The 57,671-nt window shown below is 39.0% G+C and carries 57 protein-coding genes and 1 pseudogene (2 of these 58 only partly in view); 39 read left to right on the forward strand and 19 right to left on the reverse strand.

The window, feature by feature from the left end; all coding sequences use genetic code 11:
• On the forward strand, window positions 1-947 hold the 3' portion of the coding sequence (gene treZ, locus OK025_RS20495) for a malto-oligosyltrehalose trehalohydrolase (protein ID WP_317666586.1). 871 nt of this gene lie to the left of the window's left edge; 947 of the gene's 1,818 nt are visible here — the last part of the coding sequence; the start codon falls outside the window, past its left edge; the stop codon is at window positions 945-947.
• Window positions 948-1,139: 192 nt separating this feature from the next.
• Window positions 1,140-1,820, forward strand: a complete 681-nt coding sequence (locus tag OK025_RS20500; protein ID WP_317666587.1) for a DUF421 domain-containing protein — start codon at window positions 1,140-1,142, stop codon at window positions 1,818-1,820.
• Window positions 1,821-1,970: 150 nt separating this feature from the next.
• On the opposite strand, the gene OK025_RS20505 is transcribed toward OK025_RS20500, so the two are convergent.
• Window positions 1,971-3,278: a mechanosensitive ion channel family protein gene (locus tag OK025_RS20505; protein ID WP_317666588.1), complete on the reverse strand. Its 1,308-nt coding sequence runs from the start codon at window positions 3,276-3,278 to the stop codon at window positions 1,971-1,973.
• A gap of 179 nt (window positions 3,279-3,457) precedes the next feature.
• Between OK025_RS20505 and OK025_RS20510 the strand changes: the two genes are divergently transcribed.
• From OK025_RS20510 to OK025_RS20525, 4 genes are all read left to right on the forward strand, one after another.
• On the forward strand, window positions 3,458-4,447 hold the full coding sequence (locus OK025_RS20510; protein WP_317666589.1) for an NAD(P)H-dependent glycerol-3-phosphate dehydrogenase: 990 nt from the start codon (window positions 3,458-3,460) through the stop codon (window positions 4,445-4,447).
• 1 nt (window position 4,448) lies between these two features.
• Window positions 4,449-6,710, forward strand: coding sequence for a glucosylglycerol-phosphate synthase (gene ggpS / locus OK025_RS20515; protein ID WP_317666590.1), 2,262 nt, complete (start codon window positions 4,449-4,451; stop codon window positions 6,708-6,710).
• 232 nt (window positions 6,711-6,942) lie between these two features.
• On the forward strand, window positions 6,943-7,800 hold the full coding sequence (locus OK025_RS20520) for a helix-turn-helix domain-containing protein (RefSeq protein ID WP_317666591.1): 858 nt from the start codon (window positions 6,943-6,945) through the stop codon (window positions 7,798-7,800).
• Window positions 7,801-8,370: 570 nt separating this feature from the next.
• Window positions 8,371-9,330 carry a hypothetical protein gene (locus OK025_RS20525; protein WP_317666592.1) on the forward strand — a complete coding sequence of 320 codons (960 nt, stop codon included), beginning with the start codon at window positions 8,371-8,373 and terminating at the stop codon, window positions 9,328-9,330.
• A gap of 111 nt (window positions 9,331-9,441) precedes the next feature.
• On the opposite strand, the gene OK025_RS20530 is transcribed toward OK025_RS20525, so the two are convergent.
• Complete coding sequence (locus OK025_RS20530) at window positions 9,442-9,780, reverse strand: helix-turn-helix domain-containing protein (protein WP_317666593.1); 339 nt, start codon at window positions 9,778-9,780, stop codon at window positions 9,442-9,444.
• A 110-nt stretch (window positions 9,781-9,890) separates the two neighbouring features.
• Here OK025_RS20530 and OK025_RS20535 point away from each other — a divergent pair, with 110 nt between their 5' ends.
• Window positions 9,891-10,880, forward strand: coding sequence for a YhdH/YhfP family quinone oxidoreductase (locus tag OK025_RS20535; RefSeq protein WP_317666594.1), 990 nt, complete (start codon window positions 9,891-9,893; stop codon window positions 10,878-10,880).
• Between the two features lie 197 nt (window positions 10,881-11,077).
• Here OK025_RS20535 and OK025_RS20540 read toward each other — a convergent pair whose 3' ends face one another.
• A complete protein-coding gene (locus tag OK025_RS20540) occupies window positions 11,078-12,025 on the reverse strand; it encodes a hypothetical protein (protein ID WP_317666595.1) in 948 nt (315 codons plus the stop codon).
• Window positions 12,026-12,360: 335 nt separating this feature from the next.
• On the opposite strand from OK025_RS20540, the gene OK025_RS20545 reads away from it, so the two are divergent.
• The 5 genes from OK025_RS20545 to OK025_RS20565 all read left to right on the forward strand — a co-directional run bounded on the left by OK025_RS20545 (window position 12,361) and on the right by OK025_RS20565 (window position 15,821).
• A complete protein-coding gene (locus OK025_RS20545) occupies window positions 12,361-12,933 on the forward strand; it encodes a Crp/Fnr family transcriptional regulator (protein WP_317666596.1) in 573 nt (190 codons plus the stop codon).
• A gap of 89 nt (window positions 12,934-13,022) precedes the next feature.
• Window positions 13,023-13,544 carry a YceI family protein gene (locus OK025_RS20550; RefSeq protein ID WP_317666597.1) on the forward strand — a complete coding sequence of 174 codons (522 nt, stop codon included), beginning with the start codon at window positions 13,023-13,025 and terminating at the stop codon, window positions 13,542-13,544.
• A 10-nt stretch (window positions 13,545-13,554) separates the two neighbouring features.
• Entirely contained in the window at window positions 13,555-14,622 is a 1,068-nt protein-coding gene (locus tag OK025_RS20555) for a nitronate monooxygenase (RefSeq protein ID WP_317666598.1), read from the forward strand.
• Between the two features lie 158 nt (window positions 14,623-14,780).
• The gene (locus OK025_RS20560) at window positions 14,781-15,353 is read left to right on the forward strand and encodes a Crp/Fnr family transcriptional regulator (RefSeq protein WP_317666599.1); all 573 of its coding nucleotides are present in this window, start codon (window positions 14,781-14,783) and stop codon (window positions 15,351-15,353) included.
• A 78-nt stretch (window positions 15,354-15,431) separates the two neighbouring features.
• On the forward strand, window positions 15,432-15,821 hold the full coding sequence (locus OK025_RS20565; protein ID WP_317666600.1) for a RidA family protein: 390 nt from the start codon (window positions 15,432-15,434) through the stop codon (window positions 15,819-15,821).
• Here OK025_RS20565 and OK025_RS20570 read toward each other — a convergent pair.
• From OK025_RS20570 to OK025_RS20580, 3 genes are all read right to left on the reverse strand, one after another.
• Window positions 15,766-16,008 carry a winged helix-turn-helix transcriptional regulator gene (locus OK025_RS20570; RefSeq protein WP_317666601.1) on the reverse strand — a complete coding sequence of 81 codons (243 nt, stop codon included), beginning with the start codon at window positions 16,006-16,008 and terminating at the stop codon, window positions 15,766-15,768. The genes OK025_RS20565 and OK025_RS20570 overlap by 56 nt on opposite strands.
• A gap of 84 nt (window positions 16,009-16,092) precedes the next feature.
• Window positions 16,093-16,410, reverse strand: a complete 318-nt coding sequence (locus OK025_RS20575) for a nuclear transport factor 2 family protein (protein ID WP_317666602.1) — start codon at window positions 16,408-16,410, stop codon at window positions 16,093-16,095.
• A gap of 21 nt (window positions 16,411-16,431) precedes the next feature.
• Complete coding sequence (locus OK025_RS20580; protein WP_317666603.1) at window positions 16,432-17,223, reverse strand: SDR family oxidoreductase; 792 nt, start codon at window positions 17,221-17,223, stop codon at window positions 16,432-16,434.
• Window positions 17,224-17,351: 128 nt separating this feature from the next.
• Here OK025_RS20580 and OK025_RS20585 point away from each other — a divergent pair, with 128 nt between their 5' ends.
• The 8 genes and pseudogenes from OK025_RS20585 (at window position 17,352) to OK025_RS20620 (ending at window position 25,280) form a co-directional block, all read left to right on the forward strand.
• Complete coding sequence (locus OK025_RS20585) at window positions 17,352-17,717, forward strand: helix-turn-helix domain-containing protein (RefSeq protein ID WP_317666604.1); 366 nt, start codon at window positions 17,352-17,354, stop codon at window positions 17,715-17,717.
• Between the two features lie 30 nt (window positions 17,718-17,747).
• Window positions 17,748-17,956 (forward strand): annotated as a pseudogene (locus OK025_RS20590) (integrase core domain-containing protein); the annotation flags it as partial.
• A gap of 158 nt (window positions 17,957-18,114) precedes the next feature.
• The gene (locus tag OK025_RS20595; protein WP_317666605.1) at window positions 18,115-18,948 is read left to right on the forward strand and encodes a helix-turn-helix domain-containing protein; all 834 of its coding nucleotides are present in this window, start codon (window positions 18,115-18,117) and stop codon (window positions 18,946-18,948) included.
• A 74-nt stretch (window positions 18,949-19,022) separates the two neighbouring features.
• On the forward strand, window positions 19,023-20,471 hold the full coding sequence (locus OK025_RS20600) for a serine hydrolase (RefSeq protein WP_317666606.1): 1,449 nt from the start codon (window positions 19,023-19,025) through the stop codon (window positions 20,469-20,471).
• Between the two features lie 546 nt (window positions 20,472-21,017).
• Window positions 21,018-22,013: an Rpn family recombination-promoting nuclease/putative transposase gene (locus OK025_RS20605; protein ID WP_317666607.1), complete on the forward strand. Its 996-nt coding sequence runs from the start codon at window positions 21,018-21,020 to the stop codon at window positions 22,011-22,013.
• Between the two features lie 496 nt (window positions 22,014-22,509).
• Window positions 22,510-24,012 (forward strand): transglutaminase-like domain-containing protein, encoded by a 1,503-nt coding sequence (locus OK025_RS20610; protein ID WP_317666608.1) that lies wholly within the window; start codon window positions 22,510-22,512, stop codon window positions 24,010-24,012.
• 180 nt (window positions 24,013-24,192) lie between these two features.
• Entirely contained in the window at window positions 24,193-24,888 is a 696-nt protein-coding gene (locus OK025_RS20615) for a DUF3784 domain-containing protein (protein WP_120333794.1), read from the forward strand.
• A 26-nt stretch (window positions 24,889-24,914) separates the two neighbouring features.
• Window positions 24,915-25,280 carry a hypothetical protein gene (locus OK025_RS20620; protein WP_317666609.1) on the forward strand — a complete coding sequence of 122 codons (366 nt, stop codon included), beginning with the start codon at window positions 24,915-24,917 and terminating at the stop codon, window positions 25,278-25,280.
• A gap of 2 nt (window positions 25,281-25,282) precedes the next feature.
• Here the strand turns inward: OK025_RS20620 and OK025_RS20625 are convergent, their stop codons facing one another.
• The 5 genes from OK025_RS20625 to OK025_RS20645 form a co-directional block, all read right to left on the reverse strand.
• The gene (locus OK025_RS20625) at window positions 25,283-26,191 is read right to left on the reverse strand and encodes a hypothetical protein (RefSeq protein WP_317666610.1); all 909 of its coding nucleotides are present in this window, start codon (window positions 26,189-26,191) and stop codon (window positions 25,283-25,285) included.
• Window positions 26,192-26,209: 18 nt separating this feature from the next.
• Window positions 26,210-26,905, reverse strand: coding sequence for a hypothetical protein (locus OK025_RS20630; protein ID WP_317666611.1), 696 nt, complete (start codon window positions 26,903-26,905; stop codon window positions 26,210-26,212).
• Window positions 26,906-26,996: 91 nt separating this feature from the next.
• Entirely contained in the window at window positions 26,997-28,247 is a 1,251-nt protein-coding gene (locus OK025_RS20635; protein ID WP_317666612.1) for a helix-turn-helix domain-containing protein, read from the reverse strand.
• A gap of 189 nt (window positions 28,248-28,436) precedes the next feature.
• Window positions 28,437-29,033, reverse strand: coding sequence for a hypothetical protein (locus OK025_RS20640; RefSeq protein ID WP_317666613.1), 597 nt, complete (start codon window positions 29,031-29,033; stop codon window positions 28,437-28,439).
• A gap of 173 nt (window positions 29,034-29,206) precedes the next feature.
• On the reverse strand, window positions 29,207-29,803 hold the full coding sequence (locus OK025_RS20645) for a Crp/Fnr family transcriptional regulator (protein WP_317666614.1): 597 nt from the start codon (window positions 29,801-29,803) through the stop codon (window positions 29,207-29,209).
• Window positions 29,804-31,009: 1,206 nt separating this feature from the next.
• On the opposite strand from OK025_RS20645, the gene OK025_RS20650 reads away from it, so the two are divergent.
• From OK025_RS20650 to OK025_RS20675, 6 genes are all read left to right on the forward strand, one after another.
• On the forward strand, window positions 31,010-32,023 hold the full coding sequence (locus OK025_RS20650) for a DUF6861 domain-containing protein (protein WP_317666615.1): 1,014 nt from the start codon (window positions 31,010-31,012) through the stop codon (window positions 32,021-32,023).
• 445 nt (window positions 32,024-32,468) lie between these two features.
• Window positions 32,469-32,777 (forward strand): hypothetical protein, encoded by a 309-nt coding sequence (locus tag OK025_RS20655; RefSeq protein ID WP_317666616.1) that lies wholly within the window; start codon window positions 32,469-32,471, stop codon window positions 32,775-32,777.
• Window positions 32,778-33,170: 393 nt separating this feature from the next.
• Window positions 33,171-33,482: a YbjQ family protein gene (locus OK025_RS20660; protein ID WP_317666617.1), complete on the forward strand. Its 312-nt coding sequence runs from the start codon at window positions 33,171-33,173 to the stop codon at window positions 33,480-33,482.
• A 35-nt stretch (window positions 33,483-33,517) separates the two neighbouring features.
• The gene (locus OK025_RS20665; RefSeq protein WP_317666618.1) at window positions 33,518-35,707 is read left to right on the forward strand and encodes a hypothetical protein; all 2,190 of its coding nucleotides are present in this window, start codon (window positions 33,518-33,520) and stop codon (window positions 35,705-35,707) included.
• Between the two features lie 33 nt (window positions 35,708-35,740).
• Window positions 35,741-36,544 (forward strand): HEPN domain-containing protein, encoded by an 804-nt coding sequence (locus OK025_RS20670; protein WP_317666619.1) that lies wholly within the window; start codon window positions 35,741-35,743, stop codon window positions 36,542-36,544.
• A complete protein-coding gene (locus tag OK025_RS20675; protein WP_317666620.1) occupies window positions 36,510-37,805 on the forward strand; it encodes a hypothetical protein in 1,296 nt (431 codons plus the stop codon). Before OK025_RS20670 ends, OK025_RS20675 begins: the two co-directional genes overlap by 35 nt.
• A gap of 438 nt (window positions 37,806-38,243) precedes the next feature.
• Here OK025_RS20675 and OK025_RS20680 read toward each other — a convergent pair whose 3' ends face one another.
• From OK025_RS20680 to OK025_RS20695, 4 genes are all read right to left on the reverse strand, one after another.
• Window positions 38,244-38,828 (reverse strand): Swt1 family HEPN domain-containing protein, encoded by a 585-nt coding sequence (locus OK025_RS20680; protein ID WP_317666621.1) that lies wholly within the window; start codon window positions 38,826-38,828, stop codon window positions 38,244-38,246.
• Window positions 38,821-39,459 carry a DUF5343 domain-containing protein gene (locus OK025_RS20685; protein ID WP_317666622.1) on the reverse strand — a complete coding sequence of 213 codons (639 nt, stop codon included), beginning with the start codon at window positions 39,457-39,459 and terminating at the stop codon, window positions 38,821-38,823. The genes OK025_RS20680 and OK025_RS20685 overlap by 8 nt, the downstream gene beginning before the upstream one ends.
• A gap of 55 nt (window positions 39,460-39,514) precedes the next feature.
• On the reverse strand, window positions 39,515-40,285 hold the full coding sequence (locus tag OK025_RS20690; RefSeq protein WP_317666623.1) for a nucleotide-binding protein: 771 nt from the start codon (window positions 40,283-40,285) through the stop codon (window positions 39,515-39,517).
• A 77-nt stretch (window positions 40,286-40,362) separates the two neighbouring features.
• The gene (locus OK025_RS20695; protein WP_317666624.1) at window positions 40,363-40,764 is read right to left on the reverse strand and encodes a helix-turn-helix transcriptional regulator; all 402 of its coding nucleotides are present in this window, start codon (window positions 40,762-40,764) and stop codon (window positions 40,363-40,365) included.
• Between the two features lie 941 nt (window positions 40,765-41,705).
• Here OK025_RS20695 and OK025_RS20700 point away from each other — a divergent pair.
• From OK025_RS20700 to OK025_RS20715, 4 genes are read left to right on the forward strand one after another with little or no spacing between them, the layout of a single operon-like run.
• Window positions 41,706-42,080, forward strand: coding sequence for a hypothetical protein (locus OK025_RS20700; protein ID WP_317666625.1), 375 nt, complete (start codon window positions 41,706-41,708; stop codon window positions 42,078-42,080).
• Between the two features lie 18 nt (window positions 42,081-42,098).
• Window positions 42,099-43,454, forward strand: a complete 1,356-nt coding sequence (locus tag OK025_RS20705) for a TlpA disulfide reductase family protein (RefSeq protein WP_317666626.1) — start codon at window positions 42,099-42,101, stop codon at window positions 43,452-43,454.
• A 2-nt stretch (window positions 43,455-43,456) separates the two neighbouring features.
• Window positions 43,457-46,675 (forward strand): SusC/RagA family TonB-linked outer membrane protein, encoded by a 3,219-nt coding sequence (locus tag OK025_RS20710; protein WP_317666627.1) that lies wholly within the window; start codon window positions 43,457-43,459, stop codon window positions 46,673-46,675.
• A gap of 32 nt (window positions 46,676-46,707) precedes the next feature.
• Window positions 46,708-48,054: a RagB/SusD family nutrient uptake outer membrane protein gene (locus OK025_RS20715; protein ID WP_317666628.1), complete on the forward strand. Its 1,347-nt coding sequence runs from the start codon at window positions 46,708-46,710 to the stop codon at window positions 48,052-48,054.
• A 70-nt stretch (window positions 48,055-48,124) separates the two neighbouring features.
• On the opposite strand, the gene OK025_RS20720 is transcribed toward OK025_RS20715, so the two are convergent.
• From OK025_RS20720 to OK025_RS20735, 4 genes are all read right to left on the reverse strand, one after another.
• Complete coding sequence (locus OK025_RS20720; RefSeq protein WP_317666629.1) at window positions 48,125-48,601, reverse strand: hypothetical protein; 477 nt, start codon at window positions 48,599-48,601, stop codon at window positions 48,125-48,127.
• A gap of 47 nt (window positions 48,602-48,648) precedes the next feature.
• Window positions 48,649-49,263: a MauE/DoxX family redox-associated membrane protein gene (locus tag OK025_RS20725; RefSeq protein ID WP_317666630.1), complete on the reverse strand. Its 615-nt coding sequence runs from the start codon at window positions 49,261-49,263 to the stop codon at window positions 48,649-48,651.
• 134 nt (window positions 49,264-49,397) lie between these two features.
• The gene (locus tag OK025_RS20730) at window positions 49,398-50,405 is read right to left on the reverse strand and encodes a helix-turn-helix transcriptional regulator (protein ID WP_317666631.1); all 1,008 of its coding nucleotides are present in this window, start codon (window positions 50,403-50,405) and stop codon (window positions 49,398-49,400) included.
• 81 nt (window positions 50,406-50,486) lie between these two features.
• Entirely contained in the window at window positions 50,487-50,870 is a 384-nt protein-coding gene (locus OK025_RS20735; protein WP_317666632.1) for a hypothetical protein, read from the reverse strand.
• Between the two features lie 188 nt (window positions 50,871-51,058).
• On the opposite strand from OK025_RS20735, the gene OK025_RS20740 reads away from it, so the two are divergent.
• From OK025_RS20740 to OK025_RS20780, 9 genes are all read left to right on the forward strand, one after another.
• A complete protein-coding gene (locus OK025_RS20740) occupies window positions 51,059-52,099 on the forward strand; it encodes a hypothetical protein (protein WP_317666633.1) in 1,041 nt (346 codons plus the stop codon).
• Between the two features lie 101 nt (window positions 52,100-52,200).
• Window positions 52,201-52,584 (forward strand): hypothetical protein, encoded by a 384-nt coding sequence (locus OK025_RS20745; RefSeq protein WP_317666634.1) that lies wholly within the window; start codon window positions 52,201-52,203, stop codon window positions 52,582-52,584.
• A 382-nt stretch (window positions 52,585-52,966) separates the two neighbouring features.
• Window positions 52,967-53,611: a DUF6266 family protein gene (locus OK025_RS20750; protein WP_317666635.1), complete on the forward strand. Its 645-nt coding sequence runs from the start codon at window positions 52,967-52,969 to the stop codon at window positions 53,609-53,611.
• A gap of 71 nt (window positions 53,612-53,682) precedes the next feature.
• A complete protein-coding gene (locus OK025_RS20755) occupies window positions 53,683-54,234 on the forward strand; it encodes a DUF6266 family protein (RefSeq protein WP_317666636.1) in 552 nt (183 codons plus the stop codon).
• A 14-nt stretch (window positions 54,235-54,248) separates the two neighbouring features.
• Window positions 54,249-54,692 carry a DUF5675 family protein gene (locus OK025_RS20760; RefSeq protein WP_317666637.1) on the forward strand — a complete coding sequence of 148 codons (444 nt, stop codon included), beginning with the start codon at window positions 54,249-54,251 and terminating at the stop codon, window positions 54,690-54,692.
• Window positions 54,693-54,713: 21 nt separating this feature from the next.
• On the forward strand, window positions 54,714-55,094 hold the full coding sequence (locus OK025_RS20765) for a hypothetical protein (protein ID WP_317666638.1): 381 nt from the start codon (window positions 54,714-54,716) through the stop codon (window positions 55,092-55,094).
• A 460-nt stretch (window positions 55,095-55,554) separates the two neighbouring features.
• Window positions 55,555-55,905 (forward strand): PKD domain-containing protein, encoded by a 351-nt coding sequence (locus OK025_RS20770; protein ID WP_317666639.1) that lies wholly within the window; start codon window positions 55,555-55,557, stop codon window positions 55,903-55,905.
• Window positions 55,906-56,076: 171 nt separating this feature from the next.
• Window positions 56,077-56,658, forward strand: a complete 582-nt coding sequence (locus tag OK025_RS20775) for an RNA polymerase sigma-70 factor (RefSeq protein WP_317666640.1) — start codon at window positions 56,077-56,079, stop codon at window positions 56,656-56,658.
• Between the two features lie 53 nt (window positions 56,659-56,711).
• Window positions 56,712-57,671, forward strand: the 5' portion of a protein-coding gene (locus OK025_RS20780) for a FecR family protein (RefSeq protein ID WP_317666641.1). It continues 234 nt past the right edge of the window; 960 of the gene's 1,194 nt are visible here — the first part of the coding sequence; its start codon is at window positions 56,712-56,714; the stop codon falls past the right edge of the window.

Raw genomic sequence — 57,671 nt, forward strand, 5'->3', positions numbered from 1 at the left:
AAAACCATTTTCTATTTATTGAATGTGATCTTAACGATAGACGATTTCTAGACCCATTGGCGAAAAATGGTTTTGGGATGGATGCACAATGGCTAGATGAATTTCACCACGCTTTAAGAGTAAGCGTGGGCGAACCAAAAAAAGGGTACTATGAGGAATTTAATGGATTGGCCGATCTCGCAAAAGCTTATGAAAAAGCATATGTATTCGATGGAAACTATTCTCCCCATCGGGAAAAATTCTTTGGAACGGACACGCTAGGTATCGAAGGGAATCATTTTATAGTTTTCTGCCAGAATCATGATCAAGTCGGCAATAGGATGATGGGCGATCGCGCGGCTTCACTCTATCCTGTAGAAATTACGCGACTTATGGCTTTTGCCGTGTTCATATCACCGTATCTTCCTTTACTGTTCATGGGAGAAGAATGGGGTACAAAACGAGCTTTTCCCTATTTTACCAGTCATAGTGACCCCAAACTTGTAGCGCAGGTGAGACAGGGAAGAAAAAAAGAGTTTGAAGATTTTTTTGAAGATTCAGGATTTCTCGACCCGCAGGACGAGACGATATTTAGGAATACCGTATTGAATTGGGACGAACAGGATAGCGAAGTCCATCAGAAACATTTATCTTATTATAGATCCCTGATAGCATTCCGTAAAATCAATCCTGTGCTGAAAAATATACAGCGCGATGAAATAACGGCTAAATGTCTCCCGAATCAAAAGGTACTTATCTTAGCGATGAAAAAAAACGATAGTTCTTTATTTGTAATGATGAATTTTTCTGCCACTGTACAACAGGTAACGCTACCTGAAGATCTGCAATGGAAAATTATATTTAATACGAATGAAATGGATGCCGCGGTTTTGTCAGATACTGATTATGCTCAAATCACTGTCGCATCGCTAAAGCCTTGGTCTGGTCAGGTCTATATTTCTAGCTAGATGCATGGGGTATAAAAATTTTTATATCCCATGCATCAGATTTTTATATCGCGTTGAGCACCCATCTTTGAACACCGAGAGGCAACACGCTGCGGCATGTTGTTTTTGCCGAGTGATGAACTATTGTAACCGGAGAAATGTTTTAAGATTGAATTTTGGGGGGCACATTAAGATTTTTGATTTTAAAAGGTTATGATTGATATACAAAAAATATTCGCTGAGGGGGTGGAAAGCTCCTTTCTTGTTGAAATAGGTGCAAGAACAGTAATAATGTTTCTTCTAATTTTGATAATTCTAAGGCTCTCGGGTAGAAGGGGAGTTCGGCAGTTAACTCTTTTTGAGGTTGCGATTATTATTAGTTTGGGCTCAGCTGCGGGAGATCCAATGTTTCAAGAAGATATCCCAATTTTTCATGCGATTGTTGTCTTTATAGGTGTAATTTTCGTGTATAAGTTGATAACCTGGCTCGCTTCCCGATCAGAGAAGGTTGCCCATTTATTGGAAGGTAAAGTTTTACCTGTAGTAAAGGATGGCGTATTTGATATAAAACATGAAAATGATAATACCTTTTCGCGTATGGAATTTTTTTCTGAACTGAGAAATTTAAATGTCGAACATTTGGGACAGGTTAAGGAAGGGATTCTAGAAGTCGATGGAACCTTAAGCGTTTTATTTTATGCTGATAATGATGTGCGATATGGGCTACCCTTATTCCCATCATCTTACAAAATGGTTGATGTATCCAGTTCCGAAGGGCCATTTGCATGCATGTATTGCGGCCATGTTCTATTTAGTTTTGAGAATGATTGCCAGTCATGTCCAAGATGCAATAAAACACAATGGAGCATAGCTTTGAATTCCCGAAGGGTTTAGAAGAAATAATTCATGGTATTATTTGAATAAATCATAGCCTTGTGTTAAATTATGGGAAACTAATTTAGCCGTTCTTTTAATAGCTGCCCAGCGGCAATAAGATTGAAACCACCGGGCAAGCTTAGGTTTACCGCAACAGGGGAGTTGCTGTTAGGAGCGGTTTTCTATTGCACCGAGCACCCTCAGGTCATCAGATGCTGGCAGTTCAAATACCTGCAGGTGAAAGTGCTTAATGGCAGCAAGTAAATGGTCAAAAATATCGGCCATCGTATCTTCGAAATAGGCCCATTGTGTCCCCTTGGTAAACATGTACAGTTCCAGCGGAATACCGTATTCGCTAGGGGCTAGCTGACGGACTAATAAAGTAAGTTCCTGATGGATATTGGGGTTATGTTTGGCATAGGCGAGTACATAGGCCCTGAACAGGCCGATATTGGTCATCCTGCGACCATTGACAGGCGAGGAGCTGTCTGTATGCCAAGTTTTATTGTACTCGGCAATCTCGCGCTCCCTTTTTTCGATATAGGGAGCCAACAGCCATATAGTTTTTAATGCCGTGATTTCCTCCGCACTGAGGTAGCGCACCGAAGACATTTTAATGTTCAATGCCCGTTTTATCCGACGGCCACCAGTCTCCTGCATCCCACGATAGTTTTTAAATGAATCGCTCAGTAGGGTATAGGTCGGAATGGTGACAATGGTCTTGTCCCAGTTCTGTATCTTCACATTGTTGAGGTTGATCTGCAGCACGTCGCCGTCCACACCGTATTTGGGCATTTCTATCCAGTCTCCTACGCGGACCGAGTCATTTGCCGACACCTGAATACTGGCCACAAAGCCCAGGATAGTATCCTTAAAGACGAGCATGAGGATGGCGGACGCCGCCCCAAGCGAGACCAGAAAGGACCAGGGCGAATTGCCGGTCAGCAGGGAAACGATCAGTGTACCGATCACAAATATTAAAAAGATCTGTACCACCTGAAGGTAGCTGTCGATGGGTTTGTCCTTAAACGCATTTGAACCACGAAGAATATCGCGGCAGGTTTTTAACAAGCTATTGGCCAGATGGTAGATGGTGAACAATACCACGATATCCAGAATCTTGACAATAGCGGCTGTAAGCACCGGAAAACCAACGAAGATCACCGGTAGCAGCTGCCGTGTAAGCAGCACGAGCAGGGTGCGGCTCACGCGTACATGCACCTTGTTTTCCAACAGATAATCATCCCATTTGGTCGAGGTTCGCTGGGCAATCCGATTCAATGCGGAATAAAATACTTTGCGCATGATATAATCGAGCGCATAGAGCATCACCGCAAAAGCAAAAAGTAATGCGGCGGCCGTAACAATATGTGCCTGCTGCTCGGGTAAACCCAATTTGGCAAAGAAATTAAAAATGTACTGATAAATTGAACTTGATGATTGTTCATTGAAGTTAAGCATGTTTAAATTTTTCATATGAACAAACAAATTTACGAAGAAATATAAACACGGATTTTGGCGTGAAAAATACCCCTTTAACGCTGTTTTTACGTGTAAAGTTTGCTTATTGATTAATTTTTGCGTATATTAGTAAATTAATAGATAACCCGACGGCGAAATTTCTTCTGTTTCGCGTCTTTAAAACCCCCAACGATTTGAATGAGATTAGTGTGATAGGTGGTGGGAGTTGGGCCACGGCCCTGGTTAAAATTTTGACAGAAAATAGCATTCATACAAACTGGTACTTGCGGCGTTCAGAGCAGGCGCGCTCGATAAACCGGGATGCTGTTAACCCTGACTACCTATCGTTTTTAAAACTTGACAATACAAAAATTTATGCGTCCGATCAGCTGGACGAGATCGTGGCCCGATCGAAAGTAATCCTTTTCGTCGTGCCCAGTGCGCATCTGGACAAAGTTTGCGCCGCAATCCCCAAAGAGGACCTTGCCGAAAAGTTTGTGATTACCGCTATTAAAGGAACCGTCGGCCCGGACAACCTGCTTCCCAGTGCTTATCTCGCTAAGTATTTTAAATTGGAAGATTTTCAGCAGGCAATCATTGCGGGACCATGCCATGCCGAAGAGATCGCACGGAACAAGAAAACCTATATGACCCTGTGCGGTCCCAACGAATCCTTTATCCGTAAGATTTCCAAGGGCTTCGCTTCAAGCTATATGCAGGTAAATTATAGCCCCGACACGCTGGGCGTGGAGTACGCCGCTATTTACAAAAATGTAGTCGGCATCGTCTGTGGCATGGCTGAAGGACTCCACTACGGTGACAACTTTATGGCGGTGCTTGTGGCCAACGCGACTGACGAACTGGGGCTGTTGCTGCATTCCCTTGGTGCGCTCAATGTCCGGCTGGGCAGCTCCACCTATTTGGGCGACCTATTGGTGACGGGGTACTCCGCGCATAGCCGTAACCGGACTTTCGGTAAATACCTTGGCCAGGGATATTCGGTGTTCGAAGCCCGTCAACACATGGGCATGGTCGCAGAAGGATATTTTGCAACGCGGGGGCTGATGGCGACGGTCTCGACCCTCGGGCTCAATTTGCCCCTCTTACAGACCACATATCGTGTGCTGTACAATCATATGGCCGCAATTGATGAATTTAAACTTTTAGAAAGGAATATAAAATAATATGCTATTAGCAACAGATTTAGATGGAACTTTTTTGGGCGGAAAGATGGAAGACCGCCTCAGATTATATAGATTGATAAAAACTAGCCCGATGCAGCTGGTCTTTGTCACCGGAAGAGGGCTGGAGTCGGTATTGCCGCTGCTGAGCGATCCGCTTATTCCGGTGCCGGATTTCATTATTGCGGATGTCGGCGCCACCGTCGTTAACGGCCATAGCCTGGAAGCGATTGAGCCGCTGCAGAGTGAGATCGAGGAAAAATGGCCGCAGACTTATGCAATCCGGGCGGCGCTGGAGGAAATACCGCATTTGAATTACCAGCATGTACCGCAGCAGCGTCGCAGCTCCTTTTATTTTGAAGCCGGCGTGGACCATAGCCTGGTGCAGCAGGTGGCGGACAGGTACGACTGCGACATCATTACTTCGGCCGATAAATACCTGGACTTGCTCCCCAGAGGGGTCAACAAGGGGACGACATTAAAGAAGCTGGTTGAATTTCTGGCCGTTGATCCAGATGATGTGATGGTAGCTGGCGATACGCTGAATGATCTGGCCTTGTTTGAGATCGGCTTTCGTGGTGTTGCTGTCGGAAAATCTGAGCCGGGGCTGCTGCAGGCCATTGATCAGTTGGATACAGCGTACAGTGCAGAGGCCGCTGGAGCGGGCGGTATACTGGAGTACATGGGCAAATACCGCCCGTTTCAGCAGCTGATCCGCGGGGAACAAAAATCGGTGCCTCAAAAAAGAAGATCCAAAAAATCAGACCAGCTGGTGATGGTGTACCATCGGCTGCCTTTTGAAAAGGAGTCGGTCAACGGTAAGACGGTAAGGGTAGCGCCAAAAAGCCCAAACGGCATCATTCCTTCGCTACTGGGCTTATTTGAGAAGGGACGCTCCGGTCTTTGGATCGGGGAGGAAGTCATCCAGCAGGACGGAAAGCCGGTTCCAAATCAGCTGGTCGACGAAAGCCGGTATCCTAATTTGGTCGCTTCCACCATATCGTTGTCTAAAGAGGATATCGATAAGTTCTATCGTGTATTCTCCAAAGAGGCGTTCTGGCCGACGATCTTTTCCTTTGTGGACCGGGCAAAATTCAACCACGAGGACTGGGAACATTACCTGATGATAAACAAGCGCTTTGCCGAGCGGATTGCCCGCGAGGCCGACGAGGAGGCGCTGGTCTGGATCCATGAGTATAATCTGTGGATGGTGCCTTCTTTTTTAAAAACCATGCGCCCAGATCTGAAAATTGGCTTTTTTCATCATACGGCTTTTCCGGCAGCAGATATTTTCAATATTATTCCCTGGCGCAAAGAGATCATCGGCAGCCTGCTGCTCTGTGATTTTATCAGTTTTCATATCCCGCGTTATGTCGAGAATTTTGTGGATGTGATCCGCAGCCATACACCATTTAAAGTGGTCAAAAAAGTTGATGTCGCCAATCAGTTCCTGACCTATAGCTGTGCGCTGGGCGTCGATCAGATGACCAAGATCATAGAGGTGGATGGCCGGCAGATTAGGCTTGGCGCACAGCCGGTGGGGGTGAACAGGGGCCATATCGAACAGATTTTGACGGATGATAAGGTCAAGACTGAGATCAATGCCCTCAAAGAAAACAAAGCCGGATCCGGAATAACGCGTATCATATCCATCGAGCGCCTGGATTACGTCAAAGGCCCCTTGGAAAAAATCCAGGCTTTTGGTGAATTTCTGGCCGAATACCCAGAATTTAGGGGCAAGATCGAACTGGTCAATGTCTGTACGCCGCCATCACAGGGGATGACTATCTATGACGAAATCCGGGATCAGGTAAATCAGGCCGTGGGTGAGATCAACGGTAAATATGCAACGATGAACTGGACCCCGATCCAATATTTTTATAGGGCCTTGCCTTTTGAGGAAGTGGTCAAACACTATGCGCTGAGCGATATTGCCTGGATCACGCCTCTGCGGGACGGACTGAATCTAGTCGCAAAGGAATACATTGCGACCCATGGGTTATTGGAGACTCCTGGGATTCTTGTGCTCTCAGAATTTGCAGGGGCCTCGGTCGAATTGCCTTATGCCATATTGACCAATCCCTACGACCGTAAGAGCATGAAAGATGCACTGTTGAAAGCCTTGGTCATGGAACCCGGAGAAGCTCAGGTTAGGGCGCGCAGGCTGTATGAGCATATTGAGCACTACGATATCCATTACTGGGGGCGGGATTTTGTGAAAGAGCTCGAAACATCGGGTAAAGCAATTGTTCATGAAAAGAAGTAACTGTTAGTCTCAGGCGTCAAACGCGCTTTTTTAGCCATCTTAGAAAAAAATAATTAGAAATCCGTGTTAAGCTGGTTTCTTGAATAGAATACAAAATAACGTTGAAAACGAAGCTTCGGGATGTATTCCTCAGGAAATCCCGCTATTTTACAAACAATATTGTTTTAACGAGGGTTTTTCTTGAGGGAATTCAATAAAAAATAACGCGCAAAGTCGCGAAGAAAAATAAAATATGATAAATACTGGCAATAAGAATGAATTTCAAAATGCTTTCAGTGCAAGCTTCAGTTATAATTTTGACAATTTTGGAAATGAGGAACAATTTTTTGATTCCGCCAAAAGGTGGATTGATGATAAATATTTTTTGATTGTTTTTGGGTGTTCAAATAAGGATCATCGTGGACAACATACCTTATTATTTTTCAGCAACCAGTATTTTCCAGTTCAAGAACTAAGAGGATATTTTAAAGAAGGGGCTTATTTTGCATTCCGTTCAGATCTATTTACAGGATATAGTCTGCGAAATAAATTGAAAGAATTTGGGTTTTTAGAATACTCCATTCAGGAATCGATGATCTTATCGAATAACGATTATAGGCTTATAAAAAATATCTTTGAACTGATAGACCTCGAGACTAAGATGCCCATGAGTGAAACGCAGTCTAAAATACTTATTTCATATCTTGATTTGCTTTTACAACATATGCAAAGGTTTTATCAACAGTTAATGGAAGATAAGCTGAATGAGTTTAGCGCGTTACAAAAAGATTTTATGAGCGAGCTGCACACTCTTTTTGATAGCAAAAGAAAATGCTTGTCCTTACTCCCTAGTTTAACATTATTGTCCACGAAACTAAATTGTACAACACGATTTCTCAATGATGTTTCTTTAAAAACTTCTAAAAATACAGCACAGTATCATATTGATAATTTTATTGTTAAAATAGCAAAGGAATTACTTGCTGAAACTGATTTATCAGTAGCTGAAATCGCTAAAAATATGCAATTTGATCAACCTCAGTCATTAACAAGACTGTTTAAAAAGAAAACAAAAATTAGTCCACTCGACTATCGTATATCAATTATATGACAAATTTATTCCCAGAGGAATCGGCGTTAGCCGTTAATTTTCAAAATAGTATATAATAGTACAATATAATGTATGGTTAGTCAAATCAGTTCATTCGTCAAGCCAATGAATTATATTGAGCAAAAATTGGGCATTCTTTTTTGCGGCTGGATGGTTCATTCCTCTTTTTTCACTTTTGATGCCATGGGGTTTTGCCCAAAATCAAATGCAAGTGCATTCAGGTTAGTTTCTTTCTTATCAGTAATTGCCAAACCACTTCTTTCGTCGCTATTTTTATCAAAGAAAATCAGACCTGCGGGAGCTTAAGTCCTTTATACGTATTCCCATTAATAATAGGTTGCGGAATGTTATCAGTGTTTGCAATAAGGACACTATTTTTCCCCGATCATATGATAATGCAGAGAAAACTGATTTTATGGTTAAAGATAACCATTGATCTAATAACCGTACTGATCGTAAATTTGTCTGTTGATAGGAAGCTTGGTCCCTACTTTTATTGATAATAACCTAAGTTTATTGGTATCAAATATGAATATTCCATTTAGTCTTATTTTGTTAAGTCTGTTTTTAATGATTTATCATACACCGGTCAAAAACGTTGGCGAGCGGAAAATTGCCTATACGGATTATATACGAGGGCGTCCTTTAAGTGCGCAGCTCTGGTATCCGACCGAGAACAGCAATGTTAAGGATACAGAACGGCCATTTATCTTACCACCTACAGCAAAAAATGCGGAATTTATACAAGATAAACATCCATTGATTGTGTTGTCTCATGGCACTGGAGGCAACAGATTTAGCTTATCCTGGCTGGCGATTGAATTGGCGAAAAATGGATATTTTGTGGTTGCTCCAGATCATTGGGGCAATACGCTCGATAATAAAATCCCTGAGAACTTTGTACGTTATTGGGATAGACCGCTAGATATTCATTTCCTGATTTCATCATTACTTGACGACACACGGTTTAATAGCTACATAGACAGCAGTAGGATTGCCGGTATAGGATTTTCATTGGGGGGATATACTACTTTGGCGCTTGCCGGGGTCAAACTAGATTGCGATACGCTCAAGAAAAGCGCATCGTTAGCCGAAAACCGAAAACAATTTGTTATTCCTGAATTAGGTGACCTCCAGGAATTAATGCAAAAAATATCCTGCGAACAGGTGCCGCTAGATTTAAGAGATAGTCGCGTTAAAGCCAGTTTAGCCTTGTCTCCAGCACTTGGGCTGGGCCTTCCCAAAGTGAAGCAAACCAATACATCTCCAGTTTTGATCATTGGTGCGGCTGACGATTCGATTGCTCCTCTTAAAACTAACGCAATACGATACCATGAAGTAATCAAAAATTCAAAATATAGCGTACTTCAAGGTAAAGTGGGGCATTACATTTTCTTGAATGAAGGGAAGCTTCAATTGGTTAACGTAGAGCCCACTTATTATCGAGACCATAATGCTATGGACAGAAAATCAATACATCAACAATTGATAGCAGAAATACTCGCTTTTCTGTCGGAGCATTTAAAATAAATAGAAGTGAACACTGCTCCACAAATACAAACCTCCGCCGGCCAATCCACTGCTTTGAGCGATGAGATTATGCTAAGGCTACATCAGATTATTGATTATATATCAGTTTATTTAAACCAAATTTTGCAAATGCTTTAAATGTATATGTCCCCATTTACGCATATCGCGGACGATCGGATAAATACTTTCGCCGTATTCTGTTAAATAATATTCAACTCGTAAAGGAACTTCATTGAAAACCTTTCGGCTAATAATACCATCGGCTTCCAATTCCCTAAGTTGTTTTGCAATTGTCCGCTCACTAATTGTTGGCAGTGTCTTTTTCATTTCCGTAAAACGGTTCCTATTTTTCCCTATAAGCATAATTAATGTAGTCTTACATTTACCCTTTATGACCTGCAGAAAAATATCCGATGGGCAAACTGTTTCAATCTTTTCTATTTCTGACATTATTTTATCTCTTGATAATCAATAAACTGAACTTTTGTGCAGTATATGATTATTTTGTAAGTTATTGCTTCTTAGTTTTTTAATTTTCAAATTTACTCAAAATTATTTTTATGCGTAATACATTCAGAGCCTTAATGGTCAGAGAAAATGAAGGAATTTTCAAAAGTAAAGTTGAAGATGTCCCTTTCGATCAGATAACCGAAAACGATGTACTGATTAAAGTAGCATATTCATCCGTAAATTACAAAGATGCACTATCTGCTTCGGGGAACAAAGGTGTGACGAGAAATTTTCCTCATATACCAGGAATAGATGCTGTAGGAAAGATAGTTTCTTGTAAATCCAGTCGATTCAATAAGGGAGATAATGTGATTGTAACAGGGTATGATCTGGGAATGAATACTTGGGGAGGATTTGGCCAATATATTAGTGTTCCAGCGGAGTGGATCATCCCATTACCGGCGGGACTAACCCCATTGGAAGCCATGTCATTTGGTACGGCAGGTTTGACAGCTGGTATTTCTGTTTATAACTTGATTAAATCAGGGATTATCCCCAACAGCGGGAAAGTTGTAGTAAGTGGAGCTACCGGAGGGGTAGGGAGTCTTTCTGCGGCTATTTTGTCAAAGATCGGGTATAATGTCGTCGCCATATCCGGGAAGAGCACTGATTATTTTCAGCGTACTCTTGGTGTTTCTGAAGTCATATCAAGAGAAGATTTTATTACAAAATATGACGCGTGTGCCCTATCACGTAACGATTTTGCGGCAGGTATTGACTGTGTAGGAGGGAAGATCCTATCCGGCATAATAAAATCACTACATTATAACGGAGTAGTAACCTGTTGTGGAAATGTGGCCTCTGGAGATCTAAATACCAGCATATATCCATTTATATTAAGAGGGGTCAAGCTGATCGGAATAGATTCGGTGGAGCAACCATTACAATTTAAGGAAGAGATCTGGAATTTACTTGCAAAGGATTTCAAACCTGAATTTCTATCAGACATGGTGCAGATAATCTCAATGGATGAATTAACACATGCATTGGATACGGTTCTAAAAGGCGGCTCTAAAAGTCGTTTTGTCGTAAAACAGTAATAGCTCCAAGGCGTAGGCTGTCCTGATCGGATGGTCTAAATACTTCATTGGCAGGGAACGAATGCTCGGTGAATGATGCGTCACTAAGATGTTCTGTTTCCCTTCACTTGGACCAAGACTTTCCGCCAGCCATTGCCTAGAAACGACCATACATGTGAACCACGCTAGTGCAAATAAAATTTTAATTTTTGGGTGTTTCATCGGTCCTTTCTAAATGTCAGACCGGCAAAGTCAACCACTTGTTGATTGTCTTTTTGAGATAAGGAAACATTAAATCCTCCAAAACCTGCATTTATTCCACATGTAACAGCGTATTTAGGTGATATTACATATAAAGGTATAGACCTAACACTGCCAAATGTCGTAAACTTCATCATTAAAACTTTTTCTTTTGAAATATAAATTTCAACTTCTCTAAATTTTGTATCTCCAATTAGCATCTGATAACCGAAATGCTTGTATTTTCCTAATGCATTCTCCCATGAAGAACGATCAAGGTTTTTGAGCTTTAGTCCATACTCGCGTTCACGATCTTCAATTCTTTGAAATAAAAAAGTTTCGGTATTAACTTTCTTAAAAACAAATCTTTTGTTATTTCTTTCCACTAAGCTATCATTTGGAAATATTTCGATAGGCAGAAATTCATCCTTTGATAAAGGAGTAAGAAAATATTGTCTTTCCCCATCAATAAGTTTGAGACGATCTTTTTCTAAAATGACTTTGATATACCCTTCGGCCTGCGCATAATTACCTACATGTCTTTTCAGGCTATGATTAGATAATTTGATTGGGGCCGATGAACTGTGAATTTTTCCTGTTATAGGAGCAGGAAATAGGTCGCTAATCTTCAGTTGGTACTTGTTCAAGAAACTGAAACAAAATTCTTCTGCAATTGCACCACCTTCTGCTGAGTTTGTCATGACAATTACCGCAAATTTACTTTTGGGAATTAATAGCAGTTTTGCCTGTGCAAATCCTGCACTTCCAGCGTGATAGACAGCAAAATTGGAATCATTTTTAAACATAAACCAGCCTAAGCCTTTTTTATTACTTTCAATAGGCACATTTTGGTTCTGCAGCGAAAACATTTCATGGATAGTTGAGGAATCGACTATTGAAGAATTTTCTCCGTTATATGCTTTCATAAGACCAATAACATATTTCGAAAAATCATTTATATTGGTGTAAAAGTTTTCTTTCGATTAAAATCAGCCGATTTTATTCCGTAAAGTAAACTTATAAAAAAATCCAAATGGAAAAATAGCGCATGTTAAAATATTGAAGGATTTTCAGATTCAAACTTTAACACCGTAATTCATAATTTTGTATTCTATAAGATTTCACCAAAATGAGTCTAGAAATAAATTAACTGGAGGAAATGTCGCTTGCACCCCGATGGTCCACTTAGGGAAATAGTGGAAAGTAATTGGATGGCAAAAAATAATGGAAGACGATTAAAGATATAAATGTAAATTTGGACATGAGTAAAATCCTGCGAGAACAGTTCGGAAAATATATCGATATATCAGATGTCGAGTTTGATTATATCCTGAGCCATTTCAGCTTTAGGAAATTCAAAAAGCATCAATTCCTTATACAGGAAGGTCAGTCCGTATTAAATGATTATTTTTTGCTCTCTGGCTGTGTGAAATCGTATTATACTGACGAAATCGGGAAAATACATATTCTTCTATTCGCTATTCAGGATTGGTGGATAACAGATTATGAAGCCTATTATTATCAAAAGAATGCAAAAGTAAATATTGATTGTCTGGAAGATACCGAAGTGCTATGCCTTAGCAATGAAAACAGAGAAAAGCTCTGTCGCGAATTCCATCAAGTCGAACATTTTTTCAGAAAGAAAACAAACCGCAGGAACGTGGCGTTGCAAAACAGAATCCTATCGTTATTGAGCAGCTCTGCAAAGGAACGTTATGAAAAGTTTGTAGGGGAGTATCCATCATTGGTGCAAAAGTTGCCCAAGCACATTTTAGCTGCTTATCTTGGTGTTACAAGAGAAACACTGAGTCGCTTATACTCACCAAACAATTGATCTACCTCACATTTTTTTTGTGAGGTATGTCCTTTCTATCTTTAAAGAATACCCTGAATTTTGTCTTGTCAAATTAAAAATCTAGCACAATGACAACATTTAACATTCAAACAGAAAGCAGCACTGTCAATTGGACAGGGAAGAAAGTTCTAGGCTTACACACAGGAACTATTCAAATCAAAAATGGTTTTTTGAGTTTTGAAAACGATGAGATCATCGATGGAGAAATACATATTGACATGACTTCAATTGTAATCACCGATATTTCTGACAAATCTATTTACATGGAATTTTTTCATCATTTAAACCACGATGATTTTTTCTCGGTCGATCAATTTAAGAAAGCATCTTTGAAAATCAGGAATGGGAGAAAGGAAAATACGCATTACATTATTAGTGGCGATTTGACCATTAAGGACATTACACAGCCCATTCATTTTACGGCAACTGTGGAAATATTTAACGATTTCTTGCATGCATTGGGCGAAATCAAAATTGATCGTACATTGTACAATATTCGGTATGGGTCAGGAAAGTTTATTCCGAATTTGGGCGACAAATTGATTTATGATGAGTTTGTACTACAGTTCAAATTAGTTGGGCAACGCTAAATTTATTCATATGTGGACAAAAACAAAATTCACTAAACTTCTTGGAATAGATTTACCCCTCGTTCAAGGTCCCTTTGGTGGAAAATTATCCTCGGAGGATCTTACAGCACTAGTTTCAAATAAGGGTGGATTGGGATCTTACGGTGGGCAGCCTTATGGTGCTGCCGAACTAATTTCTATTTCTAGAGGCATCAAAAAATTGACCGCAAAACCATTTAACATTAATCTATGGGTTAATGGTCAAGATGCTACGGCAGGAGATTTTGATGAAAGCAAGTTCCAGCAAGTTATCAAACTTTTGGAGCCATACTTTGAAGAGGTCGGTGCAGAACCACCCACATTTCCTTTGCAAGGTAGCCCTAAGTTTGAAGAGCAGATTGAAGCTATTTTTGAGATAAAGCCAACGGTTTTTAGTTTTGTTTATGGCATACCCGCTGAAGCAATTTTGGAGAAATGCCGGAGCTTAGGGATCATAACGATAGGAACTGCTACTACGTTAGATGAAGCTATCGCGATAGAACATGCAGGAGTAGATGCTGTGGTAGCCACAGGATTTGATGCAGGTGGGCATCGGGTTTCATTTTTGGATAAACCTGAGGAAAGTTTAATAGGAACGTTTTCATTGATTCCGCAAGTCGCGGATACTGTAAAAATCCCTATTATAGCCGCTGGCGGTATTGCCGATGCCCGTGGGGTAAAAGCGGCAATGGCATTAGGTGCCGATGCGGTGCAAATAGGAACTGCTTTTCTGGCTACCCGGCAATCTGGAGCAAGTAAAATACATCGTGAAAAATTATTCTCAAAAGAAGCCCGTTATACAACATTGACCAAAGTTTTTACTGGAAGGTTATCACGAGGAATAAAAAACCGCTTGACAGAGGAGTTAAAAGAATTTCAAAATAGTTTTGCCCCTTATCCATTACAAGGGAAAATAGTTGGTAAACTGGGAGCGTATCCTGCAAATTCCGAATCGAATCCTGAATTGAAATCGTTTTGGGCAGGTCAGGCAGCCTCTATTCTCCAATATCATGATGCAGAAAAATTGATTGCAACTATTATTGCTGAAATGGAAAGATAATATCCCAACTACTGTCTACCGTAACGCTCAAGCAAAGTGCTCAGGCTATTCGTGCTGATGCTATTATTGGGCTTAACGTAGATAATTAGAATTTTTGGAATGGGTTGAAATAAATTAAAAACAAACTAAAATCAGCCACAATTGGTACCTATCACCCAATGGAAAATAAATATAATTTATTAAAAGAACATATAGAGAACGTTGTTGCGCTTACCGAAGAAGAGTTTGCATTTATAAGAGCATGTTTTATTTACAAGCACTATAAAAAATCTGAATGTATTTTTAAGGAAGGCGAAGAGGTAAAATATCTATACTTCGTATTGTCGGGGCTTCTTAAACTTTATTATACCGATGAAAATATTAAGGAGCATATTGTTTCATTTGCAATGGAAGATTGGTGGGAAACGGACGTTTCTGCCTTTTATACAAATGGAAATGCTTCATTTACTTTGGAATGCCTAGAGAACACTGAATTACTATGTCTATCGTTGGATGATTTTGATCGATTGTGCAATCATTTACAAAAGATGGAGCGCTTTTTCCTACGCAAATCAATTGCGGGCCATATAGGTTCGCAGCAGCGCATCCTATCTTTTTTAACTTCAGGTGCCAAAGAAAGATATGAGCAGTTGATTGCCCGAAATCCGGCATTGATACAAAGAATCCCAAAATCGCTGCTTGCTTCTTACCTAGGTGTGTCCAGGGAAACGTTAAGTCGCCTGTTTTCCTGATTTTATTAAATTGTGAGGTTTGTCACACGGGGTTATGTAAAATTATCGGGAGCTTTGTCTCACAATAAATTTACAACAATGGAAAAGAAAGTAATCAATCCCTGGAAATGGCAGGATGCCAGAAATTATGTGCAGGCAATTGAAGTTAAACATGCAGATTCAACTTTATATGTATCAGGACAATGTGCCATTAATGATGAGGGAATATCGAGTATTGCTGATATGAGAAGGCAGATTTTTCATACTATTGAAAATCTTGAAAAAGTTATTCTACAAAGTGGTTATGAAGTTAAAGATCTTGTCCGACTAAATATCTACACCACCGATTCTTCTGAATTATTTGAAAACTTCGATGTTATTCAACAGTGGCTTAGCAAAAATAAAGTACAGCAGAGTAGTACAGTGTTGGAAGTCAAGGCACTTTTTGAAACTTTAAAGATAGAACTTGAAGCAACTCTTGCCCGATAATTTCGGGAAGAGTTAACATCGAAAAGTGATTGTTGGAAAGTAATTGATGCTCATCCCCCCAATTTCCTAGTGCTGAAATAACGGGGATTAAAGTCTTTCCAAATTCTGTAAGACTGTATTCCACTTCAGGTGGTACAAAAGGCGGGGGGAAAGGTAATAGCTGAACACCTGTTAAATGCAGGCGCAACGGTGATTATTGCGGCGAGCAATGATATCAAAAAAAGCTGGAGTAAATACTTCAGCTTTTTTTGAATCTAATTTTTTTATTATTCTATTCAGTAATGTTCAGTGATTGAATAAGGCCATTAGACAACTGAAAGTGGAATTTTAAAATGACTGGACTTCCAGGAAAAGACCCATCAATTTCCGCAGATAGAATATTTTCCTTTTCGTCATAAACCAATGGCTTCATAGAAGCTTGATACTCCTTATTGGATTTATCCATCCATTGTTCAATTTCTACTCTTCCGTTATGGGTTTTGCCTTCGTCAAAGACTACGGCAGTTTCTGTAAAGCATCGGACATAGGCAGCACTATCGAAATTGTTCTGTGCTTTTACTAACTCGGAGATTACTGTAGGTAAGTTCATATTTTCTATTTTTAAATTATATTAAATTGTTGGTACTGTTCCACCATCGATTATATATTCAGTTCCTGTTAGATAGCTGGCTCTCGGTGAGACAAGGAAACCGACGAATTCAGCCACCTCTATAGGTTCAGCGGGTCGTCCGAAGGGGATTCCACCCAATGCATCCATTACACCTTGTTGCGCTTCTTCTACCGTACTGTTGGCGTTTCTTGCAATTTCACCCAGCCATGCTTCCGATGCTGTGGTATTAATCCATCCAGGTGAAACAGTCAGTACACGAACACCTTTCGGTGTCACTTCATTCGATAAACTTTTACTGTAGTTTCGCAGTCCTGCCTTTGCTGCGGCATACGGCAAAGTCGAATCATACAGTGGCAATTTGCCCTGAATTGACGCTATATGGATGATAACGCCTGTTTTCCGATCGATCATCTGCGGTAAAAATCCTCTATCTAGACGAATCGGAGCCAAAAGATTAGTCTGTAGCGTAGATTCCCAATCCGCATCGCTTAGCGCTGCAAACCCGCCTGCGGGGGTTGATGAGCCTCCAAGATTGTTTATCAAAATATCCAGTCTTCCATAGTTCGTAAGGATCTCGCTGACCACTTTTTGGGTACCTTCTGCATTACTCAAATCCGATGCGATGAAATGCAGGTTACTGTTTTCTTTCTCAGGTGCGTTTCTTGCAGTTATTATAACTGTTGCTCCTGCCTGTAGCAGTCTTTCGCCAATTGCTCTTCCGGCACCTTTGGTACCGCCGGTCACCAAGGCTATTTTGCCTGATAATTCATTGTTGAAATTAAATTGTTCCATTTTTACAAATTGTTTATAGGACAAAATTGGGCTATAAAAACAGTTGGCACAAGTACGGAATTACGAATCATATAGGGATAAATTATTCCCCTATTGTGCAAATCGGAACATACCTTTAATTTTGGAATATGTATGAGAGAAAAATAATTCCGAACCTGAACTGTGGTCTTGACTTGATCGGTGAAGTACTTTACGGCAAATGGAAAATACGTTTGCTCTGGTTTATTGATCAGGGATATCAACGACCAAGTGAATTGCAGCGTAAGATCCCAGATGCTTCGCGTAGGGTTTTAAATATCCAGTTAAAGGAGTTGGAAGATCATGGACTGATTACAAAGAAAATATACCCCGTGGTACCTCCAAAAGTTGAATATAGTCTTACCGAATTCGGCGAGACTTTGATTCCCGTTATTGCCGTATTGGGAAACTGGGGAGATGAACATGAAGAACTTCTGCGTTCGCTGATTTTAAATCGTTTTAATTCAGAAAGCTAATATACATCACTACTGTCAAAAATAATGCTTATTCTATTGCCTTTCTCCAGGCCAGGAAAACCAACAGATCATCCGTATATTGAATTATTAAATGGAAGTTTTCGTTACGAGTGTCTGAACGCGCATTGGTTCCTTTCATTGGAAGATGCCAAGGAGAAAATGAAGTCTGGAGGGAAGAATACAACAACTTCGGGCACCACAGCAGTTTGGGGGATCTGACACCTGAAATGTTTATCTAAAAACAGGTCAAAACTTGAATATCCAGAATCGCAGATGAATGAAATTGTTTTGGCAACCGATTTTCTGAGGATGAGGTAAAGAAATGACAAGAATACAAGCCAGCGATGAGTCCAATTTTATATATTTATAAAAAGTAAATTAGGCTCTAGCAAAACCTATGAAAATAAAAGTTTATTCCCCCATTAATCCTTTACTTAAAAAATACATTGAGTGTATTTATATACTCACCCATAGCTCGGAAGAAGAGCCTGCTAAGTATATCACTTTCCCATCTATTTTTACCATTGTTTCGAGCAGTGAAAAATCAAAATCGATCAGTAACGGCAATCAATTAGTCATCAGACAATGCGATCATAACGAAGTGGAAACTAATTTGGTATCTGATTTTAATAAGCCTGTGTTTGTACAATACGAAGGAACAATAAACGAAATCACTATCTATTTTAAACCCCTAGCTATTAATTCATTTTTGGAGCACGAATTAAACCATTACAACAGCTCCAGCTTTTCTGAATTTGTACCTTTTGAAGATTACAGAAGAGTAATGATCGACATTCTTTCTTTGCAAAATGACATCGAAAAAATCGAAACCATTGAAAGATATTGGTTATCCAAATTAAGAGGATTTCAGCACAGTTTCCTTGAAACTATTTTATCTGAAATGATGTGTGAAGAAAATGACGTAGTAAACATAACAGAACTATGCGAAAAGAATGCTATTTCGCGCACCACATTAAACAAACACTTTCGCAGGCATATCTGCAAGACACCATCTGAATTCAAAAAAATACTAAAATTTAGAAATGCGGTTAATAAATATTCATCCTATAAAGCAAAAAACAACTTAACAGATATCGCCTATAGTGTTGACTATTTTGACCAGTCGCATATGATCAGGGAGTTTAAATCAGTGACAGGGTTTTCGCCAAAGGCTTTTTTTGAAAAGACGACAGCGCTGGAAAAAAAGCAAATTCACTGGCTGTTTTTATAGTTAGGTTTACAATTGTACAATTTTTTCTTTTCGGCCTAAAGTAGCTTTGCTGCTTAATCATAAATCAAAACACTATGACCATTCGTCAAATCTATTTTATTATAGCCATCTGCTTCATTGTTCTTTTGCCGGCTGTTGCAATCCACGCCCAAAATTTGAGAAATTTCATTGATCCGATAAAAACCCAACTGAAAAATCTTAAAAAAGAAAATAACTTAAGCGGGGTTGTTCTGATTGCAAAAGATGGTAAGCCAATCTATCGGGAAGCCTTTGGCTTTTCCAATTTGCCAGACCGTGTTAAAAATAAACCGGACACAAAGTTCAACTTAGCATCTATCAACAAGATGTTCACTGCAATGGGAATCATGCAATTGGTGGAATCCGGTAAAATTTCGATTCAGGATAAAGTAGGTCAATATCTCACCGATTATCCCAATAAAACGGTTGCCGACTCTGTGACCATCCATCAATTATTAACACACACTTCAGGAATGCAAAGTTTTTGGGAGGACTATGACAAGCTTGCAAAAGTAAACTTCAAAACAGTTTCTGATTATCTCCCACTGTTTGTAGATAAAAAATTAGCATTTGCACCAGGTAGTAACTTCTACTATAGCAATTCTGGATATATGGTTTTAGGATTAATTATTGAAAAGGTATCGGGTCAGAATTATTTTGATTTTGTAAAAGAACACATATACAAACCCGCAAAAATGATCAATACGGATGCATACGAATTGGATCATGTAATCCCAAATTTGGCCACCGGCTACACCATGTCATTGGAAGAGCCGGGACAATGGAAAAGTAATATTTCCTCAAATCTATACAAAGGAACACCAGCTGGTGGCGGCTATTCAACAGCCGATGATCTGCTAAATTTTGCCAATGCTTTGCAAAGGAATATATTATTGAGTAAAGAAAGTATTACGCTTAGTACATCGGGCAAAGTAAAGTACCGAGAGGGAATGTACGGCTACGGATTTGAAGAAAACAAAATCAACGGACACCGCGTCTTTGGACATACCGGTGGACACGATGGTATTGCTTGTGAACTTATGATTTATCCGGATTTGGGCTATACTGTTGTGATTCTAACCAACGGAGAAGTCGAAAATTATTGGGAAGCAAGTAATCTGATCAAAAAGCAATTAGTAGGTTCAGCACCATCCATTGACAATTTCTTTTACACGAAGGATATCATCCAAACTGTACGCGATAAAGGTTATGAAGCTGGTATTAACGCAATAGAACAGAATTCTAAGAAATATTCATTGAGGGAAAATCTGATTGAAAGATATGCTTATAAGTTCCTGTTCGAAAAGAAAGCGAATCAGGCAATCGATTTGTTTAAGCTGAATCTTCACTTTTTCCCTAATTCAGCCAACGGCTATTATTACATCAGTGAGGCATACATGGTTTCTGGTCAAAAAAAACAGGCTATTGAATATCTAAAGTTATACCTTGAAAAAGAGCCCCAAGACAATGATGCTAGATTAAAATATGAATTGCTGATGAAATAGCTATAATCGATCTGAGTGCAGATCTGTAATTGTGAGAATTTGGTTGAATATCTAAAGTCCCGAAATCTCTAAAAAGTGGACGATGCCTATTGAGAATTGAGGCCGGCAGATGCGCTTCTCTTACACCGCTAATGTTTAAATTATTTATAGCTTGAGACGCATTATCATAGGGAACCCGCTTATTCAGAGGGATATGTGTAGATAATGGAACGGCAATCACGTATGGTTACAACAATGCAAATAAGAGTAATTATCTAAAGCGTTAATAGGATAATGTGCGGAACTGCTATTAAGACAACAAACGTTAAGAAAAGTGATTAAAAGTAATTTATACATAATCGATATTATTTACTAGGTTATTGTTCTAATTTATGACATACTAAGTAATTCATAAAATTTGATAAAGAATAGTCTTTCTGTAACTTTTTAGCTCGTGCGATTGATTATCAATATAATTTACTTGTCTACTTGTGTTTTTTTACTAATTATTTTAGTATTTTTAAATTTATTATTGTATATTTGACTGATAACCAATTAATAAATATTATGGCTAGATCAAAAAAACATTTGGGTAGGTATGTAGATCCACGTACTGATTTCGGTTGGAAATTTTACTTTGGTAGGGAGGACAACAAAATCTTACTGATTGAGTTTCTCAATAGTCTATTTCATGGAGAGAAGATAATTTCGGATCTAAGATATAAGCCTGTAGAACATGATGGTGATTATGAGGAAATGCGTCGTGTTGTATTTGATTTACATTGTATAGGCAGCGATGGCGAGGTTTTCATCATTGAGATGCAGCAGCTCTTTCAAGAATTTTTTAAGGACCGTGCAGTGTACTATACCTCACGCCTCATCAATAAACAATTAGCGCGAGGTAAAAAGGGGAGTGATTATTACCTACCGGAGGTTTACTTTATTGGTATTTTGGAGTTTGATATGGACAGAAATGGAAGTACCGGTATATCCCGTGTCACAGAGCGGCCTTATTTCTATGATGTTGCGCTGTGTGACAAATTGACCAAAGAAATATTCTATGATAAATTGGGATATAAAATGATTTCGCTTCCATTATTTAATAAACAGCCAGAGGAACTAAAGACAGTTATGGATCAGTGGTTGTACTTACTTAAACATTTGAGTACCATGGATAGATTGCCATCATTTTTGGATAAAAGAATATTTGGTCTTATCTTTGAGATAGGAGAGATAGGTAAATTAACGGAGGAGGAGCTAATGTCATACGAAGCAAGTTTAAAACATAAGCGTGATGCTGAGAGCGTATTTAATTCGGCCAAGAAATCCGGAGAAGCTTTAGGTCACGCTAAAGGTCTAGCAGAAGGTCTAGCAGAGGGTAAAGCCAAAGGTCTAGCAGAAGGTAAAGCCAAAGGACTAGCAGAAGGTAAAGCCAAAGGACTAGCAGAAGGAGAGCGTAAAAAAGCTCTCGAGACTGCTAAAGCATTTAAGGAAATGGGGCTACCTATAGCTGATATTGCTAGGGGCACAGGGCTTTCTGTCGAAGAGGTCGAAAAACTCTAAGTTTCTTTATTTTGGATGACTGCTCCACCAATAGATGAATGGCAACCACCATATCCAGTTGGGGTTTCATAAATGGGTGCTATACTGTAGAAGCGCGCCGTTTGGATCGCTGATCCTGTTTTCTCCCTTTACCTTTAAATTTCTATAGATGTACACGGGGGGGGGGACAGTATCCCCCAGGGAATTCCCCACCAACCAAGAAGTGAGCAGGACACAATGGCTTTTCGATTTTGCTTGTCCAAACAATCCGGGCAGGCAATGACCCATCTAGTTTCGGTGATACTCATAACTATGATACTTTTGATACTGTGGTAGATTGTCCCATTTAACTTGTCCCGAGTATTGTTGCAGATAGGGCACGGACAATTTCGCAGCAGTTCCGCATAATGATAAATATCTTCAATAGAATGCTGTTCAAAGTATTTTTTTATTCTTAATATATTGTTAATTTTAGTTCAAATAGTTTTAAATTATTTTCATCATGAAAAGTTAATTTATGAAATCCCATTTACAACCTGTATTAATATTTCTTATGTTTTTTATTTTTAGCTGCAAATCAGAAAATAAAATTGATTTTTTGTATTTGGAAAATAAATTTTCAAAAAATGCCGCTGACAGTATAAGATTACAATCTTTGCTATTTATCAAAGACAATTTTGATGATCTAACATCAGAAAAAATCATTTTTTTTAAGGATCATGATTTTGATTCTATTCCTTATTTTCTAGACACTATTACTTCGGAAAGTTCTTTAAGATCAATAATATCAAAGAATAAATTATCGTACCATTCTCTATTTGTTAGAGATAGTAAGATTCTTACAACTGAATTTCTGGAGCAAAATATAAATTCTGCTGTAAGTCAATGGAATACCTTTCCTTGGAGCAAACAAATACCGAAAGATATCTTTTTAAATTATTTGCTACCATATAAAGTACTGTTAGAATACCCGAGTGGTTGGAGGACATATTTTCAAAAACAATATCAAGATTCTATTAATAAATTTGTCAGAAATGGAGAAGAGGATACAGACAAAGTAAATGCATCTATCATCGCAAAATTATATCAATCAATCAATTATTCAGAAAATGCTTTTAAACTAACCAAAAACCCATCTTTAAATGAAATATTAGCCATTGGAAAAGGGGAGTGCTATACATTATCTCATTTATTTGTTTATGCAAATCGATCAGTGGGAATACCAAGTACAATTGATATAGTGCCCCTTTGGGGATCTAGGAACGGAAGTCATGCGACAGAAGTTTTTTATAGAAAAATTGAAACTAATCCTAATGAGTATACTTATAGCTTCAAACCATCCAAAGGTTCATTTTTAAACAGAACTGCAAAAGTTTTTAGATTCAGTTTCAAAAAGGTTAATGTTTGGGACGATTCAATTAAAGCACTTATTGAGCCCCAAAAAAGCTATATTCCAGAATTCTTAAAATCAAATCATCTTCTGGATGTAACCGACCAGTATGCGGACGTTTCCAACTTAAAATACACGTTCATAAATCGACAAAGTGATAAATTAGCGTATATCTGTGTTTTTAATTATGGGCAATGGATGCCATTGTTTTATGGTCGAATTACAAATAGTCGGTTTGCTATATTCAATAAGATGTCTAAAAACATGCTGTATCAAGTAGGTGTTCCTGAAGGAAGCTCTTATAAGTTTGTTGATCGAGCCTTTATATTGGACTCATCTGGTAAGATGATTTATTCAGAGCCAAATACGAATGTTAGGATAAAAATTAAAATACAAAAAATAAATGAAGGCGAAAATTCCTGGGTAAAAGCTAATTCAAAATATGCGTTGTCTATTCTGAATAAAAAAAATTACTGGGAAGTTGTTTCAGTTAAGTATTGTGAAACTGATTCTGTCCTGAATTTTGATAAAATACCTTCAAATTCATTTTATAGACTTAAAGAGATTGGTACAAATCATAATTTAGAAAGAATTTTTTTGTGTAAAAATGATAAAATAATTTGGTATTGATTTTTTTAAGACACATATTGTTTTGGTAAAGAGTGTTTTAGCTTTTTGAAAAAATAAAAATATCAAATTTTAAAAATAACTAACTAGATATTTATTTTTATTTTTATGTAAATAATATATTGTTTACATTTGACGATAATTATAAACGCGACATATTTTTAATCAATTTTCTTCAGAAGAATGTTATTGTATTTGTTTTTTTCTATAATGCTGATTATGGCAATCGTTATCAACGAAAAAAATGCCCGGTATATTCTTGCAGGGTATAATTCGATGTCAGAAATTGAAAAGCAACAATTTGAATTGGTAAAATATTTGAAATTTTTCAAAAATTATCTTTTGATATTGGCTGTTTCCTATATTGTCATTGGAGTTATATTATTCGAGATGTTCGATAATGCGAATATTGGTATTATATTCTCTGTATTATATCCTTTTTTTGGCTTTTTCCTTTTAATATATAAGTCCTTAAATTATTATAGAAGTAGTTCTAAAACTAACGTGTTGGTCTTAGTTGCTGGGACGGCAATTATTATTGCAATTATAACTGCTATTTCTATAGGGTTAAGTAACCCAACTATAAAATTGAATGATAATAAGTTATTCATTTCTGGTCCTTACGGAAAAACAATAAATATTGATGATATTCTATCCGTGGAGAAGATATCTACACCTATTCAAACGAAAAAGATAAGTGGGTTTCAAATGGGTAATGTCCGTAAAGGGAAATTTGAGTTGCCAGATGATGAAATAGTAACCATTATATCAACAAGCGATAAAAAATACTTAATGATATTTACAAAGTCTTCCAAGTATATTATAGACTTTGATAGTGTATTACAAGCTAAAATTAATGAAAAATTAAAAAAGCAATAAATTTTAACCATTTTATTTTTTATTTTATGAAAATCAAACAATTAATTTTGATCACTTTGAGTGTGATTGTCGGCTCTATTATTATTTATAGCTGTACAAAGGATGCAAATGAAGATGCAAAATCGCAGTATTCTGGCGAAGAAATGTTTCGTGCCATCTATTTTTTAGAAGGAAATGCTGTCAATGAATTATCTTCGCTAAAGCCCGCCCTTTCTCAGATGCAGAAATCCAAAAGTGCAAATCCTGATAGAAAAAGAGATGAATTTGTTAAAGAGATGAATATGGAGAGTCGACAGGTATTTATTAAACCACCGACGTACAAAACTGCGTTAGCTGTTAATTCTCGAAAATGGTATATGACCGTACAATATACTGTATGTCTAGTCAAATAAATTCATTGGTCAAGCCAATGAACTATATTGAGCAAAAATTGCGCATGTTGTGTTGCGGCCGGATGGTTCATTCCTCTTTTTTCACTTTTGATGCCATGGAGTTGTGCCGAAAAAGGAGCGCCATCTCCGAATACCACAATCCTGCCTTTCCCAAACCTAAGGTATGCGCCGTTTGCAAACCCTTTGCCCGACAATCGGGGAATATCATCTGGAATAGGTCTTTTTATCTGATTAGCATCATTGGGTAGGTAGATATCATATTCTTCATTTAATAAAGAAATAATATGTGCCTTTGTTGGTACGATAAACCCAGTTCCACCCCAGCACAAGATACTGTCTATTTCCCTACCTGATCCAGTGGTTATTTCATTGGATAACAGTGTTTCTCTATCCTTTGAGAAGATCTCGGGACGTCCATTCTTAGGTAAGGCAAAACCGTTCACGATATGAATTCCAAATGCCGCACCAAGCTTTTGTACAGACCCGCCACAGGGCATGTGGTCGGTGACTAGAAATAAGCTTCCACCATCAAATACCCATTGACGGAGAGTTTCTATCTCCTGATCGGTAAAGGCCGAATAGGTGGGTAATTTCCAGTTTTCCGGATTATATAAGGCATTTATGCTGATATAGATTTTTGCTTCTTTTAATTGATCGTAAGAGATTTTTTCTTTAACACTTCGGAGGCGATATCCATCAGTTAGAAGGAGATCTGAAAAAGGAGCGTAGGCTCCTCTCAAAGTAACCGGATTGTTGTGTGCCTCGTCAAATAGGAGTAGAGGTCCATCACCGATCCTGTGGTGCGAATCGGTAATGGGATAATGAAACTGTTCATCTGCTACCTGTTGGGCGCTAAGCTGAGCTGTACCCAGCAGAAGCAGCAGGAATAAGCAGGCAATAAATCTGTTCATAATATTTTTTTATTAGGATTATTGATCAGTTTTTAGCCAAAGATCATTTTCGAAACACTGCATTTGCTGCACCTTTCCATTGGCAACAGAAAATGTCAATGGGAAGGTACCATCATCATTGAGGAAGAAAAATTCAGAACGAGGAGTAAATGAAATTGTTTTGTTATCCCACAATTGCGTAAGCATTAAGCCTGTTGAGGAGGGTTCTATTTGAATCTTAAAGTTGTTGTCATTTACCTTTAGATAAGTTCCGGCATGCTGTTTCAGTTGGGATGCGGTTAGAGTCGCAATTTTATTGGGGTCAAATGACACGCGCTCACATACAATTCTACCTAGGATCTTGGTTTGGCTAAAATCGCCGGAATCATCCTTTAAAAATTCTATGGCATATCCTTCGTTTTTGGATTCAAAATGCGTATCATCTTTACGGACCAGCTGATATCTTTTTTGCTGATCCCATAGCTGTGTCGCATACAGGTTGTTGTCTTGTTCCTCGAAAGCAATGAAAGCTACTTTATTGGGTAGCTGGTAGTAGCCTTGAAATGATTTTAGCGGAACCAACTGTTGTTGCTGGGGGCTATCTTTAGGGCTGGGCTGTGCAAATGTATCAATCGAAGCAAAAAGACAACATGCTCCCACCAGAAGGCCATATGTTGCTTTGGAAAATTGGCGGATCGCTCTCGAGTACCCGCTTGGTTTGATGTATTGTATCATAATTTTTTTTGTTGATATGATACAAGAGTAGGTCTTTTTGATAGGCTAACCGTCCGAATGGATGCAATCGAACAAACTTCATTGTGTCGGGTTAGTTTGATTGTTTACTATGGACTTTCATATATTCTGTAGGCGTAATGCCTGTTGTTTTTTTGAAGCTGGCATAAAAGGTTGTTCTTGAATTGAAGCCTGCCCTTATTGCGATTCCAAACATATCAAGTTGCTTTGCCTCTTCGGATAATAAAAGCTTTTTCGCTTCCTCCGTGCGAAGTTCGTTGATAAACTGGTAAAAATTTTTCTCCAGTCCATTGTTTATGATGTAGGACAGATCGTGCGGATTGATTCCGATATGCTCCGCGAGGGATGATAGTGTCAAAGCCGGGTCGAGATATAGCTTTTCAGCTGTAGTTTTTTGTACTAGTTTTTCTTTTAATGTGCCTACCTGTTGTGCTGTAAGCCGCTCTTCTGCTTTAACCTTTTTATGCTGCGCTTCGTTGATGAGGTTTTCTGTAGACTCAATTGTGTAAATTGAGCGTTGTGTTAGCGTGGCGTACCCAAGTGCCACTGTGCCCATAAAATATAAAATTGGGGCGACAGCACTAAAAACTAAATGAACCATAGCCAGCAGACGGGCAACAATCATCAATAATAGCGCAATCAATAGATACTTTAACCAGGCCATGTTTATCTTTTCTGTATAGGAAGATAGCTGGCGAATGTTTTTCTGGTGTATTTTAAAGAGGTTATAACAGGCAATCCAATAAAAGATACATTGTGCGAAAAAGAAATATTTGATAGCAAAGATGGTCCATTGCGGTAATTGAGGCAGATGGATGTGTCTATTAGAAAGTCCGGGTATTAAATAGATGATGGAGAATAAAACGAAAGCGAGGAATGGAACAAAATGTAGGCCCCAATATCGATTTTTTGCTGTTGGTTTGACCATGTCGTGAACGGCCAGGTAGAAGCAGGGGAGTGTAGCCCATCGCGGGAGTTCCAGCGTATGGATCAATCCCTCGCTCTCGATATGAAAACCTTCAAGAAAAAGCTGAGTAAATAAGCATGCCATCAAATAATACCATGTTCCTAACCACCGATCTGCTTGGGAAGAAGTGTGGTTGACACCCAAAAAGATTAAGGTGCCGAGCAGTAGAAATGCACCAGCCGAAAAAGCATGAAAGGTATAGAGTATATTGATCATGGGCCGTAGCAAGTTATCATTGTAACGTGAATTTAAACATAATTGATCAAATGGAGCTACATCATCCATATACGTACCCCGATCCAACCATTTACGGATAGCGGGGCGACGAGATAGCTTTTCTTTTTTGCAAATTAGCAATGATCTTTACTGGTCTTGTCCGTGTCCATCCAAACGGATAAATCTGTTAGGGTTCCATGCGATACAATATCAAACTGCTGTCGAATGAGATTACGGATATAGGTTGCTTTTTCGTTTTTCGGTTTATGCTTCGATCGCTTAAACGGAGATCGTGATTTTATCAATGACAGCACAGTTCTCGATTATAACTTATTGTTTCCATTTCACTTTTCCCTTATCGTCCAACATTTCGATAGAAGGGTTACCCAGACTGTCCACTTTTAGAATAATTCTCGGTATCTCATTGTTATCTTTCATCACCAAAGAAGCGTTCCCATTCTCGGTTAGCAGGTTTATCCGGTTAATATTATGCCCCGGCTTACCGGATAGATCTTTATCATTGATCAATAGACCAGCCCTGAAATAATTGTCGTGTTTATTATCCTGTGCCAAGATACCAATGGCATCGGCATTCTGATAATCAAATGCGAGGGCATTCAAGTTAGTCTCTTCATTATCAGTAATTGCCAAACCACCTCTTTCGTCGCCATTTTTATCATAGAAAATCATACCCGCGGGAGCGTAAGCCCTTTTATACGTCTTCCCATTGATAATAGGTTGCGGAATGTTATCTGTGTTTGCAATAACGACACGATTATTTCCAGATCTGTCTTTGATATCTATTCTTTCCGCGGTTAAGCTTTGCTTGTTGTTCAAAAAAAAGTAGACCACAAAAGCCATCAGTACGATATTGGAAAGAATCAGTGCGGTTAGAAATATTTTTAGTGTTTTGGAAATTGTTTGCATAATTTAATTTCAATTGTTAATTATTACGTTCTCCTATTTCATTCTTCAATTAATAGTACGATGCGTTCTATTTCAAAGAGTTTAATAGTATGCCTTATTATTGTTTGATAATAAGCAAAAATAAAGTGTGATTTCGAGAATGCACTCTACATAGGTTGAGCGTAATGATTTTTTTATTTGGCTAGCGCTTTACGTATTCGGCTCAACTGTGTTGGGGTAATGCTCAGGTGCGAAGCAATATATTGTAGTGGAATTCTGCTGTCAATTCCCGGATGTGCCGCCAGCAATTTGAGATATCTTGTGGTTGCACTTTCGGTCAGTAAAGAAATTTCTCTTTCTTCATTAATGACTATCCATTTTTTCTCCAAATAGGCAATGTAAAGGTTTTTTAGTTCATCATTTTGATTAATAGCTGCTCTTGTTTGATGATAAGGCATACATACTACAGTAGTGTTTTCAATAGCTTGCAATTTAAAATCGTTGGGCGTTTTTATGATTGCCGAAAATCTTGTGCTCGCAAAATCCCTCTCCAAATAAATCCATTTATTCCAGATAGCTCCTTTTTCATCAATAAAATAAGAGTTTAAGGCTCCTTTACAAACAAAGAAGATGTCATTGGCGACACGACCCTCTCTCAGTAAAACTTCATTTTTCTTAAATTGCTGAATGTAAGTTGCCTCAGCCAACAAATCAAATGTCTTATCCGAAATGGGATATACGCTTGTAACAGCTGTTTTAAAGTCGGCAAGATATTTTTCTGTTTCTGTCATTTGTTTTAGCGGGGCTATATGATGCTATTACTTTCGAATAAATATAACGTATATTTTAAATAGCTAAAACTGATTTTTCTTCTTCTTTGGATATTTCGTATCAATGAGCACTAGATATATATGATAGATTTACCACCAAAAGTGGGAAAGAACCCGTTTATTTGAAATCTACCGCCCAGTCTAGTCCTTAAGGGAAATGAAATTTTACAGATCATGATGAAGTAGAGCGAATATTACATTAAATTTTGCATTTGCGCCAAATATCGACTTTAATGATTCATTTGCTTTGAAGACAATATCCTTATCAACAATCTTGTCGACCATCCCTTTTAAACAAGGATTATTTACATTGTTGGTAATCAATATTACACCTTCACTAAGCAGTTCAATTACCACCTCGAAGACAATGGCTTATTGACCGATGATCACGTGCAAAAGTATATAGCCATGATCCAAGGCGGGGGATTAAAGTGGATAAAGGACGATATTCGATGAAAAAGGATATAAACGGAATAAAAAACCTTGAGTCTGGGAGGATCGAATCCTGTTTGGTTTTTAAAAAAAATATTTCGAGCTGTTGAGCACGGAGTACTAGCTGTCAATAGATTTTCTGTTACCGGATACTTGACTATAGATGATCTAAGTACCAAAAAATATTTTACGTTGACGGATCAGGTGTGAATGATCAGGGAAGAACTTTTTGATAAAAGACGTCAGTCGTTATCTAAAAGTGGGTGGATTTGGAGTGATTGTGAAACTGATAATACTATTTGATGAAGTGAAATAACCTTTTGGAATTAAATTACTATTAGAAAGGGATTTTTGAACAACTTTTTCTAAGAAATGAACAACAATTATCTCAACTAATCTCGCGATCTTTACAGTAAATGAATGCCCAAAGCCGGTTAACATCTAGCCCAAGCGGACATCTAGCCAAAATTGCTTCCCTTAACGGTTATAAGGGAGGCTTTTTGTTTATTTTAATCCCTATTAAAACGGCCGAATAAATCAATTACGGTTTCCCGTAACCAACCTCTCATTTAAAATCATACCCTAGCCTTACAGTTGTTAATATATTTTCTTATTTGTGATAATTATATTTTTATAGTGATAATGTAACATTATATTTACAGTTTAAAATATCTAAGTGGACAGAAACATGGATAATTTTTGGTAATTTTAAGTAAAACCATAAAAAACTTAGATATGAGAAAAACCATTGGGGTCCTAGTACTCGTAGTAGTATTAGTTTGTAATTCGTGCAAAAAAGAGAGCACTTCTGGAAATTCCGAGTTTAAACTAAAAGTAAACAGAAAAGAAATTAAGGAAAAAATGAAATTGCACAGCAATGGGTTAGATTTTTATTTTAATAATCAAACTCAAAACACATCCTTTGTAAAACGTGCAAACGTTCCAGTTGGCCCAGTTGGTCCTCCCCCTGAAACGGGCGGTGGCGGTGGTGGCACACCATTTCCCATGTTAGAAGCTCAGTCAATAATTTCAGATTTTCTTTCTGCCCAAAATATTCAGCAAACAAATGAATTACATATAATACCAAAATTCGAATCTTCTGCACTCGATTATTATGATGTTTCAGATTATGGTAAGTTTAGTAGAGATTTTTACGAGGTAGCCATAATGGTTACAAGTGTTGAACCTGATAGTTACTCCCATGGGGAAACGTTAATAAATTCAATTCTCCAATCTCAAAAATTCCTTGGTTTAAATCAACTTGAGCAAACTATTATTGTTGCAGGAGCAGAGACCCTCTTAGATTCTTACTCATATTGGGCAAATCGACTTGGGAATGAAATGATTGCAAATTCTTCATCGGCAATATTCAAGAATCAAAGTAATCTTTCATCTAGCAAAAAAGCTTTCGACTGGAACTCTTTACGCAAAACATTACATAAATTATGTGGTGCAGATGCAGCAGGGGGAATTGGAGGTGGAATAGCGGGAGCCGTTGGCGGTGCTGTTGTCGGATCTCTTGCCGGAGGTGTCGGTGCTGCCCCTGGTGCTTTTACAGGCGCTATAGGAGGTGCTGTCACTGGGGCTGTTGGAAACTCTGTTCGAGTCTTTATAGATCCATTTGCAGAACAAGAAGTGCAACCAACAAAACTAATATTTTCAGGTTTGGCGATACCTACATATTGGGATAAATTTGTTTTCGATAAATCTACAACCAACATTACAGTTCCAAATATTTTTGGCTTATGAGAAATTTTTTAATTTATTTTTTGGCATATATTCTTTGCGCTGTTATCACGGTATTGGTACTTTATTTCTTAGATCCAAATCCTGGAATTTCGAGATATATAATTGTAGGACTAGTAACAGCAACCACTGTTGTTTACTCATTTTATTATTCAATCAACAAATCAAATAAGAAGCGCGTTTAAAAGAAAAAGGTGCTTATGTGTTGCTAACAAGTGTTGAAGGGACAGTCATGAGGCTGTCCTTTTTGTTACGATCCACGGCCAGATTTTTATTTTGCGATGATATTCATCCTTATTAGACGTACAAGATTTGAAGATTCCAGTAGTATTTAGCCTTTTTTGAAGATATTTTAACATTATCATCCCGTTCAGTGCGGCCTATATATGGATCATTGCCGCTTTTTTGATGTTCCCAGGAATATCGATACTTTTAAGCGGTGCTTTAGATGTTTGAAAGACATTTCGATATGACAGTGTTTACTTATTTTTCTGATGCCAACGAGGCAGTTTTGACAACATCATTTGTTTTGAATAAGACGGATCAAATAACTAGAGTTTATCATCATTTAGAGGATGGAATGTGGGAATTTATTAGTGACAGAGCGGTTGAAGAATCGGACTATAAAGTTATTTCCATGGTAGAGATATTGAACATAGATGAGGAGCTGTTGACTCTTTCTGATATGGAGCCCGGCTTTTTTGCTTATAGAAAAGAACCGAATGGTACCTTTGAGATAAAACCCTCAATCCTATAAAGATTAGACGTTGATGTTTTATTTGAGTATCGCCTGCATCTTGCCTTTGGCGATGAATGCGTCAAATAGTGCAACTACGTGATCCTTTTCACTTTCGGTGAGCTTTTCAATATCCTGAACCTTTCCACTGTCCTACGGTCTTATTCTGTTGTACCTTATCTTTATGTATTCATATACAGAAATTACTACCTGGTGTTTATCTTTATTGTCTAATTAAAACGGTTAAATAAATCAATTACGGTTTCCCGTAACCAATCCTACTTTCAAAGCAATACCTTCGCCTTACAGTTTGTAATAATCTTGAAAGTTAATATCTGTAAACATATTAATTCAGAATAAATAATGTATATTAGGCTTGGGTATTAACCTTGCCCGATTGAAAAGTAGCATGCCATGATAGTAACCACGACCAATTCCATCGAAGGGAGGGAGATTTCACGATATAATGATCCAATAGCTGCCAATGTTGTTATCGGCACCAACATCTTTAGCGATATAAGAGCGAGCTATGTAGATTTCTTTAGAGGTCGCTCTACTAGCTATGAGAAGAAGATGCAGGAAATGTACAAGCGTGTTACCGAAACGCTCAAGCATCGTGCACAGACAATTCGTGCTGATGCTATTATTGGGCTTAGTGTAAATATCGAATATCAAGAATATACTTTTTTAGCTTCTGACAAGATGTTACATCGAGAAGAAAAATAGATTTTAAAATATCCAGTAAAAACAGCACAATGTATATGAATACACTCTCCGTAGATCTTGAGTATTGCTTTGGAATAGGTAAGTTCCAGCATGATTTTAACTTTGCAGAAAAGCAAACTAATACATTTTTAATATATGCTCCAAATGGGACAATGAAGACCTCATTTGCAAAGACCTTCGATTCTCTCGCTAAGAACATCTTAAATGAAATGCCTCGGGATAGGGTGTACGAAACCAGAACTTCTAAATACGAAATATTGGTAGATGGTGAAAAAATTTCACCTGATAGTATTTTAGTAATAAATGCTGAAAATGCTACTATTGACGGATCCGATAAGATAAGTTCTTTTATTGCAAGTAAAGAACTTAAACAAAGATACGATACAATCTATCAGGAATTAGATTTTCAGAGGACTGAATTTATCAAAAAACTGAAGAATATATCTCAAAGTTATGATTGTGAAAAAGAGATAATGGAAACATTTAAAGAGAACCATAAGGATACTTTTTTTGATATCGTAGAGCGTGTTTATCAATGTGTTCCAAATAATCGGAACCAGTATAGCTTCAGGTATAATGATATATTTGATACAAAAGGAAATGTAAAAAAGTTTCTAGATAGGAATACTGCTGTTTTAGATAAGTATATGGCAGATTATAAAATTTTGATATCTAATTCAAAGTTTTTTAAAGAGTCAGACGGCAAGTCATTTGGAACTTACCAAGCTAATGAATTATTAAAATCAATAGAAGATAATTCATTTTTTGAAGCTGGTCATAAGTTTGTGTTGGATGATGGTACAGAAATTTGTAATTCGCAACAGCTGCAAGATGTTGTAAAGCAAGAGATCGAAAAGATTGTAAATGATGTGAAATTAAAGGCGTCGTTTGAAAAAGTAGATAAAGCAATAGCGTCAAATGTCGAGCTCAGATCCTTCAAAAGAGTAATTGAGAAGGAGAATTTATTGCTTGTTGAATTAAAAGACTACGATGGTTTCAAGCAAAAAGTATGGATGAGTTTTTTGTCTGAAATGGAATCGGATACAAAGGCTTTGATTAATTTTTATCAATCTAAAAAAGAAGAACTAGGACGAATTGTAGAAGAAGCAAAACGAGAGTCTGAATTATGGAAGCAAATCATTAAAAAATTTAATGATAGATTTTATGTTCCATTTGAAGTCGTTTTAACTAACCATGATGATATAATTTTAAAAAAACAAACGGCAAGTTTAGAATTTCATTATTCTGATGGGACTGAAGCGCTTGCTGTAAATAAAAGAAAAGAGGATCTTCTAAATATATTGAGTAGAGGCGAACGGAGGGCATATTTTATTTTGCAGTTTTTATTTGAGATCGAATCAAGGAAAAGTGCTACTGAGCCGCAACTATTAGTCTTTGATGATATAGCGGACTCATTCGATTATAAGAATAAATATGCTATTATAGAATATATCAGAGATCTTAAAGAGTCTGGTAAATTTAATATTCTAATTTTAACACATAACTTCGACTTTTACAGAACAGTAACAGCGAGATTGTATTTGTACAGGCCGAGCCCAGCATTTTATCTTGCTACAAAAAGTGATGATAAGGAAATCCGACTGATCGAAGGATTTAATAGCAAAAATATTTTCGAAGATTTCATAGCCGAAATCGGATCTCCTAGGGCATTCTTGAGTTGCATACCTTTTGTTAGGAATTTAATTGAGTTCTCTGATAGTAAACAGTGTGAGGATTATAAAATGTTGACTAATGCTCTTCATTTAAAAGCTGAATCAAATGCCATAAAAGTTAAAGATATTTTATTTGTGTATAAAGCACGCTTGAAAGGCCTTGATGATCTTGTAATAGAATTTGGAGATAAGGATATTGTTGGTTTTATTCGGGAAATTGCTAATGACATTGTAGAAGAAGATGAGGTAGATGAAGTATCATTGTATAATAAAATCGTTGTAGCAATGGCGATACGAATCGAAGCTGAAAAATATCTTCTTAGTAAATTGCCAGAGGAGTATAGAGATAGAAATCATCCGAATCCTACAGTATACTTATATGACAGATATAAGTCCTTCAATCCTGAAAGCACTAATTTGAATGTGTTAGATCGAGTAAATTTGATGACTCCCGAAAATATTCATATCAATGCATTTATGTACGAGCCTTTGGTAGATATGTCAATTTATCATTTGAAGAGCTTATATATAAATATACTTACTTTGAAGTAATATTGGTAATATTTGAATGAAATACAACAGAATATGAGAAACATCGATAAATATATAGAAGATATAGATAAACTCTGTGCCACCGGGAAGAGATTGATGATGTCTATGTACTTTGAAACAACGCCTATCGAAGCTGAAAAAGCATATAGGGTTAGATTGGGAGATAAATATGAGGAGGTTAAGAAGAAAATGCCGAGTTTCAAGTTTAAATATCAGGAATGGTATTCCGAGTCGAAAGTTTTAATCAAGCAGCTTCTACCTGACCGTTTTGAAGATTTTGTCAAGGCCTATGAAAAACCGAGGTTAAGAAAAAATGTTGAGTATGGAAATTACGTAATTGAAGACTATTTAATTGGACTCTCAGTTACTAAAGCGACTGGAGATGTAAAAGTTGGTCCCAGCGCAGCTGTGCCGGTATTTCAGCAGCAATTATCGATACTTGAATCCGTAAAAGCCCGTTTTGAAAGCAGATTATTTAATATAGAGCAATTAGTGCAAGCAGATTTGTTTGATTCAGAAGTTGAAGTAGCAAAACAGCTGTCAAAAAACAAATTATATAGAGCAGCAGGTGTCATCTGTGGAGTAGTTCTAGAAAAACATTTAAAGCAAGTTTGCATTGATCATACAATTAAGGTAGCCAAGTCAAAACCGACTATTAATGATTTAAACGAGCTACTGAAAAAAGAGGATGTTATAGATACGGGTACTTGGCGTAATATTCAGCGGTTAGGTGATTTAAGGAATTTATGCAGTCACAATGGAGAAAGAGAACCGAATAATAATGATTTAGAAGATTTAATAAATGGGGTTGAGAGAATTATTAAGAAAGTTTTTTAAAGCATCAGGGGCGGTTTCTGGGCCAGTAATTAATAGATCTGTAGTAGTTTTTTCTGGTCTATTTTCGTACACAAAGGATGAGAAATATACAATCCAAAAAAGAGATAAGCATTTTAAGGTTAAATGCAACTATTCAGATATTATTCGCAATCAGTATTACCCCGTTTTTCGGAAGTTCATATTAAATGATTGTTCTGATGATTATCTTCAGATAGTAAATGAAAATACTTATTTACTGAAGATAAATAATGAAAAGGTGATTGTTGACGATGTAAGATTGTCATTCTTTGATGATACAATTGGGTTGGGAATATATAGTTTCAAAATTCGGTTTGATCAACAAACTTCTTTTGGAGATACAATACAATTATTGAGAGATCTTAGAAGGTTTCAATCTGTTGTCTTTATGGGAAATACTAAGATGTCTGTATTAGAGTTTATCGAAAATAATATATTACGTTGTGAAGATAATCCATCTACTAATATTAAGTGTAGAATTAACAAATCGTCAAACACTTATAACTACAGCGGTGATAAATTGAAAACTTTTATAGCGATTGAAGTTGAAAAGTTTCCTTCTGGATATTCGCATGAGGAGGCTTTATATGAAATTGGTACTTTGACGGATTATTCTACATCCAAATCGAAGGTAGGACTAAACTCGCCAGCATCGAGTTATTTTGAATCTATCGTTTCCAAGAGGATATCCGTGTTCCAAAACTGGTCAGGTTTAGCATTGTTTGATTCTTTTGTTTTGATTGGGGAAAAAGATTACATGAAAGAAGATCAGACAATAAGTATGATTTGCGAATCATATTTTAAGATTTTCCTTTTCAATATTTATGTCAAGTTTTATCTCTTCAAGACAAACTCCGACCTAGAAGAAAAGGGTAACAAATTTTCAAAAGAACAACTTTACTCATTTCTTCAAAAATACGATCTGAAACACATTTCTTATAACTTCCTACCTAACCTAATACATGTTAAAATTAGAGAGGCTATGGAAATAGATTTAGAGTTGAATGCAGTACGGTCAAAAATTGAAATGTTAGATGGTTTACGTCAAGAGCGTTTCTCACGGAAACTAAATGGTTTCTTAATTGGTATTTCAGTTTTAACCATCATCTCAGTTCTCAATGATTTGCCAGATGTTTTTAATGATCTATTAGGAAGAAAACCAGATAATTTAAGACTGTGGGGTTTAATTATTATTTCGCTTATTTTTATTTGCTTTCTTGTGAATTTTCGAAAGAAGAAATAAAAATTTAATTGATTATCGAATTTTGAACGTAAAAAAATTATGCTTAACCAATCAATCGTAAATGGAGCAACTTGCGATCCTAATATCCCAACTTTGTATTAGATTTGGGAGGAGACTCAAACAGGAAAGTAATCCAATGACACAGTTGGTGTTACACTCTCGACACAGTTGACGTTACACTCCCAAATGCTTGGATATATAGTTCCTCAACCTGTGTAGTGATGCCTAACTATCTTTTCGCAGACCATTGGTTGCGTGCTTTTTTAATACTGAAATTTCCGGGTTGTATGACCTCTATCAGTCTCTTTTGCCTTGTCATTCTGAGGGTTTCTGGTTTCGGAAGCTTTATATTTATTGAGCTAACTTTCTGGGTCAGGTCCATTAGAAATGAATTGTGTAAGAAGCGATTGATCTACTTGACTAGGTGTTTTGACTTGCCTATTCCATTAAACGAAACCAATCTTTTACTGTTAATTCTAATCGAACAACTTCATCTTCTGCCAAAGGACTACAATGAGCTATTGGTCCTCTTAGTTGATTTAAGTTGGTCATGATTTTCTGAAAGGATCTTTGACCACGTTTGAACAAAACATCAAATGCCTCCCAATTTCCTGTTACAATTTGGCTTAGCTCCCCAAAAGTTGTATAGTCTATTTTCTCTTCAGATCTAATTGTAAAACCTGAGTCTTCATCTCTCTTTATATTATCTTTCACATTTTTTTTGATTGGTTCATTCACTTTCTCCTCCCACCAATTTTCACCATATTTTTCTTCCATGAGCTCGAGTATTAAACCTCGAATTGATTTTTCAAGACAATAAAATACCTCGTAATGTTCAGCCATATATTTTGCCTCTTTTCTAAAGTTCGAATCAAATTGTAGATAATAATCTTTCTTTTGAATTTCAGCTTTAGGATCCCGGCCCAAGTTTAAATCAAATTCATTTTCTACTTTATCCAAATGGTACTCTGCAAGTGAATTAGCAAGGCTAAATAATTTTATTTTGTCAAGGTTGTTATTCATTTAAAAGGTTGTTTTTTAGTGATTTAAAAATTGCGTCATAAATTGAAGGGTCATCTGTCTTAGGCAATACTAAGTTTATTGTGTAATTTAATCCCAAGTTTAGTTTACTAACTTGTTTTGGTTCTAGATCAACTTTTTGAGTATCATATTCATTAATTATTTCATTTCTATTAGTCGAATTGTATTCGCTTTCAGAAGTTTTTGATTCAAAGTTGGCAAACTCTTTCGCATTACTAAAAGATCTCAAAATCGCGGATACAGTGGAATTGTCATGTGGCTTACCTGTTATTTCTGTAATAAGTTTTTTTAGGTCCTTCTCTGGTAAATCATGAGCATATTCATTTCTAGCATATAACTCTTCATATCCAACTCTTAATGCTTTTGCCATAGCGGAACCTCGTGTATCAGGATTACGAAAATTTTTATATAGTTGTGGTATAGTTCCATCTTGATTAAGCAAAGTACATTTTTTTGCCCATGAGATAAACGATCTTTGATTACCACCAGGAAAGCCTAGTTTTGTACCTAAAAAATCGGCGTTAAAAGATTCAGGTACGCTAGCTTCAATAATTTTATTTAAAATTTTTGGCAGTGAACCTGGACTGCTCATGTAAGGTAATTCTCTATTCATTTTTTTATTTATAAATTTATAGTTAAATTCATGCGTGGTTTTTATAAGATAGAAATTAGATCATCCCAAGCTTCTTAAACTTCCTTTGGAGTTCATAAAATGACTGTTCAATGTTTTCATCTGAAAAAGGAATATATTGTAAACCTGCAATATTTGTGAATTCCTCTAGGCCGCCTTGTTTCAATATAATAACTTTGTCAAAACCGAGACGCCCTTGAAATAATCCTGCTTCATGTATTACATTTTGTCTAGCTCTAGATTTTCCCTCGGTAGTTTCATCCTCAGCAGTCATTACTAATATTGCAAACGATGAATTATCAAGAAACTCATTTAAAATATTAATTATAGTTTCGCTAGTTCTAGATTCCGCTTCAAAGGTAATCGTTTCGAGATTCAGTTCTTCATTTAAATATATCTGTAACCTAGCCCATAATTTGCTTCTGCCATGTCCGATAAAAATTTTCCCTTTTCCTTTAGATTTCAGTTTTGGCTTTGCTTCAGCCGAGCTAAATTCTTTTAATAATTCTTCCCTTGAAAGAAAATTTAATTCCTTAACTATTTTAGAAATATTTCTTACCGTTTTATCATTTTTGGAGGCTTCAATTGGAGGTATGTAAATGCTATCGCCATTGTCATCGCGATAATCAGAAAAAAAATCGTCGATTTTATCTGAATACATTGTAATCTCTATTAGGTTCGCAGGATCGGAATAATTAACCTCAGATAATTTCTTAACAAACAATTGGATTGGAGAAAAAAATGATAAATCCATTTTGACGCTTTCCCAAAGCGCTTCAGACAGTAACTGTAATTCTTTTATTTTCATTGTTTAAGTTGTCAATTGATTAGTACTGATAGACTAATTTGAGTACGATTTAACGATTAAAATTTAATTTCTTCTTGTCATTTGCCATTCTGTTTATTTCCTTCCGCTTTAGTCTCCGCATCAACAACTACAATATCAACGACTAGATTTTCCATCAATTTCGATTCAGTCCCGTCAGCTTTTTTCTTCGGTACTTTTTTATAATGGATTACTATTTGCTCATCTTTAGGAATTCCATTGGGAAAAAAATCATCCAAGCTTTTCAAACCAAACACATTCTTTAATATTCCCATATGGCGAAGGTTATACTTTTCAGGTTGGTCGAGCGATTCGCATTTACCTACAAATTTTACGGCAAAACCCATTTTTTCGCTCAATACTTCTTGTGACCAACCATTTTTCTCACGCAGAATTTTGATATTGCAAATCAATTCGTACTCTATTCGAAATATAGCTTTTGTTTGATAAATTTCAATCATGCAAATAAATTTTACGACCAAATATTTGGTCGTCTTAATCCTTGTTTGTATATTTTATATCCAATCAAGGATTGGTTATAAAATAGTTAACTAACTCCACGTAAGTGGCGAGTGAGTTGAACGAGCCTCTGAATCCAAAAACTAGCAACTTTAAATTCAAAGCGAGGCAGCAGGTTTAACCCACGTCTAAAGATATTGTGTATATTTACGCAGTCTTTAGGCAGGGCCTGTTGATTACCGCTTTGAGGGCTGCTAGTCCCTGGATTCAGGTATGAGACAGATAACCCTGCCTTCTGCATTTAAGGTCGTTCACATAAAAACCAAAATAATTATGAGAACGAAAACAAAAAACACCACCCATTATCCGCAATCGATCCAAGTTGGATTGACAAGGTATTCCCGTAAATCACTTTTAAAGAACATATTCCGCGCGCCCGAATAGGATGCACTCAATCAAAAACAGGCTGTAAAGAGCAATAAAAAGGGGAGGTGTTGACTTTCCTGTAAACGAAAAGACAGCTGAACCCAGTTCAGTTTAATTTTCCTTTTTTTTACGCCTGTCACCGACCTATAAATACCAAGGATTGCATTAAGGGGTAATATTGGTCAATGAAACAGCTTTATTTTACTTTTCCACCTTAAAATTAAGTAAATTTTCCTTGACTCCAAACTTTTTACCTTTAGTTTTTATTGCAATACAATTGTACTGTAGGTCGGTTTTTACTTCTTTCCGGCAGGGAGCGCCATAATTAACCCTATTTATGCTTTGAAATTGTATCAAGGCGCTTTTCGGACTTTTAATCGTATTTGTCCATTTGGCATAGGTCGCATTTGATCTGTGCAGTGACAAGCCTTTTTAACGCGAAAAAATCGCGAAGGGCAATGCTATGGCCTTATTTTCCGTAGTACCTCTGGTTTGTCATACTTGATGAAACTAAATTATGAACCAAAAATCAAGCAATCTGCTACCTTTTGAGCTAGCATGTTATGAAATATACGACAATGGATACAATCCATTAAATACCATTCGGGAGTTCTGGTCCCAACATACCATCACCGACTGTCAGGAAAGCCTATGGGCACTCTTTGAAAACTATAGAAAGAGTGAGGCGCAACAAAATTCTACTGATGTGAAGGAGATGCATACATTTTTGATGAAAATGTGCCGTGTATTGATCGCTTATTTCCTGTTGCATTTTCGCAAGATCGAAATCGATGCGTTAGCATTTGCCTTTGCAGAGCCTGCCGAAGTCATTACGACCGATCTGGAAGCAAAGCAAAGGATCCACAGTTTCTTTAACAGAATTTCAGAATAATATCTAATCCATAAGCAGATGATAAAATTATCAAAATCATTCACTGCCTTATTGGATAAGGTAGTACTTATGATGCTATTCGCATTGTGTTTTATGTTTAGTTTATCGGCTCAGACGCCCCGCAAGGACAGCGGGGCCAATGGGCTAAATGGGCTAATCGCACTCAATCTAGGTGAGCCTATACCTGATGCTGTCTGGAAAATACCCTTGGAACTCAATTATTTTGACGGCAAGAAAAAGATGGTGAAGCTGGCTGATTTCAAAGGCAAAGTGATTGTCCTTGATTTCTGGTCTACGGGCTGTAAAGCCTGTATCGAGGGAATTCCTAAAATGGAGCTGATACAGGATCGGTTCAATAAGGATATGGTCATCCTGATGGTCAATAGTAAACGCAATAAGGATACCCCACAGCGGATCAAGACTCGTTTCCAAAAATATAGGGAGGATTTTAATTACGTTCCTAAACTAGGTTCCATATTGGACGACACCATATTTACAGCACTTTTTGAACACAATACCTTGCCAACAACTGCTGTGATCAACTCCAAAGGTGAGTTTGTAGCCACGACTAATGCAAACAACTTGACAGATGGTAATATTGAAGCCTGGCACAAAGGTGTAAAAGGAAATATCAAAAGCAAAGGAATCTATTACAACACCGGTGGAGAAGGAAGAGGAGGTGGTGGATCATTATTTGACACAACAAGCACCTATTATTATTCCGCATTTGCTAAACAAAGGGATAATTTTTTGGATGATTATCCAAATACAGATTATAGAGATGGAACGACCTATTTACGGATCGGAAACCATACCCTAAGCTTTATGCTGACGTATGCATTCCCATTGGAGATGAAGGACTATAGTGTGAGGAATGCTTACTATGCGCCTGGATTAGGAATAGACTTTAAGCTCAAATTGATTAAAGAAAGGTATTGGTACGAATATTTTAATCGGGATTCGGTGACCAAAAAGGTGATTCGGGAGGTTTATAGAAAAGATTTTGTCCACTTTTTTAAAATTGCCGTAGAAAGGCGAAAAGATACAGTCGAATGCTACAAAGTATCTTACACACCTGCATTTGAAAAGTTAAAGACAAAACACAACATGGTCATATCCAAAGCGAGCTCGCCCGATAATGAATCTTATGCACAAAAGATACCGATCTATAGTATTCTGTCTGGCCTGTCTTATGCTTTTGAAGTACCTATCGAAATCGATCAGTCGGAGATGACCCGTGTCGATATAACAATTCCCGCTGGTTTTATCTACCGAACCGAGAAGGAAAAGCTAGACTTTTTTAAAGACAAAGGCATTATACTGACGAGGACAAAGGCTTTTAAAGAATTTCCGTACATCTATCTCACCAAATAATCATGAGAGCATTATGGTTGACACTGTTCTGCAGTGTGTGTTTCCTGTTGGGCAAGGCCCAACAGGAGCAACGGATAGTGGTACAGGGTGTCATTATGGATAAGGAGGCACAGCATACCATCGCCGGTATTACTGTTCGTTCAAAATTGGGGAATAGAAAAACTAAAACCGACAGAGAAGGCAGATTTAGCCTGACAGGAATGAATCGGAAAGACTCGGTAATCGTCTCAGGTGTCGGTTACACAACCGTCACAGTTTCGGTAGATTATTTCTTTCAGAAGGAACCGCTATCGATAAAGCATTCTGACCAATATCTTGATGTCGTCGAAGTGAATACGGGCTATCAGACCCTTAAGCCCAATGAGGTAACGGGCGCGGTAGGTATTATAACCGAAGATATGTTGAAGCAACAGACGGGTACCAATATCATGCAGCGCCTAAACAATATGGTGCCAGCGATACGGTTTGACAATCAGCCCATTCAAAACCCGATCATTCAAAAGTTGAATGTGTCCATCCGTGGCTTGAGTACAATAAATGGACAAATGGACCCCTTGATCGTGTTGGATGGTTTTATCTATGAGGGCAATATCGCCAACATCGACCCGAACTCTATTGAATCGGTATCTATATTAAAAGATGCGGCAGCAGCTGCTATCTGGGGCGCCCGGGCTGGTAACGGTGTCATTGTACTTACGAGCAAAAAAGGGAAACTAGGCACCAATGAACGGTCGAAAATATCGTTTAACAGTAACTTTTTGTTCAATCAAAAGTCTGATCTGACACAGTTATACCGACTTTCAAATCAGGATTTTATTGGGGTGGAAAAAATGCTCTTTGACAAGGGGTATTATAATGTTTTCCTCAACAGCGTAGGCTATGCTGCTATGACACCTGTAATCGATATCCTGGATAAAAGAAAAAAGGAGCTGATCAGTTCGCTTGATTCGGCCAAACTCATCAATAATCTATTGCTGCAGGATGGTTTAAAAAACTATGCTGATGCATTTTATGAACGTCCATTTACACAGCAGTACAATCTGAATATTTCCGGCGGTGGTGCCAAACATGCTTATGGTTTTGCGACAGGCTATACCACTGACAGGTCCCAGTTGAATGATAGAAATAGGAAAATCAATCTCTTGTTTTCGAATACCTTCAAACCGATCAGTAAACTGCAGATTGACTTCGGGATGAATTATACCAATGCTTTATCCAAGTCGGGAAGACCTGATCTTACCGGCCTGACCTACAATGGAAAATCGGTTCCGTACCTGCAATTTGTGGATGATAAGGGGCATGAAATTCCATTTGAGAGGGATTACAGGCAACTCTATGTGGACCAGAAATACAGTGCAGGATTTTTGGACTGGTCTTATTATCCAATGTCGGAATATAAATACAGCAATACGGCTTCAAAGCTGACGGAGCTATACGCTACCTTTGGTTTGGCTTATCAGGTAAAATCATTTTTAAAACTCAGCCTTTCGGGTCAATATCAACTGCAGTCTATAAAGGGCGAAACCAATAGTACCTTGGAAAGCTATGATGCGAGATCAACGATAAATAAATATATTCAGATGGATGCCAATGGAAAGCTGACTTATCCTGTGCCTCAATCAGGTCTATTAAGAAATTCGCTGACTGATGGACAGTCTTATACGATCCGGGGACAGGGAAATGTTGATAAGCGTTTTGGGGCATACCACATTGTGGGAATCCTTGGTGCGGAAATCAGGGAAAATAGCCAGAAAGGCAATTCATTTACCGCCTATGGTTACAATGACCTGCCTTTGGCTTATGCGCCAGTAGATTATGTGACCTTATTCAAGACTAATCCTGATGATCTGTATCAGAATATACTCGGTGCACCTGATTTCTCGAAGACGATCAATAGATACATATCTACCTTTGCCAATTTTTCAACTATTTGGAAGGAAAAATATGCTCTATCCGCTTCGCTCAGACAGGATGGAGCAAATATATTCGGTGCTTTGACCAACGACAAGTGGTCGCCCTTGTGGTCGGTTGGCGGTTTCTGGGAATTGGGTAAAGAGCATTTTATGAAGAGCAGCTGGATAGATATGCTAAAGCTGAGAGCAGCTTATGGTTACAGTGGAAATGTTGATGTTTCAAAAACACCACAGCCTGTTGCCAATGTGCAGACGGATGCGTACACGAAATATCGGATCCTCAATATTTCCAAACTCAATGACCCGTCATTACGCTGGGAAAAAGTAGGTACGATAAACTTTGGTTTGGATTATAGCTTCTTGAATGGTCGTATCAGTGGTGTTGTAGATTATTATGTAAAATCGGGTAAGGATCTTTATGGTTCTACAGAATATGATTACACGACTTGGGGAGCAAGTAATGTGGTCACGAAGAATGTAGCGTCTATGAAAGGTAATGGACTCGATATCAGTATCAGTTCAAAGAATACACTGACAGGTGTAAAATGGGATACGCGGTTAAATCTCAGTACAAATTCCAACAAGACAACGGCTTACTATAAATCCTTGAATCAGGGGGTATTGAGTTTTCTAGGAAACGGCAACAAAATAACTCCTCTTGTGGGCATGCCGCTGAATGCGATCGCCGCATACCGTTGGGCAGGACTGAACGAACAAGGGATAGCTCAGGGCTATGTCAATGGTGAAAAGAGTACCGATTATTCCAAAATCCGGTCAGCTTCTGTGGAAGCATCCACTAGCGATGGAAGTATCCGTTTCTTTGGCTCTGCCAAGCCACAGGTGTTTGGAAATTTGATCAACAGTTTTTCATGGCATGAATTCTCCCTCGGCATCAATTTAAGTTTCAAGGCAGACTATTATTTCTTAAAACCTGCAACTTCTTATTTTAACCTGTTCCAAAGCGGAAATGCTTATCCGGATTTTGAAGATAGGTGGCAAAAGGAAGGGGATGAGCTGCGCACCAATACGCCAAAAATGTCGTACCCGCTCGTTTCGTCTGCAGATGCATTTTATACGCAGTCGGAAATACATGTTTTGAAGGGAGATCATATACGGCTCGAATACGTTAATTTCTCCTGCCAGAAGGCATTTGATCAAAAGGGCAATAAAACGAATGTAAGACTCTATGGAAACTTTGCCAATCTGGGCATATTATGGCGAAGTAATAGACAGAAAATAGATCCTGAATATCCTTATCGACTATCCCCGCCTAAGGTGTTCTCGATCGGAATCCAGGTAGATTATTAACAGCTGTGTTTACCTATTTTAATGTTTAAAAGATGAAAAAGATAATTATAATGATATTGTTATGTCCTTTGCTCTTGTTGTCATGCAACAAGTATCTGGATATACAGTCCAACAATAGGTTGGTCGTACCCAACAGCCTTGAAGATTTACAGGGGCTGTTGGATAACTCCAAAAACATGAATCTAAATTATGGTGGACTTGGCGAGCGCTCTTCCGACAATGTCTATATACCCCTAGAGAATCTAAATACCCTTGCGGTTGAATCAAAGGAGCAGTATCTATGGAAGGAAACAGTGTACAATTATGCCAACGACTGGTCTGCCATGTATACAACTGTTTATAATGCCAATTTGGTATTAGAGAAAATAGCGGATATTCAAAGAGATAGCGGCAATGGGCTCGATTGGGACCGTATCAAGGGGTCTGCATTATTGTTTCGTTCGGCGGCATACCTCAGTCTTTTATGGACTCATTCAAAAGCCTTCGACACGAATACCGCGAAAACTGACCTTGGCATTGTGTTAAGAGAGACGTCTGATTTTAACGTCAAGTCGGTGCGCTCCTCTGTCGAACAAGGGTATAACCAGGTGCTCGCCGATCTGCACGCTGCCGAACCATTACTGCCGACAGAAGCAATACATACAATGCGCCCCAGCAAATTGGCCGTATATGGCTTATTGGCGAGAACCTATCTTTCGATGCGCAATTATAAACAGGCGCTCGTATATGCCAATATGTATCTCGACATAAAGCACGAATTAATGGACTACAATGACCAAGGGGATGTAAAAGCTTCGGTAAATTATCCCTTCACGATTTTTAATAGGGAGACTGCCTTTTTTACTCAATTGCGATCGTCGACGGTGACAGCAGCTTATTCCAGTATCGATACGCTTTTATATCGGGCATATGGTACAAATGATTTGCGCAAGCAGCTGTTTTTTAAGATTACTAAGGGTATTATAAATTTTAAAGGGCAGTATACCGGTGCGCTTGCACTATTTGGAGGAATTGCGACAGACGAGATTTATCTCACTAGAGCTGAATGTCTGGCAAGAGAAGGGAAGTTGGGTGCAGCGCTGGCTGATCTTAATCTATTACTGGAAAAACGCTATAAAACGGGAACATTTATGCCAATCACCATGATGAATGCTACAAGTCTACTGGATACAATCTTATTGGAACGGCGTAAAGAATTAGTCTATAGAGGACTGCGCTGGATGGACATCAAAAGGCTCAATCTCGAAGGTCGAGAAATCCATCTAATCCGGCAAGGAGAAGATGGTCAAGTGGAACTCAAACCAAATGACAACCGGTATGCCATTGCCTTGCCCGACGATATCATCAGAATCACAGGTATGCCACAGAATCCACGCTAAAAGTAAAGGCGGCTTACTGGAGTAAGCCGCCTAAATTGCGATCAGTAAACCGATTGCACCAATTTTCGAACTATAAAGCTCTATTTATAGGATCAAATTGTGTTGCGTTAGAGCTGGCTGCTTCGCTGGGTAGATAGCCAGCTCCGGTTTCCGCTTGGATAGCCTCAATCTGAACTTTGGAATCATCCAGCGTACCGCCACTTACATCAGAAGCATCTACCTCAAGGGCACAAGCTGCTTCCGGCTCTGCGTTACAGCTCTGACCATTTGGCAAAGTTGTCCAATTGGATTCATCTTCCACTTCCGATTTATTTGTCGGATCACCATGGAAATAAAGCATCACGCTGGCAAAAGATTTGCCGGATAATTTTTCAACAGCTTTTGCGCCATTGAAACATACCGCGAAGGCTATCGCTAACATCATGTAGCCTTTGCGATTGAAGATACTAGTCATATGACTATCCTCCTTTCTGTACAGCAGACCGCTGTTATTTTTCTTTTTTAAATACTTTTTGGTCTGCGACAATTTGTGTTTATAATTTACCATAGCTTTTTTCTGAAACTACGGTCTGGTTATCCTATGCTGTAGCCGAATTACTTTAACCCCTCTACAAGCTCGCTCGGGAAGGGGGCGCCCTGCATAGGGTAGTCGAAAGCATTCTTCGATTTTCCTTTCAACAGCGCTTGAATATGACCAATGATGATAACAATAAAAAATAGGAGGAACAGATTTATTCTGTTTTTATAGCGCTTATTTTGAATACGTTGAGTTGTCTTATTTGACGGTTTACTACTGATGAAAAAACCTGCGAGGGATAGGATAAATAACAATGCGTTTATCCAGAGGTGTGTGATCCGGTTGACGTTGGTCAAAAAGCTGCTGCACATGCAAGGCGCATTTTTTAGTACGCCGAATACACCCAATGCGATGTAGCTACTGAAAATAAGAATCAAAAGAAGGCATCCTGACCAACCTAGATATTCCAGCTTCTTACTCGGCATAAAAAGTAAGACGGCCAAAGAGATTTCCAACAGTGGCATCAACCAGGAAAGTACAGGTACAAAGGCGCCAATAAGCGGTTGATGAACCAGTGAGAGTTCAAATGCATCATGAATCCATATTTTGTCCATGCCAACATAGAGCCAGAATAAGATCATTCCGCATCTTAATAGTAGATAAGTCCAATGGTATATTTCAGCTCTTTTCATATTATTAACGATTTATCTGCCGCGACTATTTCCTTGCCCACTCAGGCTTTCCTTTTTCGCGACCATCTTATTCCAAAGTTCGGCCTTAAATCAGCGCTAGACTTGGCCGAATCTGGAGAGTAGTATATACAGGCTTAGCGATCGTCTTGGATATACCGCTTAAAAAAATCCCTAGCCGTCATGCCCGTCTTCTTTTTAAAAAAGCGGGCAAAGCTGCTTGGTGACGAGTAGCCCAGTTCATAGGCTATGGTATCGGTGTGCATACCATCCAGGATATACTTCTTGGCGAGATCCAACATAAATGCTATCTTCAGCTCTTGGGGGCTTAGCCCATAATAACTATGGATAAGTTGATGCAGATAGTCCATACTTATCCCGAGCTGCCAAGCAATATCATCCAGTTTAAAATCCTGCCCATTTTCGGTCACAGTCTGCTTAATGATAGCATGGGCTTCTTTGGCTTTTAACTGGGATTCCGAAATCTTTTCATATTCTTCAAAGATCTTTTCCTTCGATAGATTGATCAGCTTCTTGATCCCCCAGAGGATATTGACCTCCGTGTCGAGGTCGCCTTTTTTGATTTTGGCCATAATGGCCTTCATCAGAAAAATAGTTATGGTTCCTATACGAAAATCGATACTGCAGCATGTATTTGGATCTTTCTGCCGGTAAGCAGCTATCAATGGCTGAAGAAACCGGAAAGGACGCTCATTGCCGTCACGGAAAATACTGCCGCGGAAATAAAAGTTGACAATTGTATACCTGCCGGCAGGAATATGAAGTCGATAATCACCTGTGGATAAGTAGAAATAACGGCCCCGACCGGAAGAAATAGGATAGCTGACCTGCTGACTGAGATCTTCGAGCTGAATTGTCGTATTGTTAGCCATGACATAGAAACTGTGGATATCTGGATATTTTACCTGTAAGGAGATCACAATATCGCTCGGTATATGAAGCTCCAAAAGATTGATAAAGCCGAGCAGTCCATCAAACTGCTGCAGGCAGGCCTGCCCATGTTGATTTTCATACAGTTGAAAATCCGCATTGGGCATACTTAGCCGAGGGCGGAAAGCCCCAGTTTGGAAACTGACCGGCTCGCCAAAAAGTTGGGCAATGTCGATATGTAATGCTGTTTTCATAATTGTTTAAGTTCTTTTTATCCCACCGACCAGGATTTCGGAATGATCAGTGGGAATGGTGTTGGATAACGTCAGATTGAATTACCGCCTCGAATAGCGGTATGCAATCCGTATAAACAGTGGCGTCAGCAGCGCTATTCCCGCTTCATCTTGCCACTGTTCGTGGCCTTGAATGATAAGATCCTTAAATTCGGGATCTTCGTCTTTCTTCTCGTCCTTTTGAAATTGGACAGCCAATCCCCACATGGTATAATTAGCGATCGCTCTGCCGAGTTTGTTCTGGAAATTGATCGGCATCGCCGCGAGCTGTGCAAGCTGATGCGCCTGCAGATTAAAATTGTCTTTCATCCAGCCTTCAAAATTGCCGGCCAACGATTCCAGTTCTATGGCCCGATCGGCCATCGGTAAGGCGAGAAGCGTGGCCACTTTCCGGGCTACACCTGCATTGTCAAAATTTTCTCTCATACATGTAAACTTTTGACAAATGTTGAATTTACAACTTACTAAAACCAGTATTTCAAAATAACCGACCACATTTAGTAGGTTAATCTTTTTGTAGCACGCGAAATAATTCCGAACATTTGAGAATTTTGATTAATTTGCATGTTCAAACATGTGAATATAACCTAGCAATTGGCACTTGACGGACTCGTATGAAGCAGTTTTTAAAGCTATGCCTGGGAAGCTTATGCTTTTCCATGCTATTTAATCTGATCGGAAATAAAGGAATTAAACTCGAACGGTTCGGAACGTACACCTATAGCGTCTGGACGATAACTTTTGCATTGGCCATTATCATTGCGGCACTGCTGATCCGCATCGGTTTAAAAATAGCCTGGATAAAATGGCAAAAAAAATATCCCGAATTGGAACTGTTTAAGGATGGCAAGTTGCAGCTTAAGGAAATTCCACTTGGAGAAAGATTACTGGTGGTCTTTGCCACAACAGTCGCCCTGCTGCTTGTTTACCTTTGTTTTATCTATCTGATCGCTTATGCGCACCAAAGTAGCAACAGCGCTATGTTATTTAAAAGTTACCTATATCATTACATACCAAAACTGGGGATAAGTTGCTTTTTATATGTTTATTATGTTTTTAAAAAGGGTGACCTGTGGTGCTTCACACCGCAGCATGAAATCTCCCTGTTCGGTAGCCAACTTCCAGCAAGAGTAGTCGAGCTGGAAAAGATCGTAGAAAAAGTAGTGCCGGTGGTTCATCCCAGCGTGTTGGATCAGAAGATCGTTATCGGATCGCTTTATGATATTCTCTATGGCCACGCTAAATTTGAACCTGACTTTACAAGAAAGAAAGCTGTGCGCATGTTTGATGTACCGTTTTACTTTTCAACCCGAGGCGAGAAAGAAGTCATTTTGGTGGACGGCACAAGACGGAAAGCCGATCGCTTTATGCAGGAACTGGAGGCCATCGGACTGGATAAATGGTATTTCCGAATCAGCAGCAGCTGCCGCGTCAATATGATGCTTGTCCGCTATCCGGTAGCGCACAATGCCGGTAAACTTGAATTGCGCAAAGAGGTATTTGACAACCTGCAGCAGGCAATGAATAAAATGGATATCCAAAAGCTGTTGGTGGCAACGCAATGGATACGGAAAAACAAAAAAATAACAAAATTTTTGGATAACGTGAATAACCTGGAGCATAAGGGATGGGATTACCTTATTCCGCTCGACTAATGTATCCCACAAGTATAAACTTAGATAGACCGGGCGCAGTAGACAACAGGTCTGCCGTAGCGCTGGATTTCGGCGGTTAGTCGAACTAACCACGCCAATTTATGTTTTTTGTTAAAGGATCTCCTGATCAAAAGGAGATTACGCCCCGTTATGTGTCCAATGGGACAGCTATTCACCTAAAAATCAACTATTCTTTTCAACTAAAATCAAGCATCGAATATACGCCGTTAGAGGCCAAGTTGGACCGCATCATCGACCTGCTGCAGGAAGAGCACTATACGGAGCTCCAAAAGCTTAGCGGCACAATGACCATCCACGAAGTGGCTTCCTTTCTGAGCAAGAGTGTGCGCACCATCGAACGGCGCATCGCCAAAGGCCTGCTCAAGGCTGCCTACAAGGAGGGCAATGCAGATCTATTTCTCAAAAAAGATGTGGTGCAGCTCTATGTGGGCGAGTACAGGAAGTGGCCCCGTCGCATGCCTTAGCTCCGTAGCTTGTTCGTACCTGCTTCGTAAAGCCTTCGGCGCGCAACAATTGGGCACCAGCTATTGACCAGCCCTTCACCAGTATTTTTCTGTTCGGAGACTGGTGAATAGCTGTTGCGGAGCTGTACAGTATCTGTTCACGTTTCGAAGCTGGTACGGAGCTGGGCCGAAACAAAGGCCAATCTGGGTGCTTTTTCGATTGATTTTAGGCCGTCTCCGACAGGCCACCGACAAATCTGAGGGGACCGCCGACAGGTCTCCGCCAACCTGCCTTGCGCTCTTGACATCGGGCTATTCGATGTTGTATGTTTGTCGAAGTAAAGCAATACATACCGGTATAAGTGAATGCTTTATGTGGTCTTTAATTTAAATAACAAACAACATGGCAACAATCAACAATGGTGTAATCGGAAAGGCTAGTGGTAAGGTAGGCGCGGTGATCGCCTCATCCTGGAAATCCATCAACTACCTCAAAGGTTTGCCCAAAAAGCGGACGAAAGGCATGTCCGAAGAACAGCTGATCCAACAGGAGCGTTTTCTAAAAATCTCCAAATTCCTGATGCCGATCACGCCAATCCTGCAGGTCGGATTTGGCCTCGCCAAAAGCGATAAGATGACGCCAAATAATGTAGCGCTGCAGCAGAATATCGCCCAGGCGATAAGCGGTACTTATCCAAACTTTAGCTTGGATTACAGCAAGATCGAAATCAGTACGGGCTCTTACCTCAATGGCGGTTCAATGGAGGCGGCAGTAGGTGCCGGAATTGTATCGCTCTCCTGGGATACCGCCCTAAGTACCCTTTACAAGACCAAGGCCGACGATCAGGTCATTATCTTGATCTACCAGCCTGAAAAGGACGAGTTTATGACGACGCCGACCTCGCCAACGCGCGCTAGCGGGACGGTAGACATTCAGATTCCCTCGCATCTGCTGGGCGGTAAGGCGCATGTCTGGATCTTCTTTACGGACCGCAAAGCCGAAAAAGTATCCAAAAGTACTTACCTGGGCGAATTTGACCTGGCTTAGCCTTTAGGGTATGAATTGAACGGGAGGAACCTTGTGCTCCTCCTGATTTGTAAACAAAAACGATAAAAGCGATGCAGGTAATTTCAGAGTTCAAAAAGCAGGCTAAAGATCCGACACGGAAACAGGCCGCACAGGAGCGCTTTCGGCTGGCACGACGGTTTTTAAATCCGCTATATCCACTCATCATCAGCGGTTATGCCCAACGCAATAGTTCGGTACACGCGGCTTTTGGTCGGGCCATGTCGCATACCCTCACCAATGTGATACAGGGGGAGTTTCCGCATTTTAAGGTAGTGGCACCGCTGGCCAAAATCAGCAATGGTATGCTCTCGCCAGTTGTGGTCGATACATGCCTGCGTACGGCGAATAGCATTGAGTTAACCTGGAATAGGTCTCCAGCCATTAGGGATTATAGTCAATGGGACGATCAGGTCATTCTCTGTGCTTACGACGTTGTTGGCGGACAGGCCGCCATCAATGAGCAGCTGGTCCTGCGGAAGGATGCCCACATGATCATCGAGCTGCCGTCTATCCTGTATGACAGGCCCGTACATCTGTACCTGTTTCTACACGATCGTGATAAAAAGCTGTACTCCAGAAGTCAATACCTCGGTCTTTTATAAGTTAAATCTTGCGTATGAAATCAACGATAAAAGTACTTCGCACAAAACAGGGTAAGCATAGCACCCTGTCTGAAATCTACCTGAACAATCAGTTTGTCTGCTACGGCCTGGAGAATATTCCTCGCCCGGTGAAGATAAGGGGCGAAACGGCTATTCCCGCAGGCCTTTACCCGCTGGGCTTTAACCGCGACGGAGCAATGAATGGCCGTTACTACGACGACTATCCAAAGATGCACCGGGGAATGTTGGAAATACGTGATATTCCGAGTTTTAGCCATGTCTACTTCCACAAAGGGAATAGCTACAAACAGACTGCAGGCTGCATTTTGGTCGGTAGCCAGTACGTGCTGGAAGATGGCGATTACCGCCTGCTGGCTTCAGGTATAGCGTACAAAAAGTTGTATCCACTTGCTACCGAACTGATGGCCCAGGGGCTCGTCGACGTGCTCGTCGAATGAGTGGTACCCGCCGTCAGGCCATTGATCACCCTAAAAAAAATAAGCATGAAAAAGATCTTCAATAAAATAGGACAGGTGCTGCAGCTGCTGCTGACGGCGCCGGTAAAGCTACCGGGGAAAGTAGGGAATGTATTAAAATACCTGGCCTTGGGGCTTGGCATCGTGGAAACGGTGTTGGATGAGGCTAAGCCACAGTCGGAGGTAGACGATGGCAAGCAGCCGCTGGAAGGAAAAGATAATCCCGTCGACAGCGAAAGCAATCGGTCGGCATTGGGTGAGACGATGTCTTCATCGGTGTTGCCTACAGATAACGATCCTTCGGAGAGCGCGAGGGAAGATGAGTCCGTTAAGAACGGAACCGAAAATCCCGTAGAAAGGAGCGCGACGGATGAAATGGAATGATATCCGTATCTCGGCCATCGGTGGTACCATCTGTTCCATCTGGGCCAGCATCTCGCTGGGCGATGCGCTGCAGACCGCCCTAACGGCTGCCCTGGGGACCTTGGTCAGTTACGTGACAAGCAGGTTACTGGCCAAATGGACTAAACGCAAAGATCAAGAATAACATTGCGTGGCGCAATTTCAATGCCCCCGGAGCTAAAAACCTGGGGGCATTGAAGCGAGTTGCTTCGGCAGGAAAAACACCATACCCGCAGACCTCGGTCTAAGAAAGTGAAATTGCAACATGTTGACCTGATATGAGGATAAAAAAGTAAAAATCTAATACTAAACAAAGTTTATATATACTATATTTGCCAATGATAAGGGGAATGGAATGGTATGAATACCCCTTTTTATCGTTGCATTTACGGATACAATGCTTTTATTTAAATGCTTGAAATTTATAAACTATCTTAGTCGTATGAAAATTATTAAAACCTTTTGTCTTCTTAGTTTGCTCACCCTGTTTTCTTGTGGTAAAGTTGAAAAAAGTATAGTCGACTGTTTTGGAGAATCGATATTAGTTGACGTTCACCACAAAGCAGCTGCCGATGCAGCGTCAAAAATCGACTTTAATGTAAGCTACTCCGGCGACCATAAAATGGATACTGCCATAAAATGGGATTTCGGCGATGGAACGATTCAAACCTTAAACGGATTAACGGCAAGCCATACCTACAGTAAAGCCGGAACTTATACCGTTATCGCAAAGGTAGGCCTTAACAATGACGGTTGTTCTTTTGATATCAAGGAAACTGTCACCATCCCTTAGCTGTAACAATACAATAGTGTGTCATGATATTTTACATGCTTTTGTGATTATTATACATTCTTATCTAAGTTTCTTTTTATATTTTGCAGCAAATTTTTACAATTATAAATCTATTATCAGGGAAATCTAGTATAGCGTTGCTGTAAGGATTCCCGTCAAGCATCTATTAGAATGAATGTAGCGAAAGAAAAGGAGCGGCTGATAGCACTGATTCAAGGGGACAAAAAAGCTTTTGAATTATTATACGGCTTCTATCGTCCTCAGCTCTATGGCTATGTCTTTAAATTGGTTCGTTCCCACGAAGTTAGCCAGGAGATATTTCAGGATATTTTTATCCGCCTCTGGAAGCAGCGCGAACAGATAGATCCGCAACAGTCTGTTCGAAGTTACTTATACACCATTGCTCAAAATCTCGTTTACGACTATTATAAAAAGGTCGCTTCAGACCGAAATAAACTGGAGACATTTAAATTGTTTTATGCCACTGCATCTGAAAATAATATCGAAGAGCTGCTGGCGTTTAAAGAAGTCCGCGATCATCTCGATACCATCCTTGCCATCATACCCGAAAAGTGCAGGCAGGTCTATGTGCTCTGCAAATTGGAGGGCAGAAGTTACCAGGAGGTGGCAAACTTGCTCAATATCTCCATTTCCACAGTAAACAACCATATCGTAAAGGCTTCCAGTATAATTAAAAATAACTGGAAATCAGATGTTTTGTATTTATTTCTCTTTTTTTTCATTTTTCAGTAGTTGGTTTTCCGTTACGATTCGTAGTGCTTGTAATAATCAATTAAAAAAGCCAAGTGAATCAAGAAGATTTAAACAAATTATTTAAAAAATACATCAAGGGAAATTGCACGGCCGAAGAACTCGAGACTTTTTTCCAGTTCGTCCGCGACAAAAGAAATGAACCGCTTTTGTTTGATCTGATGCGTCAACATGAAATTGACGAGGAACGCTGGACAGCAGAGTTTAGGGAGCAGATGCAGCGTTCTTTTGATAAAACGGATGATTTCCTCGCCAAAGAACTTTTTCACCCCGCCAAATCGCCTAAAATTGCTTATTTGAAATGGCTGCCTTATGCTGCAGCCGCTGTATTACTGTTTGGTGCAACCTTTTTTGGATGGCAAAAATGGCAACAAGCAAATTTGGGCAGCTCTGTCGACACCCAGGTATATCTTCCTAAAGATCGTCAGGCCGAACTGACATTGCCCAATGGCGAGCTGGTCACACTGGCGTCGAATATCGAATCGCCCCGAGTATTATTTGAAAAGGGGCCGCTGCAATTGATCCAAAAAACTGGTGGCCGATTGGAAATAGTGGGTAAGGGGGATGGCCTCCTTGCAACTGAGCAGATACAATTGAAAATAGCAAAGGGTAAACGGATGCAGCTCTATTTTGCAGACAGCAGTGCCGTGACGCTCAACTCTACATCCCGCCTTACATTCCCGCTGGAATTTGCCGCACAGGAGCGGAAGACAGAACTGCTGGGTGAAGGTTATTTTGAAATAGCACACAATCCACAAAAACCTTTTTTTGTGAAGACGCCCACACAGCTGGTCCAGGTATATGGCACCAAATTTAATGTCCGCGAATATCCGGATGAAAATATCGTCAGTACAGCATTGTTTGAGGGAAAGGTATCTGTGCGCAAGCGGCACGGCGATGCTTATGGCAAAGCCGATTTCTTGACACCGGGCAAAAAGTTACTGTTAGCGAAGGATAGTCCCAACAACGAAAAAGCTGAAATAAAAAATGACAAA

This window comes from Sphingobacterium sp. UGAL515B_05, from assembly GCF_033097525.1.
GTDB lineage: Bacteria > Bacteroidota > Bacteroidia > Sphingobacteriales > Sphingobacteriaceae > Sphingobacterium.

Coding starts and splice junctions, on each gene's coding strand:
- OK025_RS20660 (WP_317666617.1), top strand. CDS start 33,171: ATGATAGTAACCACGACCAATTCCATCGAAGGGAGGGAGATTTCACGA.
- OK025_RS20585 (WP_317666604.1), top strand. CDS start 17,352: ATGTATGAGAGAAAAATAATTCCGAACCTGAACTGTGGTCTTGACTTG.
- OK025_RS20670 (WP_317666619.1), top strand. CDS start 35,741: ATGAGAAACATCGATAAATATATAGAAGATATAGATAAACTCTGTGCC.
- OK025_RS20740 (WP_317666633.1), top strand. CDS start 51,059: ATGAAGCAGTTTTTAAAGCTATGCCTGGGAAGCTTATGCTTTTCCATG.
- OK025_RS20520 (WP_317666591.1), top strand. CDS start 6,943: ATGATAAATACTGGCAATAAGAATGAATTTCAAAATGCTTTCAGTGCA.
- OK025_RS20595 (WP_317666605.1), top strand. CDS start 18,115: ATGAAAATAAAAGTTTATTCCCCCATTAATCCTTTACTTAAAAAATAC.
- OK025_RS20725 (WP_317666630.1), bottom strand. CDS start 49,263: ATGAAAAGAGCTGAAATATACCATTGGACTTATCTACTATTAAGATGC.
- OK025_RS20690 (WP_317666623.1), bottom strand. CDS start 40,285: ATGAAAATAAAAGAATTACAGTTACTGTCTGAAGCGCTTTGGGAAAGC.
- OK025_RS20745 (WP_317666634.1), top strand. CDS start 52,201: ATGTTTTTTGTTAAAGGATCTCCTGATCAAAAGGAGATTACGCCCCGT.
- OK025_RS20665 (WP_317666618.1), top strand. CDS start 33,518: ATGAATACACTCTCCGTAGATCTTGAGTATTGCTTTGGAATAGGTAAG.
- OK025_RS20525 (WP_317666592.1), top strand. CDS start 8,371: ATGATTTATCATACACCGGTCAAAAACGTTGGCGAGCGGAAAATTGCC.
- OK025_RS20770 (WP_317666639.1), top strand. CDS start 55,555: ATGAAAATTATTAAAACCTTTTGTCTTCTTAGTTTGCTCACCCTGTTT.
- OK025_RS20700 (WP_317666625.1), top strand. CDS start 41,706: ATGAACCAAAAATCAAGCAATCTGCTACCTTTTGAGCTAGCATGTTAT.
- OK025_RS20505 (WP_317666588.1), bottom strand. CDS start 3,278: ATGAAAAATTTAAACATGCTTAACTTCAATGAACAATCATCAAGTTCA.
- OK025_RS20575 (WP_317666602.1), bottom strand. CDS start 16,410: ATGAACTTACCTACAGTAATCTCCGAGTTAGTAAAAGCACAGAACAAT.
- OK025_RS20710 (WP_317666627.1), top strand. CDS start 43,457: ATGAGAGCATTATGGTTGACACTGTTCTGCAGTGTGTGTTTCCTGTTG.
- OK025_RS20680 (WP_317666621.1), bottom strand. CDS start 38,828: ATGAATAACAACCTTGACAAAATAAAATTATTTAGCCTTGCTAATTCA.
- OK025_RS20540 (WP_317666595.1), bottom strand. CDS start 12,025: ATGAAAGCATATAACGGAGAAAATTCTTCAATAGTCGATTCCTCAACT.
- OK025_RS20705 (WP_317666626.1), top strand. CDS start 42,099: ATGATAAAATTATCAAAATCATTCACTGCCTTATTGGATAAGGTAGTA.
- OK025_RS20530 (WP_317666593.1), bottom strand. CDS start 9,780: ATGTCAGAAATAGAAAAGATTGAAACAGTTTGCCCATCGGATATTTTT.
- OK025_RS20750 (WP_317666635.1), top strand. CDS start 52,967: ATGGCAACAATCAACAATGGTGTAATCGGAAAGGCTAGTGGTAAGGTA.
- OK025_RS20715 (WP_317666628.1), top strand. CDS start 46,708: ATGAAAAAGATAATTATAATGATATTGTTATGTCCTTTGCTCTTGTTG.
- OK025_RS20640 (WP_317666613.1), bottom strand. CDS start 29,033: ATGCAAACAATTTCCAAAACACTAAAAATATTTCTAACCGCACTGATT.
- OK025_RS20600 (WP_317666606.1), top strand. CDS start 19,023: ATGACCATTCGTCAAATCTATTTTATTATAGCCATCTGCTTCATTGTT.
- OK025_RS20500 (WP_317666587.1), top strand. CDS start 1,140: ATGATTGATATACAAAAAATATTCGCTGAGGGGGTGGAAAGCTCCTTT.
- OK025_RS20730 (WP_317666631.1), bottom strand. CDS start 50,405: ATGAAAACAGCATTACATATCGACATTGCCCAACTTTTTGGCGAGCCG.
- OK025_RS20605 (WP_317666607.1), top strand. CDS start 21,018: ATGGCTAGATCAAAAAAACATTTGGGTAGGTATGTAGATCCACGTACT.
- OK025_RS20555 (WP_317666598.1), top strand. CDS start 13,555: ATGTGGACAAAAACAAAATTCACTAAACTTCTTGGAATAGATTTACCC.
- OK025_RS20695 (WP_317666624.1), bottom strand. CDS start 40,764: ATGATTGAAATTTATCAAACAAAAGCTATATTTCGAATAGAGTACGAA.
- OK025_RS20685 (WP_317666622.1), bottom strand. CDS start 39,459: ATGAATAGAGAATTACCTTACATGAGCAGTCCAGGTTCACTGCCAAAA.
- OK025_RS20560 (WP_317666599.1), top strand. CDS start 14,781: ATGGAAAATAAATATAATTTATTAAAAGAACATATAGAGAACGTTGTT.
- OK025_RS20630 (WP_317666611.1), bottom strand. CDS start 26,905: ATGATACAATACATCAAACCAAGCGGGTACTCGAGAGCGATCCGCCAA.
- OK025_RS20615 (WP_120333794.1), top strand. CDS start 24,193: ATGTTATTGTATTTGTTTTTTTCTATAATGCTGATTATGGCAATCGTT.
- OK025_RS20580 (WP_317666603.1), bottom strand. CDS start 17,223: ATGGAACAATTTAATTTCAACAATGAATTATCAGGCAAAATAGCCTTG.
- OK025_RS20650 (WP_317666615.1), top strand. CDS start 31,010: ATGAGAAAAACCATTGGGGTCCTAGTACTCGTAGTAGTATTAGTTTGT.
- OK025_RS20735 (WP_317666632.1), bottom strand. CDS start 50,870: ATGAGAGAAAATTTTGACAATGCAGGTGTAGCCCGGAAAGTGGCCACG.
- OK025_RS20535 (WP_317666594.1), top strand. CDS start 9,891: ATGCGTAATACATTCAGAGCCTTAATGGTCAGAGAAAATGAAGGAATT.
- OK025_RS20620 (WP_317666609.1), top strand. CDS start 24,915: ATGAAAATCAAACAATTAATTTTGATCACTTTGAGTGTGATTGTCGGC.
- OK025_RS20550 (WP_317666597.1), top strand. CDS start 13,023: ATGACAACATTTAACATTCAAACAGAAAGCAGCACTGTCAATTGGACA.
- OK025_RS20720 (WP_317666629.1), bottom strand. CDS start 48,601: ATGGTAAATTATAAACACAAATTGTCGCAGACCAAAAAGTATTTAAAA.
- OK025_RS20675 (WP_317666620.1), top strand. CDS start 36,510: ATGGGGTTGAGAGAATTATTAAGAAAGTTTTTTAAAGCATCAGGGGCG.
- OK025_RS20755 (WP_317666636.1), top strand. CDS start 53,683: ATGCAGGTAATTTCAGAGTTCAAAAAGCAGGCTAAAGATCCGACACGG.
- OK025_RS20775 (WP_317666640.1), top strand. CDS start 56,077: ATGAATGTAGCGAAAGAAAAGGAGCGGCTGATAGCACTGATTCAAGGG.
- OK025_RS20610 (WP_317666608.1), top strand. CDS start 22,510: ATGAAATCCCATTTACAACCTGTATTAATATTTCTTATGTTTTTTATT.
- OK025_RS20655 (WP_317666616.1), top strand. CDS start 32,469: ATGTTTGAAAGACATTTCGATATGACAGTGTTTACTTATTTTTCTGAT.
- OK025_RS20625 (WP_317666610.1), bottom strand. CDS start 26,191: ATGAACAGATTTATTGCCTGCTTATTCCTGCTGCTTCTGCTGGGTACA.
- OK025_RS20760 (WP_317666637.1), top strand. CDS start 54,249: ATGAAATCAACGATAAAAGTACTTCGCACAAAACAGGGTAAGCATAGC.
- ggpS (WP_317666590.1), top strand. CDS start 4,449: ATGCTATTAGCAACAGATTTAGATGGAACTTTTTTGGGCGGAAAGATG.
- OK025_RS20645 (WP_317666614.1), bottom strand. CDS start 29,803: ATGACAGAAACAGAAAAATATCTTGCCGACTTTAAAACAGCTGTTACA.
- OK025_RS20545 (WP_317666596.1), top strand. CDS start 12,361: ATGAGTAAAATCCTGCGAGAACAGTTCGGAAAATATATCGATATATCA.
- OK025_RS20565 (WP_317666600.1), top strand. CDS start 15,432: ATGGAAAAGAAAGTAATCAATCCCTGGAAATGGCAGGATGCCAGAAAT.